Source organism: Streptomyces sp. 5-10 (genome assembly GCF_014712245.1).
Taxonomy (GTDB): domain Bacteria; phylum Actinomycetota; class Actinomycetes; order Streptomycetales; family Streptomycetaceae; genus Streptomyces; species Streptomyces violaceusniger.
Window position 1 is genome coordinate 1 of sequence record NZ_JACVYG010000036.1, and the last position, 57,671, is coordinate 57,671.

Sequence of the window (57,671 nt, forward strand, 5' to 3'; positions counted from 1 at the left end):
GCGGTGAGGCCGTTGGAGGCGCCGTCCTGGTTGATCGCCGTGCCCCGGATGACGGCCAGCACCTGGTGGCCGCCGCGGCGGGCCTCCGACAGCCGCTCGACCAGCAGCACGCCCACGCCCTCCGCCCACGCGGTGCCGTCCGCGGCCGCCGCGAAGGGCTTGCAGCGGCCGTCGGGGGCGAGCCCGCGCTGGTGGCTGAACTCGGTGAACACACCCGGTGTGGAGATCACCGAGACGCCACCCACGAGCGCCATCCCGCAGTCGCCGTTGCGCAGCGCCTGTACGGCCAGATGCAGGGCCACCAACGAGGACGAACACGCCGTGTCCACCGTGACGGCCGGGCCGGTCAGGCCGAGGCTGTAGGCGATCCGGCCGGATGCCACGCTTCCCGCCGCTCCGGTGAAGAGGTAGCCCTCGGAGCCCTCGGTGTCGGCGCCCTCACCGCCGTAGCCGTGCGGTACGAGGCCGATGAACACCCCGGTGCGGCTGCCGCGCAGCGACAGCGGGTCGATGCCCGCGTGTTCCAGCGCCTCCCAGGAGGTCTCCAGCAGCAGCCGCTGCTGGGGGTCCATCGCCATCGCCTCGCGTGGCGAGATGCCGAAGAAGTCGGCATCGAAGTCGGCGGCGTCCGGGAGGAATCCGCCCTGGTGGACATAGCTGCTGCCGGGGCGTTCGGGGTCGGGGTGGTGGAGCGCGTCGAGATCCCAGCCGCGGTCGGCGGGGAACGCGGAGAGCGTGTCCTGGTCGGACAGCAGCAGCCGCCACAGGTCCTCGGGCGACCGTACGCCCGCGGGGAACCGGCAGCTCGTGGCCACGATCGCGATCGGCTCGTCCAGGGCGGCCGCCCCCGGCACACCCGGCGCACCCGGCACCCCCGGCGCAACGGCGCCCGGCGTGTACGGGCCCGCTCCGGCGGTGTCCCCGCCCGCTCCGGCGGTGTCCCCGCCCGTGATCCGGTCCAGCAGATGCCGGGCCAGTGTCAGGGGCGTCGGATAGTCGAAGACGACGGACGGCGCGAGCGCCACACCCGTCGCCCCGGCCAGCCGGTTCCGCAGCTCCACGGCGGTCAGCGAGTCGAAGCCGAGGTCCCGGAAGACCTTCCGCGTCTCCACCTCGTCCACCGAGGACATCCCCAGCACGGCGGCCGCGTGGCGGCACACCTCGTCCAGCACCACCCGCAGCCGGGGCGCGCCCTCGGCCGCGTCGGCCACCCGGCGTGCGAAGCCCTCAAGCGCCTCAGGCGCCTCGGGCCCTTCGGCCGCCACGGTGGCGGACGGCAGCTCGACCCGCACGGCGGAGCCGGGACCGACGGGCGCGAGCCAGTAGCGCTCGCGCTGGAAGGCGTAGGTGGGCAGATCGACGGCTGTGGCGGCGCCACCGGGCGCGAACACCGCCGTCCAGTCGGGGGTCACACCGTGGGCCCACAGGGTGGCGAGGGCGGTGAGGAGCCGCCGGGTGCCGCCGTGGTCACGGCGCAGGGTGCCGGTGGCGAGCACGGGCTGGTCGGCGGCGTGGCCGGTTTCCTCGACGGCGGTGGTGAGGACGGGGTGGGGGCTGGACTCCAGGAAGAGGGTGTGGCCGTCGGCCAGCAGCGTCCGCAGCGTGTCGTGGAAGCGGACCTGTTCGCGGAGGTTGCGGTACCAGTACTCGGCGTCGAGGGTCCCGCCGTCGATGAGGGCGGCGGTGACGGTGGAGTACAGGGGGATGTCGCCGGTGCGGGGGGTGATGGGTGCGGCGAGTTGGAGGAGCTGTTCCCGGATGCGTTCGACGTGCGGGGTGTGGGACGCGTAGTCGACGGCGATCGCACGGGTCCGGACCCCGATGGCCTCGGCCTTCGCCGTGGCCTCGGCGAGCCCGGTGGGACTCCCGGCGATGACCGTGGAGGTGGGCCCGTTGACGGCCGCGACCCAGACGTCCTCGCGGCCGGTCAGCAGGTCGTGTGCCCGGTCGGCGGAGGTGGCGAGGGAGACCATGCCGCCGAGTCCGGCGAGTTCCCGCGCGATGAGGCGGCTGCGCAGCGCCACGAGCCGTGCGCCGTCCTCCAACGAGAGCACACCGGCCACACACGCGGCCGCGATCTCGCCCTGGGAGTGGCCGATGACGGCGGCGGGCTCGACGCCGAGCGAACGCCACACCTGGGCCAAGGACACCATGACGGCCCAGAGGGCGGGCTGGACCACATCCACCCGCTCCAGCGCCGCCTCATCCCCGGTCGCCCGCAGCACATCGAGCAGATCCCAGTCGATGTGGGGCGCCAGCGCTTGCGCGCACCGGTCGATGGATTCGGTGAATGCGGTTGAGGCGTCGAGCAGTTCGGCGGCCATGCCCACCCACTGCGACCCCTGCCCCGGAAAGACGAACACCGGACCGGCGGCCGACCCGGCGGACACCCCACTGACCACATGAGCGGAGGGCTCCCCGGCGGCGATCGCCTCGAGCCCGGCCAGGACGTCGTCCCGGTCCCCGGCCACCACCACCGCACGGTGTTCCATGGCGGCCCGCCGCGTCGCCAGCGCCCACGCGATGTCCGACGGCGTGGCGTCGGAGGTGGCGGCGAACGCGCCCAGCCGGGCCGCCTGCGCCCGCAGCGCGGCGGGCGTCCGGCCCGACACCACCCACGGCAGCACACCCTCCGTCCCGACGAGTCGATGGGCGGGATCAGCGACGGGGGTGGGGACGGAGGCGGGGACGGGGGCCGATGGGGCCTCCTCCAGGACCACATGGGCGTTGGTCCCGCTGATGCCGAACGACGAGACTCCGGCCCGCCGCGCCCGTCCGGCCTCCGGCCACGGGCGCTCCGCCGTCACCAGCTCCACACCACCGGAGGCCCAGTCCACGTGCGGCGTCGGCTCGTCCACATGCAGCGTGGCGGGGACGACACCGTGGCGCATCGCCATGATCGCCTTGATGACGCCCGCGACTCCGGCCGCCGCCTGGGTGTGGCCGATGTTGGACTTCACCGAGCCCAGCAGCGCGGGCCGGTCGGCGGGCCGGTTCCGGCCGTACGTGGCGAGCAGCGCCTGTGCCTCGATCGGATCGCCGAGCGCCGTACCCGTGCCGTGTGCCTCGATCACATCCACATCGGACGGCGACAGGCCCGCGTCCGCCAGCGCCTGCCGGACCACCTGCTCCTGGGAGAGGCCGTTGGGCGCGGTGAGGCCGTTCGAGGCGCCGTCCTGGTTGACCGCCGTGCCACGGATCACGCCGAGCACGCGATGGCCGTTGCGGCGGGCGTCGGACAGCCGCTCCATCAGCAGAAGCCCCACGCCCTCCGCCATTCCGGTGCCATCGGCCCCGGCCGCGAATGCCTTGCACCGGCCGTCGCGGGCCAGCCCGCCCTGACGGCTGAACTCGGTGAAGATTCCCGGGGTGTTGAGGACGGTCACCCCACCGGCCAGGGCCAGCGAGGACTCTCCGCGCCGCAGCGACTGCACCGCCAGATGCAGGGCCACCAGCGATGACGAGCAGGCCGTGTCCAGGGTGATGGCGGGGCCGGTGAGCCCGAGCAGATAGGCGATACGGCCGGAGGCCACACTGGCGGTCTTGCCGGTGAGGAGATAGCCGTCCACCGCCTCCGGCGCCTCGTGCAGCCGTGGCCCGTACTCCTGGTCCATGGTGCCGACGAACACACCGGTACGGGTGGCGCGCAGCGCGTCGGGCGCGATGCCCGCCCGTTCCAGCAACTCCCAGGAGGTCTCCAGCAGCAGCCGCTGCTGGGGGTCCATCGCCAGGGCCTCGCGCGGGGAGATGCCGAAGAAGCGGGCGTCGAAGTCCGTGGCCCCGTCGACGAATCCACCGCTCCGGGCGAAGCTGCTGCCGGCGCCCTCGGTGCCGTGCAGCCGTTCCAGATCCCACCCCCGGTCGTCCGGGAACGGTGAGATGGCGTCCCGTCCGTCCGCAACCAGCCGCCACAGGTCCTCCGGGGAGCGCACGCCACCGGGGAGGCGGCAGCTCATCGCGATGATGGCGATCGGCTCGTCGGTGGCGGTGGCGGTGGCGGTGGCGGTGGCGGCCTCCGCGGTGGGCGCGGAGGACGGACCGGCGGTGGTGGCGGTGAGGTGTTCCGCCAGCTTGGCCGGGGTCGGGTGGCTGAAGAGCGCGGCGGGGGAGAGGCGGGTGCCCAGCGTGGCGTTGATGCGGTTGCACAGATCGCTGAGCGAGATCGAGTCGAAGCCGAGGTCCTTGAAGGTCCGTCCGGTGTCGAGCTCGGCCACCGTCGTATGTCCGAGGACGGCGGCGGCCTGGGCCCGCACCTGATGAGCCACATCAAGGCCCGCGGCCCCCGGAACACCCACAGCGCCCGCGGCCCCCGGAACACCCGCACCCCCCGCAACGTCCTCAGCCCCTGGAGCGCCCGTAACCCTCGCAGCGCCCACAGCCCCCGGCGCGGCGTCCGTGGCCGCCGGAGACGCCACGGCGTCCACGGCGTCCACGGCGTCGAACCAGTGGCGCCGCCGGTGGAAGGCGCGGCCGGGTAGTTCGGTCCGGCGGGCGCCGGTCCCGGCGAACACCCGCGCCCAGTCCGGGGCGGCTCCCCGCACCCACAGTTCGGCCAGCGAGAGCAGCAGCCGCCGCGTGCCGCCCTCGCCCCGGCGCAGGGTCCCGACGGCGAGACCACCCGTGTCCTGGACGGCGGTGGTGAGCACCGGGTGCGAACTGCTCTCCAGGAAGAGGGAGTTGCCATCCGCGATCAGGTTCTGGACGGTGTCGTGGAAGCGGACCTGTTCGCGGAGGTTGCGGTACCAGTACTCGGCGTCCAGCGCCTCGCCCGCGATGGGGGCGGTGGTGACCGTCGAGTACATCGGCACGTCCCCGGCACGCGGCGCGACCGGCGCCGCGAGCCGCAGGAACTCCTCGCGGATCGCCTCGACATGCGGGGTGTGCGAGGCGTACGCCGTGGCCACCCCGCGGTGGCGCAGCCCGGCGGCCTCCGCCCTGGCCGTGACCTCGGCCAGCCCCTCCAGACTGCCCCCGACCACCGTCGCGCCGGGTCCGTTGACCGCGGCGATCCATACGTCGTCGCGGCCCGCGAGCAGTTCGGCCGCCCGCTCCTCCGACGCGCCGATGGACGCGAGACCGCCCCGGCCGATCAGTGCCCCGGCGATCCGGCTGCGTACGGCGATCAACCGGGCACCGTCCTCCAGCGACAGCGCTCCGGCCACGCACGCGGCCGCGATCTCGCCCTGTGAGTGGCCCACGACGGCCGACGGGACGACGCCCAGCGAACGCCACACCCGCGTCAGCGAGACCATCACGGCCCAGAGCACGGGCTGTAGCACCTCCACGCGCTCCAGCGCGGCGCCGTCCTCGGCCTCCCGCAGGACGTCGAGGAGGTCCCAGCCGGTGTGCGGGGCCAGGGCCCGGGCGCAGCGGTCGATGGATGCGGCGAACACGGGTGAGGCGTCGAGCAGTTCGGCGGCCATGCCCACCCACTGCGAGCCCTGCCCCGGGAAGACGAACACCGGACCCGTGTCCGCCTCGCCGGCCACCCCATGGATCACATGGGCGGACGGCTCACCGGAGGCCAGCGCGTCCAGCCCGGCCAGGAACCCGTCGCGGTCCCCGGCCACCACCACGGCACGGTGCTCCAGGGCCGTCCGGTGCTCGGCGAGCGACCATCCGATGTCGGCGGGGGAGGCGTCGCCGTCCGCCGCACCGTCCCCCGCGAACGACCTCAACCGGGTGGCCTGTGCCCGCAGTCCGATCGCCGTGCGCCCTGAGATCACCCACGGCAGTACGTCACCACCCCACGCGCCCGCAGCGCCTTCGGCCGCACTCGTGGCGAGGGGGAGTGGGACCGCCGGGGCCTGCTCCACGACGACATGGGCGTTGGTCCCGCCGACGCCGAAGGACGACACGCCGGCGATCAGCGGTGCGTCCGGGCGCGGCCACGCCGACAGCTCGGTCTGCACCCGCAGATTCCACTCCTCCAGCGGAATCGCGAGGTTGGGGGAGCGGAAGTTGAGGCTGGGCGGGAGGTGCGCCGCCTTCAGGGAGAGCAGGACCTTGATCAGGCCGGTGATCCCCGCGGCCCCTTCCAGATGACCCACGTTCGTCTTGGCGGACCCCACCAGCAGCGGGCGGTCCTTCGTCCGCGCCGCGCCGATCGCCTCGGCCAGCGCCGCCGCCTCGACGGGGTCGCCGACGGGCGTGCCGGTGCCGTGCAGTTCGACGTACTGGACCTCGTCGGGGGCGACCCCGGCCGCGGCGTACGCCCGGCGCAACACCTCCGCCTGGGCGGTCCGGCTGGGCGTGGTGAGACTGTCCCCGCCGCCGTCGTTGTTGACCGCGCCGCCGCGCAGCACCCCATGGATGCGGTCGCCGTCGGCGAGCGCGCGGGCGAGGGGTTTGAGCAGCACCAGACCGCCGCCCTCGCCGCGCACGAAGCCGTTGGCCCGGGCGTCGAAGGTGAAGCACCTGCCGTCGGGGGAGAGCCCGCCGAAGCGTGCGGCGCTCAGCGCGCCGTCGTACGCCAGATTGAGGTGGACACCGCCCGCGAGCGCGGTGTCGCATTCGCCGTTGCGCAGGCTCTGGCACGCCGTGTGCACCGCGACCAGCGAGGACGACTGGCCCGAGTCCACCACCATGCTGGGGCCGCGGGTGCCCAGCAGATAGGAGAGCCGGTTGGCGATCATGCCGCGCTGGAGGCCGGTCAGGGTGTGATGGGTGACCGCGGAGTCGCCGCCGTGGCGCCGCAGCAGCGTGGCGTAGTCGTCGTTGATGGCGCCGACGAACACCCCGGTCCGCCCTCGGGCGAGCCGGGCCGGTGTGAGGCCCGCGTCCTCCAGGGCTTCCCAGCCCAGTTCGAGCATCAGCCGCTGCTGGGGGTCCATGGCGGCGGCCTCGCGCGGCGATATGCCGAAGAAGTCGGCGTCGAAGTGATCCACCTCGTCGAGGAAGGCGCCGAATTCCGTCCCCGCTTCGGCTCCGGCCGTCCTCACTTCGACTCCGGCTTCGGTTCCGGCACCGGACCCGCCGTCGGATTGACGCCGAGTCCACCGCTCTTCCGGTACGGAAGTGACCGCGTCCGCGCCCTCGCTGAGCAGCCGCCAGAATTCCCCGGGTGTCCCGGCCCCCGGTAAACGACAAGAGAAACCGATGACCGCTACCGAATCATGGACAGCGTGCTGCCATGGCGAATCGGCGACTGTGGACAACTAGGTACACTCCCCCGTGACCTGGTGACCTGACCCATTTATCGCGCGTGAAAAACAAAGATCAACTGCCGCGAAGGTACCTCAGCGTCCGACGGGTGCGCAAGCATGTTCGGGGGTCGCCGTCCGAAGGCACGTTCCCCTGGTCACACGGTGGTTGAAGGCGGCCCTTCGTTTTCGGCCGAAAGAAAAACGGATGGCGCCCCGCGTGGGGATGGGCTACGGTTTCCCCGTTCCGTGCGGGCCGTGTTGGCCCGCGTTGCCGCGCGTTGAGGAAAGCAGGAGGTGAGGACATTGATGACGGTCTCGGTGGCGAGCGCCGCTCGCGTTCAGGAGTTCCTCATTTCCACCCCTGCGGTCTCCGGCTGACACCTCTTCGGAGGCCGCCCTTCGAAGGGTTTCCTCCGTGTTCCACACTTCCTCCGACTCCGCGTCTCCGTACTCCCTCGCCGTCTATGGCTGGGACGACGGCTGGGCGGAGGCGTTCACCCCGTACGCCGAACGGGGCCTGGTGCCCGGCCGGGTGATCCGGGTGGACCGTGGCCAGTGCGATCTGGTCACCCCGAGCGGCCCGGCGCGCGCCGACACCGAGCTGGTGACGCCGCGCGATCCGATGCGGATCGTGTGCACCGGCGACTGGGTCGCCGTGGACGCCGAGGGCGATCCGGCCTACGTCCGTACGCTGCTGCCGCGCCGTACCGCCCTCGTACGGTCCACCTCCTCCAAGCGCTCGGACGGCCAGGTGCTGGCGGCCAACGCCGACCACGCCGTCATCGCCGTGTCCCTCGCCGCCGAGCTCGACCTGGGCCGGGTGGAGCGGTTCACCGCGCTGGCCTGGGAGAGCGGCGCCCAGCCGCTGCTCGTCCTCACCAAGGCCGATCTGGTGCCCGACCCGGACACCCTCGCCCATCTGGTGTCCGACACCGAGACGGCGGCGCCCGGCGTGCGGGTGCTGCCCGTCAGCTCCGCGACGGGGGAGGGGCTGGAGGAACTGGGCGCCCTGCTCGCCTCCGGCACCTCGGTACTGCTCGGCCAGTCCGGCGCGGGCAAGTCCACGCTGGCGAACGCGCTGGTGGGCGAGGCCGTCCAGGACGTACGGGCGATCCGCGACAGCGACGGCAAGGGGCGGCACACCACGACCACCCGCGATCTGCTGCCCCTGCCCTCGGGCGGGGTGCTGATCGACACCCCCGGGCTGCGCGGGGTGGGGCTGTGGGACGCCGGGGGCGGTGTCGCACAGGCGTTCGCCGAGATCGAGGCGCTCGCCGAGGGGTGCCGCTTCCCCGACTGCGCCCACCGGGCCGAGCCCGGGTGCGCGGTGCTCGCCGCGATCGACGACGGCTCACTGCCCGAGCGGCGGCTGGAGAGCTACCGCAAGCTGCTCCGCGAGAACGAGCGGCTCGCGGCCCGTACGGACGCACGGCTGCGTGCCGAGCTGCGGCGGGACTGGAAGCAGCGGCAGGCGCTCGGCCGCCACATGGGGGAGCGCAAGCGGGGGCCGATGCGCGGGCGGTAGCGGTAACGGTACGCGCGTCCCGGGGCTCGGGTCGTGGGCCGCCGTCCCTGGGCTTCGGGTCGTGGGGTGGCCGTCCCTGGGCTCCGGGTCGTGGGATGCACGCGTCCCTGGGCTTCGGGCCGTGGGGCCGCCCTCCCCGGGCTCCGGGGGGTGGGATGCGCGCGTCCCGGGGCGGGGTTTCGTTAGTCGGGGCGGGCCGGTGGGTGGGTTGTGCCCACCCCGGCTCGTCGGCGCGGGTCGGCCATCAGCCCACGCGCGGCCGCGCCCCGTCCGCAGGGGACGCGGGACGGGGCCAGGACCTCCCGCGTGTCGAGAGCGCGCGGCCGAAACGCCGATTGGGGTGGCCGTGCGCGGTAACTCGACGCCACGATGACCCTGCGAGGCCCCCGGAAGGCCCTGCGACCGTGATACGAGCGAGAGAGCGGGTTGCGATGAATCAGGCCACGGACGAGTACGACGTCATCGTGCTGGGCGCGGGCCCGGTCGGTGAGAATCTGGCCGACCGGACCCGCGCCGCCGGGCTCTCCACGGTGATCGTGGAGCGGGAGCTGGTCGGTGGTGAGTGTTCGTACTGGGCCTGCGTCCCCAGTAAGTCGCTGTTGCGCCCGGTGCTCGCGCGGGCCGAGGCACGCCAGGTGCCGGGGGTGCGGGAGGCGGTCGGGGGGTCGCTGGCGGCGGCCGACGTCTTCGCCCACCGCGACAAGCAGGTCGGCAACTGGAAGGACGACGGTGCGCTCACCTGGCTGGAGTCGGCCGGGATCGACCTGGTGCGCGGCCACGGGCGGCTGGTCGGGCCGCGGCGGGTCGCGGTGACGCCGCAGGACGGATCCGGTGGCGAGGAGCGGACCCTCACCGCGCGCCACGCCGTGGCCCTCTGCACCGGCACCGGGGCCGCGCTGCCCGACATGCCCGGGATCGCCGAGGCTCGGCCCTGGACCAGCCGGGAGGCCACCAGCGCCGGCACGGTGCCGGGCCGGCTGATCATCGTGGGCGGCGGTGTCGTGGCCGCCGAGATGGCCACGGCCTGGTGCGGCCTCGGCTCGCGCGTCACCGTGCTGGTGCGCGGCTCCGGGCTGCTGGCCCGGATCGAGCCGTTCGCGGGCGAGCTGGTCGCCGAGACGCTGCGGGAGGCCGGGGCCGAGATCCGCACCGGTACGTCGGTGAAGGGGCTCGCCCGGCCGGGCGGGGCGGAGGGACCGGTCACGGTGACCCTGGAGAGCGGGGAACAGCTCGAGGCGGACGAGGTGCTCTTCGCCACCGGGCGCGCCCCGCACACCGCGGATCTGGGCCTGGAGACGGTGGGGCTCGAACCGGGCGGCTGGCTGACGGTCGACGAGACCTGCCGCGTGAAGGACGTCCCCGACGGCTGGCTGTACGCGGCGGGCGACATCAACCACCGCGCGCTCCTCACCCACCAGGGCAAGTACCAGGCGCGCATCGCGGGCGCGGCGATCGGGGCCCGCGCGCGGGGCGTCGAGCGGCTGGACACGGGCCGCTGGGGCGAGTACGCGACGACCGCGGACGAGGCGGCCGTACCCCAGGTCGTCTTCACCGACCCGGAGGTCGCCGCGGTCGGGCTCACCGCGGAGCAGGCCGAGTCCGAGGGCCGCAACATCCGCGTCGTCGACTACGACATGGGCCAGGTCGAGGGCGCGGTGCTCTTCGCCGACGGCTACCGCGGCCGCGCCCGCATGGTCGTCGACCTGGACCGGGGCCACCTGATCGGCGTCACCTTCGTGGGTCCCGGGGTCAGCGAACTGCTCCACTCGGCGACGGTCGCGGTAGCGGGCGAGGTCCCCATCGACCGCCTCTGGCACGCGGTGCCGTCATTCCCCACGATCAGCGAGATCTGGCTCCGGCTGCTGGAGGCGTACCGGGGGTGAGGCCGGGCTGCGGGTGCTCGGGCCAGGGCCGCCCGGCCGCTTCGGCCCCGGCCTACCGATGAACGGCCCCAGCGTTCTGGCCCCGACCTCCTGGCCCCGGCCTCCCGGTCCTGGCCCCCCGGTCCTGGCCTCCCGGCCCGGCCTCCTCTGGTCTCGGTCTCCTGGTCTCGGTCTCCCGGTCCTGGTCTCCTGGTGCCGGTCTCCTGGTCGCGGTCTCCCCTCCCCGCCCCTTCCCGCGGCGTCGATATGCGGTTCCGCCGCGTGGCAGGGGCCCCGCCCCTGGAACCCGGGGTCTGGGGCGGAGCACCAGTTTCGGGAAGGGGCGGGGAGGGGAGTAGCCCGCCTCGGGCCGGTCATCGCGTGGTGTTCCCGTGGAGCCTCCCTGTGGACAATGTGGGGATGAGCCAGCAGGGCGACCGACGCCGTCACGAGGACGACTGGTGGGGCGAGTTGTACGACCCGCGTCGTGCCGACGCGGGGCCCGCCGCGGCCTCCGACTCCGTGGACGAGCGGTTCGATTCGGCCTCCCGCACGCTCGCCGGCGATAAGGACGCCAGTAACCAGAGACCGGCCGCGGGCGCCCCCTGGGGCCCGCGGACGGGGGAGCCGGGCGGTGCCGCCCCGGGCCCCGCCGCCGACGCCGGAGGTGGCCCGCAGGGGTGGCGATCTCCCGCCGAGGAGGAGCCCGGTGCCACACTGCCCACCCAGGACCGCGCGGGGCCCGACGCCGCATCGCCCTCGCGGGGCAGCTGCGCGGGGTCCGGTGCGGCCCCGCCCTCCGAGGGCCGCGGGGGTTCCGGTGCCGGGCCGGGACGCGCGCCGGGACCCATGAGGCCGGGAAGTTCGCCCGGACCCACGGGCCTGGCGGGCGCACCTGGGTCCGCAAGCCCGGCGGGCGCGCCCGGACCCACGGGCCCGGCGGGCGCGCCCGGACCCACGGGCCCGGCGGGCGCGCCCGGGCCCACCAGATGGGAGAGCTCACCCGGACCCGCGAGCCGGTCGGGTGCGCCCGGATCCATGAGTCCGGCGGGCGCGCCCGGGCCCACCAGCCGGGGGAGCTCACCCGGATCCGTGGGCCGGTCGGGCGCGTCCGAGCCCACAAACCCGGCGGGCGCCCCCGGGCCCACGAGCCCGGGAAGCGGGCCCGGGCGCACCGGCCCCGCGGGTGCGCCCGGGGGCGGTCGCTCGGGCGGCCCACCCAGGCGCGGCGGGGTGCCGAGGCCGCCCGTGCCGTCCTCGGGACCGCGTGGGGCCGGGGTGCCGCCTCCGCCGGAGGGGGCGTTGCGGGCGGATCCGTCGCGGCCCTGGCGGGCCGCGACGGCCTCGTACGTCGGGGACGAGCCGCCCACGTACGAGACCGAGCCGACCACGCTTCCCGTCACCGATCCGGAGGATCTCCGGGACGTGGTCCCCGACACCGTGCTCGAGGGCGCCCGGTACGGCACGCTGACGCTGCGGGCCGCCTCCCTGCGCGGGGACGCGGCCCGCTACCGGGGCGAGCCGCGGCGCGATGCGCTGCTCGCGGTGCGGTTCGGGACCGGGGACAGCGCCCTCATCCTGGTGGCCGTGGCGAGCGGGCAGCGCGCGGCGCCGGGGGCGCATCGGGTGGCGCGCGAGCTGTGCGAGTGGATCGCCGGGGCGGTCGGCGGCAACCAGGCCCGGCTGACGGAGGACATCCACACCGCCAACCGCGGCGCCCTCAGCTCCGGGCTGCACCGGCTCACCGACCGCGCCTACGGGCGGCTGCGCGCCGGCGCGACCGTACGCGGCCTCGCCCCCGCCGACCACACCGCCTCGGTGCGCTGCCTCCTGCTCCCGGCGCATCCGGCCTGCCGTACCCGGGTGTTCTTCGGCGTCGGCGACGGCGGGCTCTTCCGGCTGCGGGACGGCGTGTGGCAGGACCTGGAGCCCGACGGGGGCGAGCGGGACACCGTCGGCGGACCCGTCATCGGCTATGGGAGCGGTCGCCCACCCGTTCAGCGAGCGGCCCACGAGCCCCAGCATCCTCAGCAGGCCCCCGACCTCGACGCCGACCCCGACCCCACGCCGCCACCCGAGTCCGAGCCCGTCCACGGGCCCTTCCGGTTCCGCGCCTCCGTCGCCCGGCCGGGCGACACCCTGCTGCTGTGCAGCGCGGGCCTCGCCGAGCCCCTGCGCGGCGAGGCCGCCCTCGCCGATCGCCTGGCCGAACGCTGGGACACCGCGGAGGCACCGGGTCTCGCCGCGTTCCTCGCCGACGTCCAGACCGGGGTGAAGGGCTACGCCGACGACCGTACGGCGGCCGCCGTCTGGGAGGCGTAAGCGCGCCGTCCATGGGTTGATGGACAAGAGGTACAAGGTGGCGGACACGCGTCACCGATCCCATCGACCCTGGACGACGAGAGGGATGAGGGCGCGCGATGGCCAAGCAGACCGTGGCGGAGCAATACGTGGACATCCTGGTGCGCGCCGGTGTGCGGCGGCTGTACGGCGTCGTCGGCGACAGCCTCAACCCCGTGGTGGACGCGGTCCGCCGCAACGCCGCGATCGACTGGATCCAGGTGCGGCACGAGGAGACCGCCGCCTTCGCCGCCGGTGCCGAGGCGCAGCTCACCGGCTCCCTCGCCGCCTGCGCGGGCTCCTGCGGCCCCGGGCACGTCCATCTGATCAACGGGCTCTACGACGCCCACCGCTCCATGGCCCCGGTCATCGCGCTCGCCTCGCACATCCCCAGCAGCGAAATCGGCACCAGCTACTTCCAGGAGACCCACCCCGAGCGGCTGTTCCAGGAGTGCAGCCACTACTGCGAGCTGATCTCCCACCCCCAGCAGATGCCGCGCGTCCTGCAGACCGCCGTCCAGCACGCGATCGGCCGCAGCGGGGTGAGTGTGGTGGCACTCCCCGGCGACATCGCCGCCCGCCCGGCGCCCGAGCGTGCCGAGGAGCACGCCCTGGTGACGTCCCGGCCCACCGTGCGCCCGGGGGACGAGGAGATCGACCGGTTCGCCCGCATGGTCAACGAGGCGGGGCGGGTGACGCTCTTCTGCGGCCGGGGCTGCGCCGGGGCGCACGAGGAGGTGATGGCCTTCGCCGAGCTGCTGAAGGCGCCGGTGGGGCACGCCCTGCGTGGCAAGGAGTGGATCCAGTACGACAACCCCTACGACGTCGGCATGAGCGGTCTGCTCGGCTACGGCGCGGCGTACGAGGCCACCCACGAATGCGATCTGCTGATCCTGCTGGGCACCGACTTCCCGTACGGCGCCTTCCTGCCCGCCGATGTGCGGACCGTACAGGTGGACGTCCGCGCCGAACACCTCGGCCGCCGCTCCAAGCTGGACCTCGCCGTCTGGGGCGACGTCCGGGAGACGCTGAGCTGTCTGACGCCGAAGGTGCACCCCAAGACCGACCGCCGCTTCCTCGACCGCATGCTGAAGAAGCACGCCGACGCGCTGGAGGGCGTGGTCAAGGCGTACACCCGCCGGGTCGACAAGCACATCCCGATCCACCCGGAGTTCGTGGCGTCGGTGCTGGACGAGGAGGCCGCCGACGACGCGATCTTCACCGTGGACACCGGGATGTGCAATGTGTGGGCCGCCCGCTATCTGTCCCCCAACGGCCGCCGCCGGATGATCGGCTCCTTCACCCACGGCTCGATGGCCAACGCACTGCCGCAGGCGATCGGCGCCCAGTTCATGGACCGCCGCCGCCAGGTGATCTCAATGTCCGGCGACGGCGGATTCACCATGCTGATGGGCGACTTCCTCACCCTCGTCCAGTACGACCTGCCGGTGAAGGTGATCCTCTTCAACAACTCCGCGCTGAGCATGGTCGAGCTGGAGATGCTGGTCTCGGGCCTGCCCGCGCACGGCACGGGCTACCGCAACCCCGACTTCGCCCAGATCGCCCGCGCCGCCGGGGTGTACGGCGAGCGGGTGGAGAAGCCCAAGCGCCTGCGGTCCGCGCTGCGCGCCGCACTGCACCACAAGGGGCCCGCGCTCCTGGACATCGTCACGGACCCCAACGCGCTGTCCATCCCACCCAAGATCAAGGCCGAGATGGTGACCGGCTTCGCGCTCTCGGCCAGCAAGATGGTGCTGGAAGGCGGCGTCGGCCGAATGCTCCAAATGGCCCGCTCCAACCTCCGCAACGTACCGCGCCCCTGACCGGCCTCCCGCCAGACGAAATGACCAGTAACGCAGCAGCCCCGTCGGGATCATCCGGCGGGGGCTGTTTGCGTTCCGGGTGGCTACTCCCAGACGGGCCGTCCGTTCTCCCAGAGTGCGGACACGTGGCCGGCGAATCGGTCGTACAGCCCATCGTCGCCCATCCGATGCAGGTGGAACATCGGTGACTCATGGCCGAGCAGACTCGACAGGTGCGGAGTCACCAGCATTTCGGAGTCGAAGCTGAACACCGACAAGGCAATGTGATCATCACTGAACCGAGCGTCGACGCCGTCAATATGCTTCAGCTTCGACAGCGCATCAAGGGTGATCTGGATGCGTGTGCTGACGGTGAGTGGGACGCCCTCGATCTCCTCTCGACGCCGAGTCACCTCTGATTCCGGGTCGCCGATGAGGAAGTGCACAGCACAACCAGCCGCCGCTTTGGCTGCCAACCGGTCGACGAGACGTGATTGCTCCTGCCAGACGAAGTAGTTGGTGTATCCGGCAAAGGTGATGCAGTGTGTCGCGGCGTCGATCAACTGCCCCCACACGGTCGTGGGGCAGGCATTGCGGTATGGATAGGCTTGGATGATTTCGCGGCTTGCCCCCGTCTTGACAACCGATCTGGCTGCCCTTGGCCACAGCATGCCCTCATCTGCTCCTAACGCCTTAGCGACGGCGATCCTCGTGTCGGGATGTGGAGCCCGACCGGGATCCTTCAACCAGCGCTCCGCTGTCTTGGTGGACACTCCCACCATACGAGCGAGGCGGCTAGTACTTACCTCCGCTTGCGCCATAGCATTTCGAAGGGCTTCGTTCAAGATTCCTCCCCCGGATGTTTGGGACACTTGGGACCATAGCGTGAAGCTGTCCTGGCTGTCCCGTCCCGAGAGGTTCAAACGTCCTGTCAAGGCGGCGACAGTATGTACATGGACAGCGACGCAACGAAGCCGATCCTCGCATTCATCTACGACCGTGAGGTCACAGCAGAGGATTCAGCGGATGATCGGATCCTCACCTGTCGTCAGTTCGCCCGCGAACTGGGGTGGACAGTCGCGGGGCAGTGGGTGGACCGCGGGGCCAACGCTGTAGCCCTGCGACGGACGTTCTGGACGGGCATGGTCGCCGCGATGGAGCACGAGGGCCGGGAGCGGCGAATCATCTGTCTCGTCGCCGACTGGCATCGGATCGCGTTCGACGAGGCAGCGCGTAACACACTGCGGCAGACGGTCAGCGACGTCGGAGGTGTGTGCGTAGCCCTCAGTGACGAGCAAGCCCCTGGCAACTCGCGAGACGTGGTTGTGCGTCGGCTTCGCGCTAGCGGGAAGCAGATCGGCCCGGGTGCGACGCTGGTCCGGCATGACGGGGCGACGGCATGAGCTGGTTCCCTGGCCGGGGCGTCGACTACCTGTCCCGACGAGAAGCGGTCAAGCGCGTCGCGACCTTGGCACCCCGTGAGGCTGCGGTGTCGTTCGAGGACCGGGGACGCGCGGCCATCAGGGCGTCGTCGTGGTATCTGGCGGACTCGTCGAGGAGCCTCGAAGACGCGCATGCCGTGATCATCTCGGAGGCTCCCGCGTAAACCCCTACCTGTTGGGTGCTGGAACGCCTGGCAGGCAGGAAGCGGTCCGGAAGTACCTTGGTCGGCTCCTTTCGGACCGTGGTCCCTGCTCCGAGTCTCGGTGACGTGCGACGGGATGAGGGGCGGGGGTCGCACACAACCTCGTCCCGGTCGGATGGTTGGTGGCCAGTGACCGGGACGAGGGCAGCGCACCACTCACAGAGAAGAGGCACGCGTATGAGCAACGTTACTGCGTTACTGGAACGACCCAAGCGGGCCGGAGTGATCCGGACTGTCTTGGACAACAACCCCGGCATGGAGCCGGGTATGGCCGAGCGGATCGTCGACGAGGCCGTCAAGTTCACCGCGACCTGCGCCGCCTTCCCGGACGCCCGGCTTCGCCCGTCCCGGGTGGTCGACGAGGGCTGGCACGCCCTCATCCTTCACACCCGCGTCTACAGCGAGCTGTGCGAGGGGTTGGGCCATTTCGTGCATCACATGCCGGAGCCGCCGAACCCGTCCCGCCACGACGCGGGCGAGCTGACGCGCACCCAGGAGATGATCGCCCAGGCGGGGTTCACCGTGGATGACGCGCTGTGGCTGGCGCCGACCGACCAGAGCATCCTGGTCGCGGCCGGATGTGAGCACAGTGAGCCCGGAGGCGAGGGCACATGCACCGGCGACTGTAGCAACACGGGCCCGAACTGAGTTGACGCGCTGACAGCCCGACGCGCGGCACGTACTCTCGGCTACAGGAGGTGGCGGCCGCTATGTCGCAATGGGTGAACCCTCGTGCGGTCGACGTAGTCCGGTTCGCGAGTCGGTTCCAGGCGCCGTCAGCACTCCCGGACGATGCCTGTGGCTGCTGGGCCGGACGCAGACGCCGGTGGGGACCGCCTCATCGAGCTCGGCGCCGATTCTCGGCGACTGTGCTTGTCGGTGAGGACGGCGCGATGTATGCCGTCCCGTGTAGCAGGTGCAGTGGAACGGGCGTCGTCTCGTAGGTCAGCCAGCACCCGTCAACGGCCCCGTCCGTGCGCTTCCCTGTGGCGCCGGGCGGGGCTTCCTCATGGCGTCGAGATACGCACCTTCGTCCAGTACGACAACCCGCTCCAAGCTGGACCTCGCCGTCTGGGGCGATCCCGATCCACCCCGGAGTTCGTGGCGTCGGTGCTGGACGAGGAGGCCGCCGATGACGCGATCTTCACCGTGGACACCGGGATGTGCAATGTGTGGGCCGCGCGCTATCTGTCCCCCAACGGCCGCCGCCGGATGATCGGCTCCTTCACCCACGGCTCGATGGCCAACGCGCCGCCGCAGGCGATCGGCGCCCAGTAGGCTGCCTGAGCTGACAGTGACGCTCTGGTGACTGTCACGCGAACACGAGGTGACCCGTACGTAGTGAGGACCCTTCCGTGACCGCTGGCGCCCCGCGTCCCAAGGTCGGCGCGGTGGTGCTGACCATGAACGACCGGCCCGAGGAGTTCCCTCGGGCCATGGCCTCCCTGCTGGCTCAGCAGGGCGTCGATCTCGACGTGGTGGTCGTCGGCAACGGCTGCCGCCCTGCCCAGGTCCCCGCGGGGGTGCGCACCATCGAACTGCCGGAGAACGTCGGAATCCCCGAGGGCCGCAACGTCGGCGCCGCCGCTGTCACCGACGACCGCGACTACCTGTTCTTCTTCGACAACGACGCCGTCCTCCCAGCCACCGACGCCCTGGCCCGGCTCGCCACCGAACTCGACTGCGACGCCCGGCTCGCTTATGTACAGCCCCGCATCATCGACCCCAACAGCGGCGTCACCCAGCGCCGCTGGGTGCCCCGGCTGAAGGCCTCCGACCCCGCTCGGCCCGGCACCGTGACCGTCATGGCCGAAGGCGTCGTTCTGATCCGCCGCTCCGCCTTCCAGGCCGTCGGGGGATGGCCGGGCCACTTCTTCCTCTTCCACGAGGGCATCGACCTGGCCTGGCGACTGTGGGACCGAGGCTACACCGGCCGGTACCTGCCCGCCGTCACCGTCCACCACCCGGCGACCAACCCGGCCCGCCACGTCACCTTCTACCGGCTCAACGCCCGCAACCGTGTCTGGCTCGCCCGTCGCAACCTGCCCCGGGTTCTCATCCCCTTCAACCTCCCCACCTGGCTGGCCCTGACCCTGTGGCGGTTCCGCGACCGCGCGGCCCTCCGCGCTTCTCTGAGCGGGCTACGCGAAGGGCTGCGCGGGGGGCACGGCACCCGGGCGCCGATGAGTTGGCGGACGGTCGTCCAGCTGACTCGCTGCGGACGACCGCCCGTCGTATAGCCGTCAGACCGTATGCGCCGGTCAGCCGCCCACCGGCCGCAGCCGCAGCGTCAGGATCTGGTGCGGGCGCAGTGCCAGGGTCAGCCCGCCCGGGCCCGTGGCCGCCTCGTGGAGCGGGCGCTCCAGCAGGTCAGTCACCTCCGCCCCGAGCACCGGGAAGCCGGTGACCAGCGTGCCCGCCGCGCGGCCGCCCTGGGACTCGTACAGCCGCACCACCACATCGCCGCTGCGGTCCTCGGCGAGCTTGACCGACTCGATCGTGATCGCGGGGTTGTCCACGGACACCAGCGGCGCCCGTTCGGCCGGTCCGGCGGGGAGGGCGCGCAGCGGCAGGTTGAGGGCGAGCCCTTCCGCGACCGCCTCGGCGACGCCCGCGCCCGGCAGCAGGGCGTAGCGGAAGCGGTGGACGCCCAGGTCGGTCTCCGGGTCGGGGCTGTGCGGGGCGCGCAGCAGGGTGAGCCGCACGGTGGTGCCCAGCACCTCGCCCTCGCCGGTGCCCTCGCCCGCGCCCCCGTCCGTGCCCGCGCCACCGTCGTGCGCCGTACGGGTCACATCGTGGCCGTACGTGGAGTCGTTGAGCAGCGCCGCCCCGTACCCGGGCTCGGCGACCCGCAGCCAGCGGTGGGCGCAGATCTCGAACCGGGCCGCGTCCCAGCTGGTGTTGGTGTGGGTGGCGCGGTCCACATGGCCGAACTGGATCTCCGCGGTGGACACCTTGGCGTGGATGTCCAGCGGGAACGCCGCCTTGAGGACCTTCTCCGACTCCTGCCAGTCCACCTCCGTGGCGATGTCGAGGCGACGGTTGCCCGCGGCCAGCGTCAGCTCCTGGGTGATGCGGGAGGCGCCGAAGGACCGTATGACCCGGACCGTGGCGCGCAGCGGACCGGACTCGATCAGCTCGACGGACTCGGCGTCGGTCAGGTCGGTGTGGCTGCGGCGGTAGTGCCGGTCGATGTCCCAGGCGTCCCAGTGGTTGGGGTGGTCGGGGTGGAGCTGGAGGAGGTTGCCGCGGGCGCCGGGGGCCAGCACCTCACGGCTCGCGTCCAGGTCCAGCACCGAGGTGAGCAGCCCCTCGGCGTCGATGGTCACCCGCAGCCGGTCGTTGTCCAGGACGATGGACTGGCCGTCGCTCAGGGCGGTCACCGGCGGCGCCCCATGGGGTGCGCCGCCGGCGGCCGCGGGTGTCTGCGGGGCGGTCCCCAGGGGTGCCGCGCCCAGCCCGGCGACCCGCACCGCGACCGCCGTACGGCCCTCGCCCAGCGGCTGGACCGGGGCCCCGGACGGCAGGGCGGCGGTCGTCCGCGCGTCCAGGACGGCGATCTCCTCGCGCTCGTACGGCGAGGCGTTGAGCACGGCGGGCCCGCCGCCGCCCAGCGCGGCCACCGCCCCCGCGATGATCTCCTCCAGCTCGGCGAACACCATCTCGTAGGTGTCCCGCGCCTCGCGGTGCACCCAGGCGATGGACGAGCCGGGCAGGATGTCGTGGAACTGGTGCAGCAGCACCGTCTTCCAGATCCGGTCCAGCTCGTCGTACGGATAGGCGTAGCCGGGCGTGTGCAGCGCGGCGGCCGTGGCCCACAGCTCGGCCTCGCGCAGCAGATGCTCGCCGCGCCGGTTGCCCTGCTTGGTCTTGGCCTGGGTGGTGTACGTGGCCCGGTGCAGCTCCAGATACAGCTCGCCCGACCACACCGGCGCCTTGGCCCCGTACTCCCGCTCGGCCTCGGTGAAGAACACCGAAGGTGGCTGGATCTCGACGGTCGGCGAGCCCTCGAGGGAGGCGAGCCGCCGCGCCTTCTCCAGCATCTCGCGGGTGGGGCCGCCACCGCCGTCGCCGTAGCCGAAGGGCACCAGCGAGCGCGTGGCCAGCCCCTTGTCGGCGAAGTTCTTCTCGGCGTGGGCGAGTTCGGAGGCGCTGAACTGGGCGTTGTAGGTGTCCACCGGCGGGAAGTGGGTGAAGACCCGGGTGCCGTCGATGCCCTCCCACCAGAAGGTGTGGTGCGGCATCTTGTTGGACTGGTTCCACGACAGCTTCTGGGTGAGGAACCACTTCACCCCCGCCAACTTGGCGAGCTGCGGGAAGGCGGCCGTGTAGCCGAAGGAGTCCGGCAGCCAGATCTCCTCGGTGTCCACCCCCAGCTCCTCCAGGAAGAACCGCTTGCCGTGCACGATCTGCCGGGCCAGCGCCTCACCGCCGGGCATGTTGGCGTCCGACTCGACCCACATCGAGCCCACCGGCGCCCAGTTGCCGTCCGCCACCGCCTTCTTGATCCGCTCCCAGATGTGCGGCTGGTGCTCCTTGACCCAGGCGTACTGCTGCGCCTGCGAGCAGGCGAAGACCAGCTCCGGGTACTCGCCCGCGAGCGCGGTGACGTTGGCGAAGGTGCGGGACGCCTTGCGCACCGTCTCGCGCAGCGGCCACAGCCACGCCGAGTCGATGTGGGCGTGCCCGGCCGCCGAGACCCGGTGCGCGCTGGAGTGCGCGGGACGGCCGAGCGCGTCGGTCAGCTCGGCGCGGGCGGCGGCCGCGGTGCCGGGGACGTCGTGCAGGTCGAGCGCGTCCAGCGCGTTCTCCAGGGCGCGCAGGATCTCATGGCGGCGCGGCCGGTCCTCCGGCAGCTCGTGCATCAGCTCCGATAGCACCTCGATGTCCAGGACCAGATGCCAGACGGTCTCGTCGAGGACGGCCAGCTCGGCCGAAGCGAAACGGTACAGCGGCTCGTCCCCGGCGGTCAGTACGTCGCCGAGCCGGGTCGGAATGAAGCCGTCGCGCAGCACGGACGGGTTGGCGGCGGCCTCCAGCAGCAGCCGTACGGGCTCGCCACCGGCCGCGGGGGCGGCTACGGGGATGTGGCGGTTGCGCGGATGGATGCCCTTGATCGGCACTCCCTCCGCGTCGTACACCAGCCCCTCGGCCTGGAACCCCGGGGCGTCGTCGGTGAAGCCCGGGTCGATGACGGCCTCCACCCGCCGCCCCGCCCAGCCCTCGGGCACCGCGCCCTCCAGCCGGAACCACCAGGTGGACCACGGACTGCCCCAGTCCGTGCCGGTGGTGAACGGCTCGTAGGTGCCCGCCAGCGCCTCCGCGACCGGCACCGGCTCACCGGGGGTGCGCCACGCGGAGAGGGTGAGCGGCACCCGGGCCGTGTACTGGGCGGGCCTGATGAACTGGCGCAGCGCGCGGTCCAGGCGCCCCTCCACCAGTGGTCGGTCGTCGTGCATCACGGCTCCTCGGTTCGAGCTCGGGGGATCACTCAGCGGATCACTCAGGGGATCATTCCCAACAGTTCCCTCGGTGTGTGGGGGGCCACACGCGGGCATGCATTTCCGTGAGCGTGTTCGACGACATTCGACGCTGGCCGCCGCGATGGCGGCGGCCGGGGCGGGGGAGGATGAAGCGTCAGCCTGTACGGCCGAGCCGGGGGTATGGACACGGTCGGCCGGATGCGAGGCCGAAGGCCGCGGAGGCCGTTCCGGAGGGTGTTCCGGTGGAGCGTGGCCCGGTTCTGACCCAGCGATTGGCGCACGACGATCTCGCGGCGGTGGCGCGGGTCCGCGCGGAGCTGCGCGAGATGCTGCGGCACTGGGGAGAACCCGGCCGGGCCGATCTCGCCGAGCTGCTCACCAGCGAGCTGGTGACCAACGCGCTGGTGCACACCGGCCGCGGTGCGCAGGTCACGGCCTCGCTGGGGGACGGGCCGGGCGCGCGCGTCACCGGGCGATTACGGGTGGAGGTGCGGGACTTCGTGTCCCGGCACCCGACGCTGCGCGACCGGCCCGCCGAGGACAGCACATCCGGGCGGGGACTGCTGCTGGTGCATACGCTCGCGGACGCCTGGGGCGTGCGGGCGCACGGGGTGGGCAAGGTCCTGTGGTTCGAACTCGAAGCCGAGGGCGTTCCGTAGCCGCTGCTCCGTGGACGCGTGGCACGTGTGGCAAGCGTGGCACGTGTGGCGCGGAGGTGTGACGCGTCGGTGCCCGACGTGTGGCGTGTGCTGACGCCTGACGCGTCGGCGCGTTGCGCGGTACGGACCCGCCGGGCGGCGGGCGGGGACCCGCGCCCCCGCCCCGGCCGCCGCCTCAGCCCCGCTCAGCCGAAGGCGCGCTCGATCTGCGCCAGCTTCTCCTCGAGGGAGTCCAGCCGCGGGATGGTGAGGGTGTCGTCCTCGGCCGTGAGGTCGATGGTGTGGGGACGGTCGGCCTCGGCGTCCTTGTCCTTCTCACCGAAGCCGAAGCTGAAATCCCGGTCGCGGTCCTTGTCCCGGTCATGGCCCAGGTCGCCGCTCGCGGACTCGGCGCCGCCCGCGGACCGCAGGGCGGGCCGGGTGGAGGCGGCGGCCAGCTGGGCCTGCTCCGGGGCCCCGGAGGTCTCCAGCACCTTCTCGCCTATGGCAGGCTCCGAACTGAGCTGCGCGGGCGGCGGGGTGGCGGCGGTGACCTCCACCTGACGGCCGCCGCGGCGGCCCCACATCCGGTGCTGCCGGTTGATCGCCCGGATCCGGGCCCGGTCCAGCTTCTCCTGGTCGCGTCGGCGGGCGCGGTTCTGCTCCTTCTCGCGCCGGTCCTCACGGACCTCCTCGACCGCCTCGTCCAGCGTCCGCACGCCCTCGAGCAGCATCAGCGACCAGGCGGCGAAGGTCTCGCGCGGAGCGCGCAGCCAGCGCACGACGCGGATCTGCGGCAGCGGCCGCGGCACCAGGCCCTGCTCGCGCAGCGCGGCCCGGCGGGTCTGCTTCAGGGCCCGGTCGAAGAGGACCGCGGCCGAGAGCGACATGCCCGCGAAGAACTGCGGGGCGCCCGCGTGGCCCATGCCGCGCGGCGCGTGCACCCAGTTGAACCAGGCCGCGGCGCCCGCGAACAGCCAGACCAGCATGCGCGAGCCGAGCGCGGCGTCACCGTGGCTGGCCTCCCGCACCGCCAGCACCGAGCAGAACATCGCCGCGCCGTCGAGCCCGAACGGCACCAGGTACTCCCAGCCGCCTGACAGCGCCAGGTTCTCCCGCCCGAAGCCCACCAGGCCCTGGAAGGAGAGCGCCGCGGCCACCCCGGCGCAGCAGAACAGCAGAACATAGGCGGCCATCCCGTAGATGGCCTCCTTACGGCGCCGACGCTCCTCGCTGCGCTCCCAGGAGTCGGTGATGACGTTCTCGTCCTTCTTCCGTCGGCCGCGCGCGAGGACAACCGCCGCCCCCACGACGCCGGCGAGCGCCACGACGACTGGCAGAACCAGCGATATGTCGGTCAGTCTCATCCGGTGCCCCTTGATTGGCTTCCATGAAGTTCTGGCCGCAGTGCGGCCTACCGCGCGCGACATCCTGGCGGAATCCTGCCGGGCCTCGAGCGGTTTTGGGACAAGAGGCCGCCAAGTAGGCGGGGGGACACGCGGATAGGTGCGATGCGATCCGAACACTCGCGCTGTGCAAGCGGCTTGATTCTATTCACGGAACCTGATCGCGGGTAATCCGACCGACCGGCTAGCCGGTTGAGCTACGGTCCGTGCACGAGGCGCAACGTTACCGCGACCTTAAATGATGTTTACGGGCTTTGCCCCGGGGCGGCCTCCGCATATCGTTTCGATGGGATGTCAGGAGGACCGGAGTGGATCAGTCCGAAGCACGGTCGGCGATGGAGCCGCTGCCCTCCTGCGGCGCGCCCGCGGCACGCAGGTCCCCGCGCCGGCACTCGGTGCGCGGCCAGATCCTGGACGCACTGCGGGACGCGCTGGCCGGCGGTGAGCTGACCCCGGGCGAGGTGTACTCCGCGCCGGTGCTCGCCGACCGCTTCGGCGTCTCTCCCACCCCCGTACGGGAGGCCATGCAGCAGCTCGCGGGCGAGGGCGCGGTCGAGGTGGTGCCCAACCGGGGCTTCCGGGTCGCCCGCCGCAGCGAGCGCGAGCTGGCCGAGCTCGCGGAGGTGCGGGCGCTGCTGGAGGTCCCGGTGATGCTCGGCCTGGCGGAGGCGATCGCGCCCGAGCGCTGGGCCGGGCTGCGGCCCTTCGCCGAGGCGACGGCGGCGGCCGCCGTACGGGGCGACCGGGCCGCCTACCTGGAGTCGGACCGCACCTTCCACCAGACGGTGCTCGGCCTGGCCGGAAACCAGCAGCTCGTGATCGTCGCCGACGATCTGCACCGCCGCGCCCAGTGGCCCCTGGCCTGCGGCCGTGTCACGCGCACCGCCGACCTCGTCGCCGACGCGGAGGAGCACATGGCCCTCCTCGACGCCCTGGCCGCCCGCGACCTCGACACGGTCGAATCCCTCACCAGGGCCCACTTCGCCCCGACGATCTGAGGGCTGGGGGTCGCAGGCGCCCTGGCGTACCGCGGGCGGAGCTGATGCGCCCCCCGGGCCCGACGCGTCCGGGGCCTGGATGGTGGAGCGGTCGCGGCCGCTGCTGGGCAGGTTGTGCGCCTGATCAGCGCAGGTCGAGTACGGCCTTCCCGATGATGCCGTTCTCGACGGCCTCGTGTGCGGCGGCCACCTCGTCGAGGCTGAAGGAGTGCACTGGCAGCGGCGTGAGAGCGTCCTCGCGCAGGGCTGCGGTGATCTCAGCGGCGGCGCGCAGCAGCGCGTCCCGCGGCTCGGTCAGGAACAGCGCGAACCGCAGCACCAGGTTGGACCACATGAGCCGGAAAACCGGCACTGTCGGGTCGTCGGGTTGCGCTGCGTAGGTCACGATGGTTGCTCCCGGGCCGGCGACGGCCAGGTCCAGTTCGAGGTTGTCGGTCAGCGAGACCTCGATGATCCGGTCGACGGGCCCGACTCCGTCGAGGATCTGCTGTGCGGCGTCGGCGTCGCGGTAGTTGACGACGAGTTCCGCACCCGCGGCCCTGGCCAACTTGGCCTTTTCCGGCCCGCTGACCGTCGTCGCGATCGTTGCGCCCGCGATCCGGCCGAGTTCGATCGCGTAGTGCCCGACGGCGCCCGCACCGGCTGCGACGAGTACGGTGCGGTCGCGGGGCGAGCCGTCGGCGTGCAGGCACCAGTGCGCGGTCATCGCCGGTATGCCGAGGCAGGCGCCGAGCTCGTCGGAGATCCCGTCCGGCAGCGCAACGGCCTGCTCGGAGGGGACTACGGTCCACTCCGCCGCGGTCCCCCACGGATGGCCCGCGCCGGCCATCCAGATCCACACGCGTTCGCCGATCCGGCTCGGGTCGACGCCCGTGCCGACCGCGTCGATCGTGCCTGTGCCGTCCTGGTGCGGGATGCGTCCGGTGTGCTCGCCGACGCGTTGGAAGTCCTGCGCGGTGGAGTTCAGCCGCATGAACATGTCGCCCGGATTGATCGCCGAGAGTGCGACGCGGACGCGGACCTGGCCGGGGCCGGGTTCGGGGCGATCGACGTCGAGCACCCGCAGCACGCTTCTCGCGGGACCGGGCGTGTCGTAGAAGGCTGCCCTCATTGGTTCATCTCTCCTCTTGGTCGTGGTGCGATCCCTGGCACCGGCCAGGGATCGCGCACGTCACCACGGCCGGGCCCGGGTAGCGCGGCGTGGTCTGATGTTCTCGGCCGTGAGACCGCCGCCTCGCGAACGGTCAGCTGAGACGTATCGAGCCTGCCGCGGGGCATCGGCACCCCGGGCCGTGACTTCCGGCTCTACAGGGTGGCGGCGAGGCTTCGCATGACCGACTCCAGGTCGCGTTCCCCCGCCGGGGTCTGCACACCGCGCTCCAGAGCGCCCGTCATGAGCCGAGGCGGCAGATCCCCGCTCACCAGCTCGGCCCATGCGTCGTTTTCCGCCCGCAGGCCGTCGGTCAGGTCCGCCGGAGGGACCAACCGCTTGGCGGCGGCGATGAGTTCAGGGGAGAGTGCGGCGATCTTCTCCGCCACCCCGTCGACGAACGCGTCCAGCTCGGCCGCGGGCACCGCGCGGTTGATCCACCCGTAGGCGGCCGCGGTGTCCGCATCCACCAGGTCACCGGTGAGCAGCAGCTCCAGCGCCCGGTTGCGGCCGACCCGGTCACGCAGGTACTGCGTGCCTCCGCCGCCCGGCACGATACCCATCAGTACCTCGGGCTGGCCGATGCCCGCGGTCTCCCGCGCGGCGAAGGTCATGTCGGCCGCCGTGACGAACTCGGCGCCTCCGGCCCGGACCTTGCTCGCCAGTTTGACGATCGTCACCTGCGGCTGGTGACGCAGCAGTTCGCCGACCCCCTGGAACAGATTGGCATCCGGGTTGCGGTCCGCGATCTCCTGCAGCTCCTCCATCTCGTCGAGGATGTGGATGTCGACGTGGGCGATGAAGAACTCGGGATTGGCGCTGGAGAACACGATGACGCGGACTGAGCGGTCGTCCCGCAGCGTCCCGAGAGCGTCGTGCAGTTCGCGGATCAGGGTCCCGCTGAGCACGTTGACAGGGGGGTTGTCCAAGGTGATCCGCGCGACTCCGGCATCGATGGCGACGCGGAGTGTCGTGTACTGGTCCAGGTTCATGAGTATCCCAAGGTTTGCGATGAGCCAGTAGGTTTGCGATGGATACCAACCCTGGGCTGTGCGCCGTGAACGGTCAATAACGCACTTTTCGACAACCAAGGATCATGATGGATACCAACCCCTCGCCCCTGCCGCCCCGTGACACCCCGCGGTTCAGTGCCGAGTGCCCGAGCCGGCCCATCCTCGATCAGATCTCCGACAAGTGGTCGATGATGGTCATGGCGGTGCTGGAGCAACCGACGCGGTTCAACGAGATCAAGCGACAGCTGGAGGGCGTCACACAGCGGGTACTGACCCAGACACTGCGCAGGCTCGAACGCAACGGCATGATCCGGCGCCGGGTGCTCGAGACCTCCCCGCTCGGCGTGGAGTACTCCCTCACACCACTCGGCGAGTCGTTCCGCGGCCCTTTCACATGCCTGCACGAATGGACGATCGAGCACAGCGACGCGGTCCTGTCGGCGCAGCGCGCATACGACGCGCGGTCATCGAGGCAGTAGTCGTCCGACCAGCCCCTCGCAGCGCCCGGGACGTATCACTGGCACGGATCCGAGCGGGTGCCGTGCGATCCGCGTGTGCGGTGCCGGGTCAGTTGCGGACGACCGGAGGACGATCCGGGACGGTCGGCGATGGCCGCGAGCTCGGCCGCCCGCGGTTTCGCGGTGCCTCACCTGCACGTTTCACTGTACGGGCCTCACTGTCCGTTCACTGTACGGGCCTCACTGTCCGTCGGTGGTGGCCTCGGGGGTCGCCAGTTGTTCCGCGAGCCAGACGGGGACGCCGCCCAGGAGGCGGACCAGGCGGCCGGCCTCGGTGCGGAGGCGGGTGGCCTCGTCGGGGTCGGGTTCCACGTCGGCCAGGGCGGCGAGGGCCGGGGCGATGCCGACCAGGTAGCCCAGCTCCTCACGGATCCGCAGCGACTCCGCGAAGCCGTGCCGCGCGTCGGGCAGATCGCCGTCCGCCTCCGCCATGGCGGCCAGATGGCGCCAGGTGAACGAGCGCAGCAGGGTGTCGCCGTGGGCCGCCGCGCCCGCGTGGGCGCGCTGGAAGGCGGCCAGGGCGCCGGTCGGGTTGTGGGCCAGGTGCTGGGAGATCAGCCCGCGCCGGAAGTCCAGCAGCGGCCGGATCGGGGAGCCCGGTGAGAGCAGCGCGGCGGCGCGGCCGAGCGCGGTCCGCGCCTCGTCGGCCCGGTCCCGCACCCCGAGCAGCGTGGACGCGTACGCCAGATAGCCCCGCTCGCACGCGGTCGCACCGCGCTCGGTGTCGGTGAGCGCGAGCGCCTCCGCCGCCCGCAGGGCGTCCTCGGCCGCGTCCCAGCCGGTCGAGGTGTACATGCACCGTTCCGTCAGGACGACGCTGCGCTTGAGCGCGGCCGAGGCGTCGTCCGCCGCCCGCGGGGTGAGCAGCTCGGCGGCGTCCTTCCAGCAGCCGCGCGAGCGCAGCCGCCATACCGCCGTGTCGAGTGGGTCGTCCACAAGCGGGTCGAGCCCGCGCCCCGTTCGTACCTCGGAATGGGAACCTGACGATCCAGGTGGTGACATGGCGGTGTCCGCCACATTGCCCTCCCCAAGCGCGCCATCGAGCCGGAAGCCGTGGGCGAATCTCAGCATGAATGCGCGCGCCCGGCCAAGAGGTTGGTGTGAATGAATTCACAAACCCCTGGCAAGGGTGATGTCGCGGTGGGGCACGGAGATGCGCTCCGGGCGCTTCCGCGGATGCTTCCGCAGACGTTTCCGCTGGTGTCTCCTCAGACGCTTCCGCGGGCGCTTCAGCGGTCGCTTCGCGGCGCTTCAGGGGGCGCTTCCGCGGCGCGTCAGCTCATGCGCAGCGCGAGGAAGAAGTCCAGCTTGTCCTCCAGGCGCGACAGCTCGCGCCCGGTCAGCTGCTCGATCCGGCCGACCCGGTAGCGCAGCGTGTTGACGTGCAGATGGAGCCGGGCGGCGCAGCGCGTCCAGGAGCCGTCGCAGTCCAGGAACGCCTCCAGCGTCGGGATCAGCTCGGCCCGGTGGCGCCGGTCGTACTCGCGCAGCGGGTCCAGCAGCCGGGCGGTGAAGGCGCGCCGCACATCGTCCGGGACGAACGGGAGCAGCAGGACGTGCGAGGCCAGCTCCTGATGCCCGGCCGCGCACACCCGCCCGGGGCGCGCGGCTGCCACGCGCCGGGCGTGCCGGGCCTCCTCCAGGGCGCCGCGCAGCCCGTCGGCGGAGTGCACGGCGGCGCTGACGCCGAGGGTCAGCCGGCCGTCGCCGTCCAGACCCCGGGAGAGCGGCTCCCGGACGGCGGCGAGCAGCGCGTCGGCCTGGATCCCCTCCGCCTCCGGGTGGTCCGTGGCGCGGTCCGACGGGCCGTCGGAGAGCGCCGGGAGCGGTACGAGTGCCACCGCCTCGTCACCGGCGTACGCCACGGCGATCCGGTCCGAGGGCTCCGGCCCGGTCTCGTACGGGTCGACCAGGATCTCCTCCAGCAACGACTGGGCCACCCGGCCGCCGGGGACGCCCCCGCTGTCCGGCGAGAAGCCCTCCCGCGCGCCCCGCTCCCGCCCCCCGCCGTCCTGCGCCAAGCCCTCCCGAGCGCTCCGGTCCCACGCGGCGCCGTCCTGCGCCAGGCCCTTCCGAGCGCCAAGGTCCCGCGCGCTCCCGTCCCACGCGGCGCCCTCCCGCGCCCCGCCGGCCGAACTCTTCCGCGCCCCGCCATCCGGGCCGCCTCGCGCCCCGCCGTCCCGGCCTCCCCGGGCCCCGCCGTACGCGCCCTTCCCCGCGCTACCCAGCTGCGCCCCGGCGTCCCCGCCGCCCCGCGTTCCGCCGTTCCCGCCGCGCTCCTGCTCCGCCGCCGTGACGCCCCACTCCACCCGGGCCACCACCACCTGCCAGTGCGGCGCCGTGCCGAGGCCCGGCAGCAGGACCGGTGCGGCCACTCGCAGTCGGGCCGCGACCTCGGCGGGTGGCGCGCCCGACTGGACCAGCTCCAGTACCTCCTGGGCGAGCCTGCGCCGCACCGTGCGGGAGGCGTCCCGCCGGTCGCGCTCGACCGCGATCAGTTGGGTGACCCCGTAGAGCAGATCCAGCCGCTCCTCCGGCCATTCGTCGGCGTCCGCGCCGACCGCCAGCACCCAGTCGGACAGCACGGTCTCGCGCACGTCGTCGCCGGGGTCACCGCTGCGGATGGGGAAGAGGGAGTACGTCATGCCGTCCGCGGCGGTCAGCCGGTGCGGGCCGCGCCGCCCGTCGCGCCGGGCGGCCAGTAGCTCGCCCGCCAGCTGGGCGCGGACCGCCGCGGGCGGCTCCGCGGTCGCCCCGGCGGCGGTCGGGCCCGCGATCCGGCGGCCGGTGGGGGAGAGCACCCACGCGGTCAGGTCCAGGTCGGAGTGGAGCAGGTCCAGGGCCACCTCGGGGCCGCCGCCCGCGGGCCCGGACGTCATCAGCCGGCGGTGCCGGTCCACGACCGCCGCCAGATCCCCGGCCCGCTCACCGGAGACCCGGCGCACCACATGCTCGGTGATCGTGGCGAACGCGACGTCCTCGACCACGGAGAACAGCGGCAGCCGGTGCCGTCCGCAGGCCAGCACCAGATCCTCCGGCACGGCGCCCAGCTCCGCCTCGCCCGCCGCGAGACCCGCCACCCCGGCCGCCGCGAGGATGCGGACGAACCGCTCGGAGTCCTCCGGCTCACGCCGCCAGGCGAGCCCGGTCAGCACCAGCTCGCCACCCGAGAGATAGCGGCTGGGGTCGCGGAGGTCGGTGGTCATCACGCCGCGCACGGTGCGGTCCAGCTCGTCCTCGCCGCCGAGCAGACGCAGCCCCAGGGTGTCGTTCTCCAGCAGTGCGCGCAGCCGCATGTGATGCCAGCCGATCTTGTTCCGTGTTGCCGGTCGAATACCGCGAGGTTTCCGGTCCCCGCCGTTCGTTCGAATCTACAAGACCCGCCGCCTGGCCAGCCAATTGCTTCATGTCTTTGGTGACTGCACCATGTGGCCCACACCTCGGTCTACTGGCGTTGAGCCGTGTGCAGAGTTCTTGGAGGACCCCCTCCCCACGACGCCGACGCCGACGATTCGAGAAGAGAGACCTATGGACTTCCTGCGCCCCGCCGGCTGGGAGGAGGCGCTCGCCGCGAAGGCCGAGCACCCCACCGCCGTGCCCATCGCGGGCGGCACCGATGTGATGGTCGAGATCAACTTCGATCACCGGCGGCCCGAGCATCTGCTCGATCTGACCCGCGTCGCCGAACTGGCCGAGTGGGAGGTCACCGACCGTACGGTCCGGCTGGGCGCGGGCGTCCCGTACACCCGGATCATCGAGGAGCTCCGGACCGAGCTGCCCGGGCTGGCGCTCGCCGCGCACACCATCGGCTCACCGCAGATCCGCAATCGCGGCACCGTCGGCGGCAACCTCGGCGCCGCCTCGCCCGCCGGGGACGCCCACCCCGCGCTGCTGGCGGCCGGGGCCGAGGTGGAGGTGGCGTCGGTGCGCGGCACCCGGCGGATTCCGGTCGAGGAGTTCTTCACCGGGGTCAAGCGCCATGCCCTGGAGCCCGACGAGCTGATCCGGGCGGTGCACATCCGACGAGCGGACGGTCCGCAGCAGTTCTCCAAGGTCGGCACGCGGAACGCCATGGTGATCGCGGTCTGCGCCTTCGCCGTTGCGCTCCATCCGCGCACCCGCACCGTGCGCACCGGCATCGGATCGGCCGCGCCCACGCCCGTACGGGCCCGCGAGGCCGAGGAGTTCCTGGGCGCGGCGCTGGAGGAGGGCGGCTTCTGGGACAGCGGCGCGCCCCTCGACCCGTCGGTCGCCCGGCGCTTCGCCGAGCTGTGCGCCGGGGCCTGCCGCCCGATCGACGACGTACGCGGCACCGCCGCCTACCGCCGTCACGCGGTGGGGGTCATGGCGCGCCGCACGCTCGGCTGGACCTGGGATGCGTATCGCGAGGGAGAGGGGAGGGCCGCACAGTGCGCGTGAACATGACGGTCAACGGGCGGCCGTACGAGGCCGATGACGTCTGGGAGGGCGAGTCCCTGCTGTACGTGCTGCGCGAGCGGCTGGGGCTTCCCGGTTCGAAGAACGCCTGTGAGCAGGGCGAATGCGGCTCCTGCACGGTCCGCCTCGACGGGGTGCCGGTGTGCGCCTGCCTGGTGGCGGCGGGGCAGGCCGAGGGGTGCGAGGTGGTCACCGTCGAAGGGCTCGCGGACCACGCCCGGCAGCGGTCCGGGGAGGCCGCCCCGCTGGCCCCCGTCCAGCAGGCGTTCATCGACGCCGGTGCCGTCCAGTGCGGCTTCTGCACCCCCGGACTGCTGGTGGCCGCCGATGAGCTGCTGGAGCGCAATCCCGACCCCTCCGACGCCGACATCCGCGAGGCGCTCTCGGGCAACCTCTGCCGCTGCACCGGCTACGAGAAGATCCTCGACGCGGTCCGGCTCGCGGCCGCCCGCAGCGGGGAGGCGGTCTGACCATGGCAGCCGACCGCACCGCCAGCGCCCCCACCACCCTCACCCAGGCCACCGGCGCCACCCGGGGGACCGTCGGCGAGTCCACCCTGCGCCCGGACGGCACCCTCAAGGTGACCGGCGAGTTCGCCTACTCCTCGGATCTGTGGCACGAGGACATGCTGTGGGGCTTCACCCTCCGCAGTCCCTACGCCCACGCCGCGATCCGGTCCATCGACACCGCCGGGGCGCTCGCCCTGCCCGGCGTGTACGCCGTCATGACGCATGACGACCTGCCCGCCGGGACCCACTACGGCCTGGAGATCCGCGACCAGCCCGTGCTCGCCCAGGACCGGGTCCGCTACCACGGCGAGCCCGTCGCGATCGTCGCCGCCGACCACCCCGAGACCGCCCGCCGCGCCGCCGCCCGGATCGCGGTGGAGTACGAGGAGCTGCCGCTGGTCGTGGACGAGGCCACCGCCACCGCGCCGGACGCCCCGCTGCTCCACCCCGGCCGCCGGGACCACCACGCGTCCCACGTCCCGCACCCGAACATCGTGCACCGCCAGCCCATCCGGCACGGCGATGTCGCCGCCGCCCGGGCCCGCGCCGATGTGGTGGTCCGCCGTACGTACGAGGTGGGCATGCAGGACCAGGCGTTCCTCGGTCCGGAGTCGGGGCTCGCGGTGCCCGCCGAGGACGGCGGGGTGGACCTGTACATCGCCACCCAGTGGCTGCACGTGGACCGTGACCAGCTCGCCCCGGTCCTCGGGCTGCCCGCCGAGAAGGTGCGGCTGACGCTCTCCGGCGTCGGCGGGGCGTTCGGGGCGCGCGAGGACCTGTCCATGCAGGCCCACGCCTGTCTGCTGGCGCTGCGCACCGGACGGCCCGTCAAGATCGTCTACAACCGGTACGAGTCCTTCTTCGGCCATGTCCACCGCCACCCCGCCAAGCTCACCTACGAGCACGGCGCGACCCGCGACGGCAGGCTGCTCTACGTCCAGTGCCGCATCGTCCTGGACGGCGGCGCGTACGCCTCCTCCTCGCCGGCGGTGGTCGGCAACGCCGCCTCCCTGTCCATCGGCCCCTACGTCGTCGAGAACGTGGACGTCGAGGCCGTCGCGCTCTACTCCAACAACCCGCCCTGCGGTGCGATGCGCGGCTTCGGCGCCGTCCAGGCGTGCTTCGCCTACGAGGCGCAGATGGACGCGGTGGCGGCCGAACTCGGCCTGGACCCGGTGGAGTTCCGGCAGCGCAACGCCATGTCCCAGGGCGCCACCATGCCCACCGGGCAGGTGGTCGACTCCCCGGCCCCGGTCGCCGAGCTGCTGCGCCGCGTCAAGGCGCTGCCGATGCCGCCCGAGCGCGCCTGGGAGGCGGCGGGCGGCCCGGTGGACGTACGGGCCCTGCCGGGCGGGCTGTCCAACACCACCCACGGCGAGGCCGTGGTGCGCGGGGTGGGCTATGCGGTCGGCATCAAGAACGTCGGCTTCTCCGAGGGCTTCGACGACTACTCCACCGCCAGGATCCGGCTGGAGGTGATCGGCGGCGAGCCGGTCGCCCTGGTGCACACCGCGATGGCCGAGGTCGGCCAGGGCGGTGTCACCGTGCACGCCCAGATCGCCCGCACCGAGCTGGGCGTCGACCGGGTCACCCTCCACCCGGCCGACACCCGGGTCGGCTCGGCGGGCTCCACCTCCGCCTCCCGCCAGACGTATATGACGGGCGGCGCCGTCAAGCACACCTGCGAGGCGGTCCGGGCGGAGGTGCTGCGGCGCGGCCGCGAGCGGTTCGGCGCCGCCCACCCCGCGTGGGCGGAGACCGAACGGCTGCGGCTGGAGGACGGCAAGGTGGTCACCGACGACGGAGAGGTGATCGGCGACCTCGCCGGGATCCTCGGCGACGAGGCGATCGACCTGGAGCGGGAGTTCCGGCACCGGCCGACCGAGCCGTTCGATCCGCACACCGGACAGGGCTTCGGCCATGTGCAGTACTCCTTCTGCGCCCATCGCGCGGTCGTCGAGGTGGACACCGAGCTGGGCCTGGTCAAGGTGGTCGAGCTGGCGGCCGCGCAGGACGTGGGCAAGGCGGTGAATCCGCTGTCGGTCGTCGGGCAGATCCACGGCGGTTCGACACAGGGCCTTGGGCTCGCCGTGATGGAGGAGATCGTCGTCTCGCGGGACGGGGCGCGGGTGCGCAACCCGTCGTTCACGGACTATCTGATCCCCACCATCCTGGACACCCCGGCCATGCCGGTGGACGTGCTGGAGCTGGCCGACGACCACGCCCCGTACGGGCTGCGCGGCGTCGGCGAGGCGCCCACGCTCTCCTCCACTCCGGCCGTCGTCGCCGCCATCCGCGCCGCCACGGGCCTCGCCCTGAAGCGCGTGCCCGTCCGCCCGGAACATCTGACCGGCACCTGAGGGCAGATTTCGCGGGCCCGGGGCGTTGACGCGGTTGTACATGGCTGCCCGAGGAGCTGATCGACATGCTGGACATCGCCGCCGAGCTGCGCCGCTGGTGCGAGGAGGGCCGGGACTTCGCCGTCGCCACCGTGGTCTCCGTGGGCGGCAGCGCGCCCCGCCAGCCCGGCGCGGCGCTCGCCGTGGACGCCGAGGGCACGGCGGTCGGCAGCGTGTCCGGCGGCTGTGTCGAGGGCGCGGTGTACGAGCTGTGCCAGGAGGCGCTGCGCACCGGCGAGAGCGTGCGGGAGACCTTCGGCTACTCCGACGAGGACGCCTTCGCGGTGGGCCTGACCTGCGGCGGGGTCATCGACGTCCTGGTCAGCCCGGTTCGCGCGGCCGACCGCGAGCTGCGTCCGGTGCTCGCCGCCGCCGCGTCCGCCGCCGAGGGCGGCCGGACGACCGCGCTGGCCCGGATCGTGGACGGCCCGCCCGAGCTGCTGGGCCGCGCCCTGCTGGTCCATCCGGACGGCGGCTGGGACGGCACCCTGGGCGGCCACCCCGAGCTGGACCGTACGTCCGCCGCCGAGGCCCGTGCCCTGCTGGACGCCGGGCGCACCGCGACCGTGGAGATCGGCGCCGAGGGGAGCCGCTGCGGGCGGCCCGTCACGCTGCTCGCCGAGTCCAGCGTGGAGCCGCCGCGCATGATCGTCTTCGGGGCGGTGGACTTCGCGAGCGCGCTGGTGCGGATCGGGAAGTTCCTGAACTACCACGTCACGGTCTGCGACGCCCGTCCGGTCTTCGCGACCGGGCCGCGCTTCCCGGACGCCGACGAGGTGGTCGTCGACTGGCCGCACCGCTATCTGGACCGGACCGAGGTGGACGGCCGCACCGTGCTGTGCGTGCTCACCCACGACCCGAAGTTCGACGTCCCGCTGCTGGAGCGGGCGCTGCGGCTGCCCGTGGCGTACGTCGGCGCGATGGGCTCCGCCCGCACCCATCGGGACCGGCTGCGGCGGCTGCGCGAGGCCGGTGTGGGCGAGCCGGAGCTGGCCCGGCTGCGCTCCCCGATCGGGCTGGACCTCGGCGCCCGTACGCCCGAGGAGACCGCGCTGTCCATCGCGGGTGAGATCGTCGCGAACCGGCGGGGCGGCAGCGGTACGCCGCTGACGGGTGCCCGGACCCCGATCCACCACGACACCCGGGCGCCCTCGGACCGGATCGGCTCGGTCGCCTGAAACGCCGTTCGGTTGCCTGAAACGCCGTCGAACGCGGTCGCCTGACACTCGCGTACCTGAAATCGCATCAGATCACAGAAGGATCGTCTGACATAAGGCCACCCCTGAGCGGGAAAAACCCTCTGCCATCTGGCGGAGGGTTCATTTGCCGGGCACCGGTTCCTGAGTGAGAGTCAGAAACCGACCTTGGTCCTGCCGCCCCCTGGAGTGCGCACGTGCGTAAGAGACGCAAGATCCTCACCGTGTCGACGGCCGTCGTGGCCGCGGCCACCCTGCCCCTGTTGATCAGCCCCGTGGTGAGCGCGGCCGTGCCGGAGGACGACGACGAGTCCTCGCGCGTGACCCGCCTGTACGTCCCACCCGCCGACCGGGACTCCTACCGCCAGGTGGCCCGGCTCGCCTGGCGGGGCGACTTCCGTGACTCCGCCGGGCTCCTCGCCATGGTGCGGACGCCGCACGCGGTCTGGTACGGGGACGAGACCCCGGAGCAGGTCGCGCGGCTGGTCCGCCGGACGACGCGGAGCGCCGACCGGCAGGGGAGGCTGCCGGTCCTCGCCCTGTACAACATCCCGGGCCGTGACTGCGGCAGCTACTCGAGCGGGGGAGCGGACGGCCTCGCCGCGTACCAGGCGTGGATCGACGCCATCGCCGAGGCCATCGGCGACCGCAAGGTGCTGATCGTCCTCGAACCCGATTCGCTGGCGCTGCTGCCCTCCGACTGCGCGGACGCCTCGAACGCCGAGGAGACGGCTGTCGAGCCGCAGCAGCCCGAGCAGACGGCCGTCGAGGAGCGGCCCGCCGTCGAGGCGTCGCCCACCGAACTGCCGCCGCTGCCCGACCCCGGCGCGTCCACGGCCCCGCCCGCCGCGTCGGCCGCCTCCGGCACCGGCCAGGAGGCCGCGCAGTCCACGGACCCGCAGCCCACCGATTCGCAGTCCACGGACCCGCAGTCCACGGGCTCGCAGTCCACGGATCCGCAGTCCGCGGATCCGCAGTCCACCGACCCGCGCCCCGACGCCTCCGAGCTCGTGGCGCCCACGCCCTCGGAGACCCAGGAGGCCACCGGCCCCGAGGCCTCCGCGTCCCAGAGCCCCGACCCCGAGCCCTCCGCCGAGCAGCCCAGCACCCTGCCCGAGCTGCCCCCGCTGCCCACCCCCGACCCCGTGACCCCCGACCCCGTGACCCCCGACCCCGTGACCCCCGACCCCGTGACCCCCGACCCCGAGGACGCGAGCGCCTCGGGCGACCTGGACACCCCGGTGGTCGAGGACCCGGAGACCGCCGCCCGCTACTCCGAGATCAACTACGCGGTCGACGCCCTCAGCGCACTCGGCAACGCGTCGGTGTACCTGGACGCGGGCCACTCCGGCTGGCACTCCGTCAGCACCATCGTGCCCCGGCTGATCAAAGCCGGGATCGACCGCGCCACCGGCTTCGCGCTCAATGTCTCCCACTACCAGACCGACCAGGACAGCGCCTGGTACGGCCGGCTGATCTCCTCCTGCCTCGCCTACGCCGACGAGGGCGGGGACCCCGAGGACTGCGCCGAGCAGAGCTGGTCGCGGCGGCACGCCCGCCGCTGGCTGCGCGCCCACGTACCGGACGACCCGGCCCGTATGAAGCACTACGTCACCGACACCAGCCGCAACGGCCAGGGCCCCTGGACCCCGAGGGCCGTGACGCACCAGCGCAACGACGTGCAGTCATGGTGCAACCCGCCGGGCCGGGGCCTGGGCCGGCGCCCCACCACCCGCACCGGCGAGGCACTGCTGGACGCCGCGCTGTGGGTGAAGACGCCGGGTGAGTCGGACGGGCGCTGCCTGCGCGGCACCGACGGGCCCCTGGACCCGGTGCGCGGGACCCTCAACCCCGAGGCGGGGGAGTGGTTCCCCGAGCAGGCGCTGGAGCTGGTGCGCTACGCGGACCCGGCGGTCAGCGCCTTCCGTCGGCACCACGGCCCCTGACGCCCCGCGGTCAGCCCGCCGGATTGTGCCGGACGAGGGCGTCGACCAGGCCGGACGCGGTGTTCGGGAAGTCCATCGGAACGATCCCGAGCCCGGTCCAGCCGTGTGCCTCGGCGCCCTCCAGGAACGATCTCACCCGCGGGTTCAGCCGGTCCGCGTTGGAGCGGGGCGGCAGCAGGGCGGCGGTGGAGACGTAGTTGATGAACAGCTTGCCGGGCTGGGCCGCCGCCTTGCGGAACTGCGCCTCGACCTTCGGGTACTTGCCGATCGGCTCCGCCATGTAGTCGTCCTGGATGTCGAAGAGCGCGCCGTCGCCGTACCGCACCCCCGGCATGTTGTCCGAGTCGGCGAGCAGCACCACCCTGCCCCGGGCCTGGCCCAGGGTGGGGAGGGTGCCGTCCAGGCGGAAGAGGGAGCGCCAGCCCTTGTCGTCCAGATAGATGTCGAAGATCCGGCGGAACTCCGCGGCGCTCTCCTCCGAGTACTCCTGCTTGACCCGCATCAGCACGGTCTCCGACGGATGCGCGGAGAGGAAGGAGCGGCAGGCGCCGAGCACGTCGTCGAAGTTGAGGTTCTGGTAGAAGGCGCCGTGGTGGATGGGGAAGGCGTTCTCGAAGGCCCGGCAGCGGATGTCCAGGAAGCGGATGCCACTGGCCAGCTGGTCGGCGATGGTGGTGTTCTGACACTCCGTCCACGGACCGCCGAAGCGGGCGCCGGAGTCGTGGGTTCCGGGCAGGGTCAGCCGCTGGACCGGAGTGGCGTCGGCGATGGCCGACAGCCAGTCCTGGGCGGCGGTCGGCCGGGGCGGCGCGGCGGTGGCCGTCGCGGTGCCGCCGACGGCGGTGACCAGCCCCGCGGTGGAGAGCGCGGCCGCGCCTCTGAGGAACCCCCGCCGGTCCATAGGCCACTCCCGTCGCTCGCCTGCCGGTGCCGTGCCGCACGGCATCGAAGCACAAACGGCATGGAGGGGCTACGGAAAACGGCTGAATCAGCGGTTCATCGAGGGATTCCCCTGAACCGCCGGTCCAGCCGGAGAGGTGTGAGAGGTGTGAGAGGTGCGAGAGGTGTGGCGCCGTCAGAGCCAGTCGCGGCGCTTGAAGATGAGGTACAGGCTGACGCAGACCACCGCCATCAGCAGGATCGCGAAGGGATAGCCCAGCACCCAGTGCAGCTCGGGCATATGGGTGAAGTTCATCCCGTAGATGGTGCCGACCAGGGTGGGGGCGAACAGGATGGCCGCCCATGCGGAGATCTTCTTGACCTCCTCGTTCTGCTCGAAGCCCGCCTCGGCCAGCGCCCGCATCTCGGCGTTCTGCTGCTGGGTCACCAGGGTGGCGTTGACCGCGAGGATGTCGGTGAGGGCGGAGCGGAAGCCGTCCACGCGCTCGCTGGTGTGGGTGACGTGGTCGGCGACGTCCCGCAGATAGCGCTGGAGCTCCTCGTCGGTGCCGTACTTGTCGAAGCCCGCCATCAGCCCGTGCAACATCCCGACCAGGGGGCGGGTGGCACGCTGGAACTCCACCATTTCGCGGGAGAGCTCATAGATGCGCCGCGACACCTCGGGGTCGCCGCGGAAGACCTCGGTCTCGATCTCGTCGATGTCGTTCTGCACCCCCGCCACGACGGGGGCGTAGCCGTCCACGACCGCGTCGAGGATCGCGTACAGCACGGCCTCGGGGCCCAGCGCCAGCAGCTCGGGGGTGGACTCCATCCGGGCGCGCACCGCGGACAGGTCCGGCGCCGCGCCGTGCCGGACGGTGATGACGAAGTCGGGCCCCACGAAGACGTGCAGCTCGCCGAAGTCCACCTCCTCGGGCGCGTCGAGATAGCGGGCGGCGCGCAGCACCACGAAGAGCGTCTCGCCGTAGCGCTCCAGCTTGGGCCGCTGATGGGCCTCCATCGCGTCCTCGATGGCCAGCTTGTGCAGATCGAACTCCTCGGCGAGCGAGAGCAGCTCCGCCTCGCTCGGCCGGTACAGCCCGATCCACGCCATGGCGCCCGTCTCCTCGCGCAGCCGCCGGTAGGTGGCGGCGAGGGAGCCGGGGGTGCCGACCCGGCGGCCGCCCCGGTACACGGCGGCGTCCACCACACTGCGCTCGTCGGCCTCGGACGGGGCCCCGTCGGCCGCCGCGGTCGGCGGCTCGCCGCGCTGCGGGCCCGGGGCGGGGCGGGGTGTGGCGTCGGCCCGGTTCGCCCCGGCGGGACGGAGCCAGGGGTGGCGCTTCGTGGGACGCGGGGTGCGGCGGCGCTCGGACATAGACGGTCCTTTACGGATAGCGGGCTCGGGCTCGGACCGGTGCCACTCCTGTCGTCTCGTGTCGCGAGCACTGACCTCAGTGCAGGATATCGCCCCATATGACCGGCGTGCGCCCTGGGGGGGCGGCGGACTGCCCGCTCGGCGCCCGGCCCTGTCCTGCGGACCACAACCATGGGGCTCCGCCCCCTGGACCCCGGACGCCCTTCGGGCGTGTCCTCAAACTCCCCCAGCTACCGCTGGGAGGTGCCCCCGGACGGGCTGATTTCAGCCCCTCCGGCGTTTGAGGAGCGGGGTCCGGGGCGGAGCCCCGGTTACGGGAAGGGGTGGGTAGGGGAAGCGTCGATATGCGGCTCCGCCGCGTGGCCCGCCGCAGACGTACGCGTACCGCCGGACACTCCCTACGGCAGCAGCCCCGCCCGGCGGGCCTCGACCACCGCGTGGAGACGGGTGTGGGCCCCCAACTTCCGCATCGAGGACCGCAGATAGCTCTTGACCGTCTCCGGCCGCAACCCCAGCCGCTCCGCCGCCGCCGAATTCGTCGCCCCCGACGCCACACACGCCAGCACGTCCACCTCGCGCGGCGACAGCTCCGCCCCGCCCGGGTGCTCCCGCTCCCGGCCGCGCCCCGAGGCGGCCCTGGCCAGCCGGCCGCAGGCGGTGAGTATCTCCGCCCGCAGCTGGGGGTCGGGCACCCGGTGCGCCAGGGCCCGCAGATCGCCATGGGCCTCGCGCACCTCCTCCCACACCGCCGAATCGGCCTCCTCCGCCGGTGGGGCGCACCGCGGCTGACCCCGCAGCCGCCGCCGGCGCGCCTCCGCCAGCAGCAGCTGCGCCTCGTCCCGCGCCGCCAGCTCCCGCGCCAGTTCGTGCTCCAGCGCCCGTTCCAGTTCGCGGGCCGCCTCCACGGCCGAGCCCAGCGCACGGTCGCCGAGCACCAGCGGCTGGCGCAGCGCGCCGTACAGCACCCCGCGCACCTGCCCGCGCACCACCACCGGCACCGCGAGCATCGAGCGCAGCCCCTCCGCGCCCACCGCGGCGTCGTATTCATGGCTGATCGCCCGCGAGGTGGGGTAGTCCGCCACTGAGATCGGCCGGGACATGGTGAGGACCTTGCCGCCCAGGCCGTTGCCGGGTGTGATGGCCAGTCCCCGCAGGGAGTTGGTCGTGGTGCCGGTGAGTTCCGAGATCCGGAACTGCCGCGACCCGGAGAAGAGCCCGCCGAACGCGACGGGCAGTCCACCGCGCCGGCGCATCCGCTGGAGCGTGCTCCGCACGTCGACGGCCCTGCCCGATCCCGCCCCGTCCGATCCCGCCACGGCCACCTCCCGCATCCAGCTCCACCCCCGTCCGGGGGTAGTGAGACTCAGATCACCCGTCGCACGATGCTAGCGAGCGGTACGCCCTTCAGGAGGACAAGTGACAGCAATGCATCCGGCCCAGGACTTCCGCGCGGCACGGGACTTCCTGCTCGGCCACCGGGAGGACTACGCGGCGGCGTACGAAGGGTTCCGCTGGCCCCGCCCGGAGCGGTTCAACTGGGCGCTGGACTGGTTCGACGGGATCGCCGGGCGCGCCGGCGACCGTACCGCCCTGCACATCGTCGAGGAGGACGGCGGCGAGATCCGCCTGACCTTCGAGGAGCTGCGCCGCCGCTCCAACCGGGCCGCGAACTGGCTGCGCGAGCGGGGCGTACGGGCCGGTGACCGCATCGTGGTCATGCTCGGCAACCAGGTCGAGCTGTGGGAGACCGCGCTGGCCGCGATGAAGCTGCGCGCCGTCGTCATCCCCGCCACCCCGCTGCTCGGGCCGCTCGACCTCGCCGACCGCATCGAGCGCGGCCGGGCGCGGCATGTGATCGTGCGGGCCGGGGACACCGGCAAGTTCGCGGACGTGGCCGGGGACTACACCCGGATCGCGGTCGGCGGCGCGCCCGAGGGCTGGCTCGCCTACGAGGACGCCGGGACCGCCGCCATCACGGCGGGCGGCACGGCGGACGGGGCGACGGGCACCGCGGCGGGCGCCATGGCCGACGGTGCCACGGCCGACGGTGCCGGGGCCGACGGTGCCGGGGCCGACGAGCCCTTCACCCCCGACGGGCCGACCCTCGCCACCGACCCCCTGATGCTGTACTTCACCTCCGGCACCACCGCCCGCCCCAAGCTGGTCGAGCACACCCACATCTCCTACCCCATCGGTCATTTGTCGACGATGTACTGGATCGGGGTCAAACCGGGTGATGTCCACCTCAACATCTCCTCACCCGGATGGGCCAAGCACGCCTGGTCCAATCTCTTCGCCCCCTGGAACGCCGAGGCCACCGTCTTCGTCCACAACTACACCCGGTTCGACGCCACTCGGCTGATGGCCGAGATGGACCGCTGCGGGATCACCACCTTCTGCGCCCCGCCCACCGTCTGGCGGATGCTCATCCAGGCCGATCTCACCCAGCTGCGCACCCCGCCCCGCGAGGCCGTCGCCGCGGGCGAGCCGCTGAACCCCGAGGTCATCGAGCATGTGCGGCGCGCCTGGGGGGTGACCATCCGGGACGGCTTCGGCCAGACCGAGACCGCCGTTCAGGTGGCCAACACCCCCGGACAGCCGCTCAAGCCGGGTTCGATGGGACGGCCCACCCCCGGGTTCCGGGTCGCCCTGCTCGATCCGGTCAGCGGCCGGCCCGGTGAGGAGGGCGAGATCTGCCTCGACCTCACCGGCCCCGAGGGCCGCCCGGTCGGCCTGATGACCGGTTACGAGGGCGATGAGGAGCGCACCGCCGAGGCCACCGCGGGCGGCTACTACCGCACCGGGGACATCGGCTCGCGCGACGCCGACGGCTACATCACCTACATCGGCCGCGCCGACGACGTCTTCAAGGCGTCCGACTACAAGATCTCCCCGTTCGAGCTGGAGAGCGCGCTGCTGGAGCACGAGGCGGTCGCCGAGGCCGCCGTCGTCCCGGCCCCCGACCCGGTGCGGCTCGCCGTGCCGAAGGCGTACATCGTCCTCGCCGAGGGCTGGGAGCCCGGCCCGGACACCGCGAAAGCGCTGTTCGCGCACTCGCGGGCGGTGCTCGCGCCGTACAAGCGGATCCGCCGATTGGAGTTCGCCGACCTCCCCAAGACGGTTTCCGGGAAGATTCGCCGGATCGAGCTGCGTGAACGCACGGCACAGGGCGGCGGTATCGAGTTTCATGAGGAGATCTGATGACTGACGCTCATATGATGACCCACCCTCACGAACGTGAAGGCGTTCGTGACCGTGACACCAAGGAGCTGCCATGACCGACCTGACGTCCGACCCACCAAGCCCAGCCGGGCTCTCCTACGCCAGTGGAGTCGGTGACCTCCCGCTGCTCGGCGACACCATCGGCGCCAACCTGGCCCGCGCCGTCGAGCTGTACGGCGAGCGCGAGGCGCTCGTCGACATCCCCTCCGGCCGCCGCTGGACCTACGCCGAGTTCGGCCGGTCGGTGGAGGAGGTCGCGCTCGGGCTGATGGCCAAGGGGGTCGCCAAGGGCGACCGGGTCGGCATCTGGGCCGTCAACTGCCCCGAATGGGTGCTGTTGCAGTACGCGACCGCCCGCATCGGCGCCATCATGGTCAATATCAACCCCGCATACCGCGTCCACGAGCTGCGGTATGTGCTCCAGCAGGCGGGCATCTCGGTCCTGGTCTCCTCCACCGAGCACAAGACCAGCGACTACCGCCGGATGGTCGAGCAGGTGCGCTCGGCCTCCCCCGCCCTGCGCGATGTCATCTACATCGGCGACCGGACCTGGGACATGCTGGTGCGCGCGGGCGCCGATGTCGCGCCCGGGCGGCTGGCCGAGCGCGAGGCCCGGATCGGCTGCGACGACGCGGTCAACATCCAGTACACCTCCGGCACCACCGGCTTCCCCAAGGGCGCCACCCTCTCCCACCACAGCATCCTCAACAACGGCTTCTTCGTGGGGGAGACGGTCCGCTACACCGCCGAGGACCGGATCTGTGTGCCGGTGCCCTTCTACCACTGCTTCGGCATGGTGATGGGCAATCTCGCGGCCACCACCCACGGCGCCTGCGTGGTCATCCCCGCCCCCACCTTCGACGCCGCCGCCACCCTCTCGGCCGTCGAACGGGAGCGCTGCACCTCGCTGTACGGCGTGCCCACCATGTTCATCGCCGAGCTGGCCCTGCCGGACTTCGCCACCTTCGACCTCAGCTCGCTGCGCACCGGGATCATGGCCGGATCGCCCTGCCCGGTGGAGGTGATGCGGCGGGTGGTCAGCGAGATGCACATGGAGGAGGTGTCCATCTGCTACGGCATGACCGAGACCTCGCCCGTCTCCACCCAGACCCGGCCCGATGACGACCTCATGCGCCGCACCTCCACGGTCGGCCGGGTGCTGCCGCATGTCGAGGTCAAGATCGTCGACCCGGCGACCGGGGCGACCGTGCCCCGCGGCACCCGCGGCGAGCTGTGCACCCGGGGCTACTCGGTGATGCTCGGCTACTGGCAGGAGCCCGAGCGGACCGCCGAGGCGATCGACTCGGCGCGCTGGATGCACACCGGCGACCTCGCGGTGATGGACGCCGAGGGCTACGTCCAGATCGTGGGCCGGATCAAGGACATGATCGTCCGCGGTGGGGAGAACGTCTATCCGCGGGAGATCGAGGAGTTCCTGCACACCCACCCCAAGATCGCGGATGTGCAGGTCGTCGGCGTACCGGACGAGAAGTACGGCGAGGAGATCCTGGCCTGCGTCATCCTGCGCGAGGGCGCCAAGACCCTCACCCGCGACGAGCTCGCCCGCTTCTGCCGGGGCCGCCTCGCCCACTACAAGGTCCCCCGCTATCTGCGGCTCATGGACGCCTTCCCGATGACGGTCAGCGGCAAGGTCCGCAAGGTCGAGCTGCGTGAGGCGGCCGCCCGGGAGCTGCTGCCCGAGACCCGGTCCGAGGCCGATCCGGCCAGATCGGAAACGCGTGCCGAGCGGGCCGAGCCCCAGGCCGCGCCCAGCTGATGAGATGCGGGCCCCTCTGTCACAGCAGGGGCCCACACCCCCGTACGGGCCCACGCCCCCGCGCCGGGGAACGCCCGGCCTGTCAGCCGGTCCCCGTCACTGGATGCCGTTCGGCAGACAGGACTTCACTCCGGATCGCGCGCCGCGGCTGAAGTAGGAGACCCGCTGGGAGGCGTCGCCGTGGTCGGAGACATCGGTCCACGGGGTCCTGTCGGCGAGCGCGGTCAGGGCGTCCGCCAGTTCCTCGGTGTCGCCGTCCTCGAAGGTGAGCGTCCCGTCCTGCGCGGCGCCGAAGAGCACGGCCCCGGCCAGGCAGTCGGCCTGGAGCTCACGGGCCAGGTCCACCAACCCCGCGTCCAGCCGGTTCTGGACGGCATGGCCCCACTCATGGGCGATCACCAGATAGACCCAGGCGTCGCCGCGCGCATGACCCCAGCGCATCAGATCCATGTCCCACGCTATGTAGTCGCCGTCCGGGCAGTACACGGCGTTGTCGTCCGGGAGGGGCGCGCCGCCGCACACCGGAGTGCCGGGGGTGTCGCCGTCGTAGGCACCCGCGACCCGGGGCGGGCTGTAGCCGCCGGTGAACAGCTGGGGCCAGTGGGTCTGCCAGTAGGCGTTGGTGACGGAGACCGCCGCCTGGATGTCCTCCTCCACGCTCCCTCCACCGTCGGGGCCGGCGCTGCCGGTCGGCGGCCCGGGTGTGCTGGACGGCGGCCCGGGCGCGGGCGAGGAGCTCTCCACCGGCGGGGGCACCTCAGCGCCCCCGCATCCGGTCACCAGGAGGAGGGCCAGGGCGGCGGCGAGAGCGGCCCATGACCTCGGGAACCACGGAACAGCCATCGTTCGGCCTCCGGCCGGTCGAGCGGATGGGACGGGTGAACGGTGGAGGGCGGCCCCCCAGTCGGAGGGCGGCCCCTCAGCTGGAGGGCGGCCCCTCAAAGGAAGCGTTCCCCGGCCATGAGCACAAGGGCCGACCGGGTCAGCCGTCCGGCGGGCCCATCCGGATCAGCACGTCCGCCGGGTCGTTGACGGGCTGTGGGGTGCCGGTGAGGTCCATGATGAACAGCGGCAGGCGCAGCGCGTCGGCGCGCGCCCGCGCCTCCCGCCCATAGCCCGCGAGCGAGAAGAAGACGCTCATCGCCGACTTGTGGAGCCCGTTCAGCCACAGGCACTCGATGTCCCGCAGCCCGGTGGGGCGGGTGGTCGGATCGACCTGGGCGACCACGCCCGTCCCGTAGAGATCCACCCCGGAGACCGCTCGGTCCTCCGAGGGCCGCAGACTGCGGAAGCCGAGCCACTTCAGATACTGCGCGGCGGCGGTGACCGCGTCCCGCGCGGTACGGATCGTGACCGGCCGGAAGGCCGGGCGCCGCACCGCCGGGCCGCCGGGCCCGGCAGTCGCGCCCGGGCCGGCCGGGGGCGGCGCGGCGGCGACGGGCACGCGGACCACGGCCCCGCAGTCGCAGCCGAGCTCCGGCCGCGGCCAGTGGCCCTGGCGGCCGCAGGCCGGGCAGTCCACCGCCACCCAGAGGTTCTCCCAGGTGCGGTGGCCGAGCTCCTCCGGGCTGCCGTCGCGGAGGACGGGGAGGGTGACCGGGGCGCCGCACGCACAGGGGAAGGCGGGCGGCGTGAACGACTGCTCGCGACGGCACGCGGGACAACGCACCGGCACGTTGTCTGTCATCGGGGCGCTCCGTGGACGGAAGGCGGATGCGGTATCGGTCCATGCTCCCCGAAGCGGGCCGCCGCGGGGAGGGACTTGGGCGTTCCGTCCCCAGCGGCGGGGGCGCCGTGTTAAGGCCTGTCGTCAAAGGGGGGCGCCCAGCTCCCGGCGCCTGGCACGGCGCCCCCGGCTGCCGCTGGGAGGTGCCCGGCTGCGTTGTCGCATCGCCCAAGTACGCCCCGTACGAGGGCGACGCTCCGCCTTGCGAGGCGCCCCGGCTGCCGCTGGGAGGTGCCCCTTGCTCGCGGCCGGACGCCCCCTTTGGACGACAGACCCCAGGCGGGACGCAGTAGGTTGGCGACGTGAGATTGAGGGTTGAGTTCACCACCGAACCGTTCGACCTCGACGAGGTGCCGCCGCACGCCGTGGCGGCTCGCGAGACCGTCCAGGCCGCCCCGCTGGACGCCGTGGACGTCGGCCCCTTCGGCAATACGGCCGAGGGCGGGGCCGAGGCGGTGCTGGAGGCCGTCGACCGGCTGCTGCGCAGCTCCCTCGAGGCCGGTGCCACCCGGATCTCGCTCCAGGTCAACGTCCTCGGGGAGGCCGAGGCGTGAGCGTACCGGCCGACCACCCCTTCGCCGCCGCGGTGAAACCGCTCGTCGACGCCATGGGCGGCGAGATGATCGCACCCGACCGGGCCCGGGGCGACGATGTGGTGCTCTCCTGGGAGGGCCGTCCGGTGGTCGCCGTAAGGCTGCCGCATCTGTCGGACTCGCTCGACCGCATCCTCGCCGACCTCCAGCGCCGCCACGGCGTACCGCTCTCGGCACTCGACCGCAAGACCAAGCAGTCCGTGGTCCGCCAGCTCGAGCAGCGCGGCGCCTTCTCGGTGCGCCACGGCGTCGAGACGGTCGCCGGGGCCCTCGGGGTGAGCCGCTTCACCGTCTACAACTACCTCAACCGGGAAAAGGGCAGCGAGGCCACGTAACCCCAGGTCAACGACTCATGAGGTGGCACACGGCCCCGCAAGGAGGCCGTGTCTCTCACAATTCTTCACAGACCCAGACGACTACCCAAGGAGTCGATCGAAGGCCGTCGCTGCAACCCGCAGGTGCTGGGGATCAACGGTCACGTAAACCCGCTTGGTAAAGGCGGCGTTGGTATGCCCTGCCCAGGCGGCAAGCACCGTGTCGGGAACACCCTGTGTCGCAAGGAAGGTCAAGTAAATAGGAGTACCCGTAGAGCTGCTTGCCATCATCGACCTCGGTATAGGGGCCTTCGATGAAGGGCGGTGAAGCCGTATAGATCCACTACACAGGCGCCTCAGCATCAGATAGCCCCCACGCGCCGACTTCCTGGGCTCCTGGGGCGCTACACGCCCTTACCTGAGTCTCCCTACAAGATCACCAAGAAGGAGCAAGATCTATTTGCCACACCAGGGTCCCCGGACGCATGCTTGAAGAAGATCCAAGAAGTAAGAGTGAGACATGCCTAGTTGCGACGTATGTATGTCGCTAGTCGTGCTGGGATGTTCCCCCAGCTGCCCGGAAGCTCGGTAAGTGTGGAGCGACCGTCACACATGCGCACCACCCACACCAGAGCGGCTTTCGCGGTCACCTTGAGAAGAGCCCTCTATTAATGAGGTGGGTCAATTATGCGTGCGCAGGTCATTATCAAATACTGGGGCGACGGTGGCGAAGAGCTGAGCGCCAACACCATTCAGGGTCCAGTCGCTGACGCGTCGTTCGAGTGGTCAAAGCTTCTCGGTGTCTTGTTGTCGGCTGCCAAGGACTTCCTCTCTGGCGGGTGGTCGGCCATCGAGCCAGACTTGAAGAAGTTGTACGACCAGGTCACAGGGGATGTCGGCGACAGCAAGACATTGCCGCTCCACGTTCGGCAAGGCGGCCTTATAGACGGCCTTCCGGTTCCTGTGAGCCGAGCCTTGATCTACTTCCATGCTTGGACAGGGGATGACATCAAGCCCTCCTTCGGCAGAGTGCTGCCCCGCGAGAGCACAATCCTTGACCTTGGCGAGAGCCGGTTCACGCGAGGAGACTTTAACTACGAATATCGGTTTGAGGTTCCATTCGCGACCGTCGACGCTGACAAGTATCTGGTCAGCTTCGGTACGGGTGACAGCGGAACGTTCCAGGACGCGGCTATCGGCTACACCGTAGAACTACAGGTGGATCCGCCGAACGTGCCAGTCATGTCTATCAATGACAAATGGACACAGTTGGGCGGCGCGGCCGGTCTGCTTGGCAACCCTAGTGGTCCTGAGCAAACGACACCGGGGCCATACAGTTTTGGGCGGTGGCGGCCCTTTGAACACGCGCTCGTCTATTGGACACAAGGACGCGGCGCACATGAGGTCCACGGAGCTATACGAGACAAATACGCACAGCTGCGCTGGGAACAAGGAATCATGGGGTTCCCGATTACTGACGAGCTGACAACACCTGACAACGTGGGCCGGTTCAACCACTTCGAGCGCGGCTCCATCTACTGGACGCCAACGCTCGGAGCGCATGAAGTCCACGGAATGAACCGCTCCGTGTGGGCGTCCCTGGGTTGGGAGCGAGGGTGGCTCGGCTACCCGACGACAGACGAAATCCAGCTGCCGGACGGAAGCCGAGCAAACAACTTTGAGAACGGGTCGATCCGGTGGACAGCACAGACGGGATCGATCCCCTCGCGCCTTCGGCTACCGCTGCCCACATTCGCAGTCGTGGCTCCCTAGAGGGCTATCGCTCGAAGCAGACAGGGCACACCAGTGCACAAACATGGCCGCCGCTTCTAGGGGAGTGGCGGTCTTCGCATGCCCATTGTGCTACTGCGCTTAGTGATCCATGAGAGCAGGGTCTGACGCGCCGTGCGTCTCACACACGTCTCACAGACTGCATGTGAGCACTAGGAGCCCACGCCTCTGAGCTGGACGTTTGCCGAACGTCCTGGACTGTGTGGAACGAGAGGACGCGAGGTCGGCTCAAACTACCTCAACCGTGAGAAGGGCGGGGACTGATCATTCCTCGTCGTTACGCGGAGTTTTCAACAAACTGTTGACGTTCGGCGCGGGAGCCTCCTAGTTTGCGAGAGTGACTTCCAGTGCACCGCCGGGGCTGGCCCGGCTCAACGCGGTGGACGACCGGGACGCCGCCGCGATGCTGCGCGCGGTGTGTGCCAGCCGGGCCTGGGGCGCGGCGGTGGTGGCCGGGCGGCCGTACGCCACGGTCGGGGAACTGCTCGGCGCCGCGGACGCGGCCATGGCCGGGCTGACCGCCGCCGACCTGGCCGAGGCGATGGCCGCGCATCCGCCCATCGGACGGCCGGCCCCCGGCGACGCCGCCTCGGCGCGGGAGCAGAGCGGGGTACGGGACGCGGAGCGCGCGGAGCTGCTGGAGCTGAACCTCGCGTACCAGGAGCGCCACGGCCATGTCTTCCTGATCTGCGCCACCGGCCGCACCGGCGAGGAGATGCTGGCCGCGCTGCGCGAGCGGATCCACCACGACGCCGACACCGAGCGCGACATCGTCCGCACCGAACTGGGAAAGATCAACCGCATCCGGCTGACCCGGCTGGCGGAAACGCTGACGGAAACGCCGGCGGAAACCCGGGCGGAAACCCTGGAGGCCCCGCGGGCCCCGGCGGAAGGAGAGCGGTGATGGCGAGCGGAGCCACCTCGGTGTCCACCCACATCCTGGACACCAGCATCGGCCGCCCCGCCGTGGGCGTGGTCGTCGAGCTGTCCGTCCGCTCGGGGCCGGGCGCGGAGTGGACGGCGCACGCCGACTCGCTCACCGACGCCGACGGACGCTGCAAGGACCTGCCCGCCCTCCCCGAGGGCACCACCCACGCACGGCTGCGCTTCGAGACCGGGCCGTATCTGACCCACGCCTTCTTCCCGGAGGTCGTGGTCGCCTTCGCCGTCGAGCCGGGTGAGCACTACCACGTACCGCTGCTGCTCACCCCGTTCGGCTACTCCGTCTACCGAGGGAGCTAGCACCGATGCCCACGCTCGGCCCGAACAGTTACGGCAAAGCCGAAACCCGCGTCGTGCGGGTGGTGCGCGACGGCCCCGTGCACCACCTCAAGGACCTCAATGTCTCGGTGGCGCTCTCCGGCGCGATGGACGAGGTCCACCTCTCCGGCAGCAACGCCAACGTCCTGCCGACCGACACCACCAAGAACACCGTGTACGCCTTCGCCAAGGAGCACGGCATCGACACGGCCGAGGAGTTCGGCATCCGGCTGGCCCGCCACTTCGTCACCAGCCAGGAGCCCATCCACCGCGCCCGCGTCCGCGTCGAGGAGTACGCCTGGGAGCGGATCGGGACGGCCGGGAGCGCCGAGCACTCCTTCGTCCGCCGCGGCCAGGAGGTCCGCACCGCCCAGATCACCTTCGACGGCGAGCGCTGGGAGGTGGTCTCCGGGCTCACCGGGCTCACCGTCCTCAACACCACGGACTCCGAGTTCTGGGGCTATGTGAAGGACCGGTACACCACGCTCCCGGAGACGCGTGACCGGATCCTCGCCACCGATGTGCACGCCCGCTGGCGCTACGGCTGGAGCGAGGACACCCGGCCGATGCCGGACTGGGACCACGGCCACGCCGAGGCGCGCGGCCATCTGCTGAGCGCGTTCGCCGAGACCTACTCGCTCTCGCTCCAGCAGACGCTCTATCGGATGGGCGCGCGGGTGATCGAACACCGCCCCGAGATCGACGAGATACGCCTCTCACTGCCCAACAAGCATCACTTCCTGGTCGACCTGGAACCCTTCGGCCTCACCAACGACAACGAGGTCTACGTCGCCGCCGACCGGCCGTACGGGCTCATCGAGGCCACCGTGCTGCGCGACGGCGCCGAGCCCCGGATCCCCACCGACTGACAGATCGCCATGGATCCCCACCGACCGATACGACGGAAGGGCCACGCCCCGTGAACCGCATCGTCATCGAGAACTGCGCCGTCGCCACCGTGGACGCCCACGACACCGAGTACGCCTCCGGCCATGTCGTCGTCGCGGGCCACCGCATCGAGTCGGTGGGCGAGGGGCGCGCCCCGGAGGGTCTTGAGGGCGTCGTCCGCCGGGTGGACGGCACGGGGCACCTGGTCACGCCCGGCCTGGTCAACACCCATCACCACTTCTACCAGTGGCTCACCCGCGGCCTGGCCCAGGACAGCAACCTCTTCGACTGGCTGGTCGCGCTCTACCCTGTCTGGGCGCGGATCGACGAGCCGATGGTCCACGCGGCGGCGCGTGGCTCGCTCGCGATGATGGTGCGCGGCGGGGTCACCACCGCCATGGACCACCACTACGTCTTTCCGCGTGGCAGCGGCGATCTGCTGGGCGCCGAGATCCGCGCGGCGCGCGAGCTGGGGGTGCGGTTCACCGCCGCCCGCGGCTCCATGGACCTCGGCACCTCCGACGGCGGACTGCCGCCGGACTTCGCCGTGGAGTCCAAGGAGGACGCGCTGGCCGCCACCGAGAAGGCCATCGACACCCACCACGACCCGGCGTTCGACGCCATGCTGCGGATCGTGGTGGCGCCCTGCTCGCCCTTCTCCGTCTCCACCGAACTGCTCCGCGAGTCCGCGACGCTGGCCCGCCGCAAGGGCGTACGGCTGCACACCCACGGTTCGGAGACCGTGGAGGAGGAGAAGTTCTGTCATGAGCGGTTCGGAATGGGCCCGACCGACTACTTCGAGTCCACCGGCTGGCTGGGCGAGGACGTGTGGATGGCCCACTGCGTCCACATGAGCGACACCGACATCCAGGCGTTCGCCCGGACCGGCACCGGGGTGGCCCACTGCCCCTCGTCCAACGCCCGGCTCGCCGCCGGGATCGCCCGCGTCCCCGATCTGCTCGCCGCGGGCGTGCCGGTCGGCCTCGGCGTGGACGGCACCGCCTCCAACGAATCCGGTGAGCTCCACACCGAACTGCGCAACGCGCTGCTGATCAACCGGCTCGGCGGCCACCGCGAGAAGGCGCTGAACGTCCGCCAGGCGCTGCGGCTCGGCACCCACGGCGGTGCGCGGGTGCTCGGCCGCCAGGAGGAGATCGGCTCGCTGGAGCCGGGCAAACTGGCCGACCTGGTGCTGTGGAAGCTGGACGGCCTCGGCCACTCGTCCATCGCCGACCCCGTGGCGGCCCTCGTCCTCGGCGCCCCGGCCCCGGTGACCCTGTCCCTGGTGAACGGCGCTCCGGTGGTGGAGTCGGGCCGGCTGCTCACCGTGGACGAGGACCAGATCGCCCGGGAGGCGCGCACCGAGGCACGGCGCCTGGCCCGTCTCGCGGAAGACGACTGAACGTAACGGGAAGTCGCCCGCCACTCACGGTGCGCGGCCCTTCCGGCCGGACGGGCGACGTCAGTCCAGCAGTTCGTACGCGGGCAGCGTCAGGAACTCGGTGTAGTTCTCGTCCAGCGCGACCTTCAGCAGCAGATCGTGCGCCTGGATCCACCTGCCCGCGGCGAAGGCGTCCTCGCCGACCTCCTCGCGGATCGCCGCCAGCTCCTCGGCCGCGACCTTGCGGACACGATCGGCGGTGGCCTTCTCGCCGTCCTCGAAGACGATCCCCGCGTTGACCCACTGCCAGATCTGGGAGCGGGAGATCTCGGCGGTGGCCGCGTCCTCCATCAGGTTGAAGATCGCGACGGCGCCGAGGCCGCGCAGCCACGCCTCGATATAGCGGATGCCTACCTGCACGGCGTTGCGCAGGCCCTGGTGGGTGGGTTTCGCATCGAGCGAGGCGATGTCGATCAGCTCGGCCGCGGTGACGTGGACGTCCTCGCGCAGCCGCTCCTTCTGGTGCGGCCGGTCGCCGAGGACCGCGTCGAAGGAGGCGCGGGCCACCGGGACCAGATCGGGGTGGGCGACCCAGGAGCCGTCGAAGCCGTCGCCGGCCTCACGGTCCTTGTCGGCCTTGACCTTGTCGAACGCGACGGCGTTGACCTCGGGGTCGCGGCGCGAGGGGATGAAGGCCGCCATGCCGCCGATCGCGTGCGCGCCGCGCTTGTGGCAGGTGCGGACGAGCAGTTCGGTGTAGGCGCGCATGAACGGGGCGGTCATCGTGACCGCGTTGCGGTCCGGCAGGACGAAGCCGGGGCCGCCGTCGCGGAAGTTCTTCACGATCGAGAAGAGGTAGTCCCAGCGGCCCGCGTTGAGCCCGGAGGCGTGGTCGCGGAGCTCGTAGAGGATCTCGTCCATCTCGTACGCCGCCGTGATCGTCTCGATCAGAACGGTGGCGCGGATCGTCCCTTGTGGAATCCCGAGGTGGTCCTGCGCGAAGACGAAGACGTCGTTCCAGAGGCGGGCCTCGAGGTGGGACTCGGTCTTGGGGAGGTAGAAGTACGGCCCCTGGCCCCGGGCGAGCAGACGGCGGGCGTTGTGGAAGAAGTACAGCCCGAAGTCCACCAGGGCGCCGGGGACCGGGCGGCCGTCGGCGGCGCGCAGATGGCGCTCGTCGAGGTGCCAGCCGCGCGGCCGGGTGACGACGGTGGCCAGCGCGTCGTCGGGCCGCAGGGCGTAGCTCTTGCCCTCGGGGGAGGTGAAGTCGATCCGGCGCTCATAGGCGTCGATCAGATTCAGCTGGCCGCCGATCACATTCGCCCAGGTCGGGGCGGAGGCGTCCTCGAAGTCGGCGAGCCAGACCTTGGCACCCGAGTTGAGGGCGTTGATGGTCATCTTGCGGTCGGTGGGGCCGGTGATCTCCACCCGGCGGTCCTCGAGCGCGGGCGGGGCCGGGGCGACGCGCCAGTCCGGGTCGTCCCGGATGTGGGCGGTCTCCGGGAGGAAGTCCAGGGTGCTGGTGCGGGCGATCTCGGCGCGGCGCTCCGCACGGCGCGCGAGCAGCTCGTCCCGGCGCGGGGTGAAGCGGTGGTGGAGCTCGGCCAGGAAGGCCAGGGCCGCGTCGGTCAGCACCTCTCCCTGACGCTCCAGCGGTTCGGCGTCGACGATGGCCAGCGGGGACGGCGCTGGTGCGGACATGGGCGGTCACTCCTTGGGCGAGTCTCGGCTCGACGCTCGCGATGGCTCTGTTTTGTGGATAGTAAGTTTCTCATGGTGGAAGTTCAATGTTCTGTTGAACGCGGCCCTGCGCCGCCGGCGCCCCTCACTCCAGCAGCGTCAGGTCCTCGGGGGTGTCGATGTCGTCCGTTCGGGCGATATCCGAGCAGTCGACGAGCGTGATCGCGGACTGATGCGCCCGCAGATAGGCGCGTGCCCCCCGGTCGCCCACCGCACTCGCGGTGATATCGGCCCACCGGTCCGCGCCGAACAGCACCGGATGCCCCCGCTCCCCGCCGTACGCGGCCGCCGCCAGGGTGGACGGCGAGCGGTACGCGGCCACCACCCGCGCCACGGCCTCGGCGCCGATCCCCGGCTGGTCCACCAGCGCGACCAGCGCCGCTCCCGCGCCCGTACCGGCCAGTGAGGCGAGCCCGGCCCGCAGCGAGGAGCCCATGCCCCGCTCCCAGTCGGGGTTGTCCACCAGGACGTACCCGTCCAGCCGGGCCCGCGCCCGTACGGTCCCGGCCGCGGCGCCCAGCACGATGTGCACCGGGGCGCAGCCGCCCTCCCGCAGCGCGTGCGCGGCGTGCTCCACCAGCGGTCGCCCCCGATGCGTCAAAAGGGCCTTGGGGCGCCCGCCCAGCCGCCGGCCGCCCCCGGCCGCCAGGACGATCCCGGCGACCTGCGCGGAGTCCTCCGTTGTGCGATCCATGGGCCCTGCTTACCGCACATCAGGGCCGCGTGGGGGCTTCATCCCAGCCGGTCTGATTTTCGCTCTCCGTATAGCGCGTCGTGCACTGAGTGGCGTTAACTGATCCGCGGCCCCTTGTGTCCGAATCCACGCGAGGTGGAGGGTTGGGGCGGTCATGCGGGAGAGGGGGCAGGCTCGTGCGAGAGGGCGCGAGGGGGAGAAGGGCAGTGTTGGCCAACGATGGCGCGAGGCTCTGGGGGGAACCCGGCGCCTTGTCAGTGGAGGGCGCCGCAGTCGTGGAAGTCAGGCGAGTGGCGGGCACCGAGGACGATCCGAGGGTGGCCGAGCTGCGCCGTGCCGTGGCCCGGCTCAGGCGCGATCTGGCCGCCCACCCGGCGGAATTACCCGACCGGGCGATCGCGGACGACGAGCTGGCCGCGCTCGACGCCATGGCCCGCACCGGCGCCCCGGAGCTGCACCGGCTGCGCCGCTCGCTGCTCCTCATCGCGGGCGCCCTGGGCTCGGTCAGCGCCCTGAGCCCCGCCCTGACGGGCGTCCGCGCGGCGATCGACCAGTTCGGCGACGTGCCACAGACGGGCATAGGGAGGGACTGAGGCGGGCAGCCCGGGGTCCCGTCCGGCTCCGGGCAGCCCGGGGTCCCTCCGGCTCCGCCCGGCCCAGTCGTCCGGGCCGGGCGGGGCGGGACGTTTCCACGGGCGTCAGCCGGACTGTCGGCGCAGGACTGTTCGCGTCGCTTGCCTGAGTGCGGCGACGGTCGGCTTGTCGCGATTCTTGGGCAGCCAGGCGAGGGCCGTCCGCCACGGTTCGAGGTCGACGACATCAACGTAGGCGACGCCGACGCGTGGGTAGAGCCAGCGGGCGCTCTCCGGCGGGAGCATGATGCCCTTCCCCATGGCGATCAGCATCAGCGCGCTCTCGTAGTCGGTCACCGCGTGGGGGCTGTAGCGCACGGCGGTGCCATCAGGGCGGGGAGCGACCGACCAGAAGTCCCGCCACACCGCGGGGATGTCCGGACTCAAGCCGATGTGCTCCTGATCGGACAGGTCGGAGAGGCGCAGCGGTCCTTCGGACACCAGGGGGTTGCTGCTGGACATCGCCGCGCACCGCGCACCGTGGGCCAGGGGGAAGGTCTGGATGCCCTCGGGCACGGGGAGGAAGACGAACGACGCGTCCACATCGCCGCGGAGGATCGCCCCCGCGACGTCGAAGCCGGTCCGCAGGACCTGAACGTCCACGTCCGGTATGAGCCTGTGGAGTTCGTCCATGATGGCGGGTATGGGGTCCATGGAGGTGACGGCCTCGAAGGAGCCGATCACCATCCGTCCCGCGGCGGCCTGATGTCGTGCGGAGGTACGCAGCCGCTCGGCCGCGTCCACGACCTCACGTATCCGGGGCAGCAGAGTCCATCCGGTGTCGGTGAGTTCCACCCTGCGCGTGGTGCGGTCCACCAGCTCCGTCCCCAACTGACGCTCCAGCGCCCGGATGTGACGTGAGAACGTCGGCTGGGCCAGGTAGGCGCGCCGCGCCGCGTGGCCGAAGTGCAACTCCTCGGCCAGCAACAGGAAAAGCCGCAGCTGGCGTATGCCCGGATAGCTCGTGCCCCCTGTATCCGCCATAGCCGTCACGCTATCAATCCGGCCCGGACCCGCATGGTGGTCGCCTTCCTCGAGCGCCTCGGGCAACGGAGGATATTCACACCGCCTACCCCCGGGCGTGCGGTGATGCGCCTGCGCGCAGCCGCCGCGCGGGTTGTCATGTAACCGACAGTACGGGGAATGCAGTGACTCCTCCCGCAAGGCTCAGACGACACAGCGCGGTAGCAGTAGCGATGGTGCTGCTACCTCTCTCCGCCGCCGAATCGGCTTCCGCGGCACAGCAGCAGCCGGAGCCCCAGCCCTCCGCGGCCGCGGAGCCGACGACGCACGTACCGGAACAGGGCACTCATCCACCGGGCGAACCCGATCCGAAGTTCATCGAGGAGTGCGAGGCCGACCCGGAGGCACAAAGCCTCAAGGG

At 72.1% G+C, this 57,671-nt stretch carries 42 protein-coding genes and 1 pseudogene (1 of these 43 running past the window's edge); 27 read left to right on the plus strand and 16 right to left on the minus strand.

All coding sequences use genetic code 11. The features are described 5' to 3' along the window. Window positions 1-7,157 (minus strand): type I polyketide synthase (locus tag IEJ02_RS31620; RefSeq protein WP_191067957.1); only part of this gene is annotated, 7,157 nt, incomplete at its 3' end. A 403-nt stretch (window positions 7,158-7,560) separates the two neighbouring features. On the opposite strand from IEJ02_RS31620, the gene rsgA reads away from it, so the two are divergent. The 4 genes from rsgA to IEJ02_RS31640 all read left to right on the plus strand — a co-directional run bounded on the left by rsgA (window position 7,561) and on the right by IEJ02_RS31640 (window position 14,695). Continuing rightward, entirely contained in the window at window positions 7,561-8,670 is a 1,110-nt protein-coding gene (gene rsgA / locus IEJ02_RS31625; protein WP_191067958.1) for a ribosome small subunit-dependent GTPase A, read from the plus strand. Window positions 8,671-9,101: 431 nt separating this feature from the next. Then, window positions 9,102-10,553, plus strand: a complete 1,452-nt coding sequence (locus IEJ02_RS31630) for a dihydrolipoyl dehydrogenase family protein (RefSeq protein WP_191067959.1) — start codon at window positions 9,102-9,104, stop codon at window positions 10,551-10,553. Between the two features lie 1,257 nt (window positions 10,554-11,810). Further along, window positions 11,811-12,854, plus strand: coding sequence for a protein phosphatase 2C domain-containing protein (locus tag IEJ02_RS50520; protein WP_317985975.1), 1,044 nt, complete (start codon window positions 11,811-11,813; stop codon window positions 12,852-12,854). Window positions 12,855-12,952: 98 nt separating this feature from the next. Then, the gene (locus IEJ02_RS31640) at window positions 12,953-14,695 is read left to right on the plus strand and encodes a pyruvate dehydrogenase (protein ID WP_191067961.1); all 1,743 of its coding nucleotides are present in this window, start codon (window positions 12,953-12,955) and stop codon (window positions 14,693-14,695) included. Window positions 14,696-14,778: 83 nt separating this feature from the next. On the opposite strand, the gene IEJ02_RS31645 is transcribed toward IEJ02_RS31640, so the two are convergent. Continuing rightward, on the minus strand, window positions 14,779-15,456 hold the full coding sequence (locus tag IEJ02_RS31645) for a hypothetical protein (protein ID WP_223864816.1): 678 nt from the start codon (window positions 15,454-15,456) through the stop codon (window positions 14,779-14,781). A gap of 171 nt (window positions 15,457-15,627) precedes the next feature. Here IEJ02_RS31645 and IEJ02_RS31650 point away from each other — a divergent pair, with 171 nt between their 5' ends. From IEJ02_RS31650 to IEJ02_RS31665, 4 genes and pseudogenes are all read left to right on the plus strand, one after another. Next, complete coding sequence (locus IEJ02_RS31650) at window positions 15,628-16,077, plus strand: hypothetical protein (RefSeq protein WP_191067962.1); 450 nt, start codon at window positions 15,628-15,630, stop codon at window positions 16,075-16,077. Window positions 16,078-16,496: 419 nt separating this feature from the next. Continuing rightward, complete coding sequence (locus IEJ02_RS31655) at window positions 16,497-16,967, plus strand: glycine-rich domain-containing protein (protein WP_191067963.1); 471 nt, start codon at window positions 16,497-16,499, stop codon at window positions 16,965-16,967. 444 nt (window positions 16,968-17,411) lie between these two features. Continuing rightward, a pseudogene (locus IEJ02_RS31660) lies at window positions 17,412-17,594 on the plus strand (thiamine pyrophosphate-dependent enzyme); the annotation flags it as partial. An 80-nt stretch (window positions 17,595-17,674) separates the two neighbouring features. Continuing rightward, the gene (locus IEJ02_RS31665) at window positions 17,675-18,559 is read left to right on the plus strand and encodes a glycosyltransferase family 2 protein (protein ID WP_191067964.1); all 885 of its coding nucleotides are present in this window, start codon (window positions 17,675-17,677) and stop codon (window positions 18,557-18,559) included. A gap of 21 nt (window positions 18,560-18,580) precedes the next feature. On the opposite strand, the gene IEJ02_RS31670 is transcribed toward IEJ02_RS31665, so the two are convergent. Next, a complete protein-coding gene (locus IEJ02_RS31670) occupies window positions 18,581-21,778 on the minus strand; it encodes an alpha-mannosidase (protein WP_191067965.1) in 3,198 nt (1,065 codons plus the stop codon). Between the two features lie 266 nt (window positions 21,779-22,044). Here IEJ02_RS31670 and IEJ02_RS31675 point away from each other — a divergent pair, with 266 nt between their 5' ends. Continuing rightward, window positions 22,045-22,461 (plus strand): ATP-binding protein, encoded by a 417-nt coding sequence (locus IEJ02_RS31675; RefSeq protein ID WP_137979975.1) that lies wholly within the window; start codon window positions 22,045-22,047, stop codon window positions 22,459-22,461. Between the two features lie 185 nt (window positions 22,462-22,646). Here IEJ02_RS31675 and IEJ02_RS31680 read toward each other — a convergent pair whose 3' ends face one another. Then, window positions 22,647-23,807 (minus strand): DUF2637 domain-containing protein, encoded by a 1,161-nt coding sequence (locus tag IEJ02_RS31680; RefSeq protein ID WP_191067966.1) that lies wholly within the window; start codon window positions 23,805-23,807, stop codon window positions 22,647-22,649. A 374-nt stretch (window positions 23,808-24,181) separates the two neighbouring features. Between IEJ02_RS31680 and IEJ02_RS31685 the strand changes: the two genes are divergently transcribed. Then, window positions 24,182-24,844, plus strand: coding sequence for a GntR family transcriptional regulator (locus tag IEJ02_RS31685; protein ID WP_223864819.1), 663 nt, complete (start codon window positions 24,182-24,184; stop codon window positions 24,842-24,844). Between the two features lie 124 nt (window positions 24,845-24,968). Here IEJ02_RS31685 and IEJ02_RS31690 read toward each other — a convergent pair whose 3' ends face one another. Next, a complete protein-coding gene (locus IEJ02_RS31690; protein ID WP_191067968.1) occupies window positions 24,969-25,955 on the minus strand; it encodes an NADPH:quinone reductase in 987 nt (328 codons plus the stop codon). 194 nt (window positions 25,956-26,149) lie between these two features. Beyond that, window positions 26,150-26,986, minus strand: coding sequence for an enoyl-CoA hydratase/isomerase family protein (locus IEJ02_RS31695; RefSeq protein WP_191067969.1), 837 nt, complete (start codon window positions 26,984-26,986; stop codon window positions 26,150-26,152). A gap of 107 nt (window positions 26,987-27,093) precedes the next feature. Between IEJ02_RS31695 and IEJ02_RS31700 the strand changes: the two genes are divergently transcribed. Then, window positions 27,094-27,486 (plus strand): winged helix-turn-helix transcriptional regulator, encoded by a 393-nt coding sequence (locus IEJ02_RS31700; RefSeq protein ID WP_191068034.1) that lies wholly within the window; start codon window positions 27,094-27,096, stop codon window positions 27,484-27,486. Window positions 27,487-27,705: 219 nt separating this feature from the next. Here IEJ02_RS31700 and IEJ02_RS31705 read toward each other — a convergent pair whose 3' ends face one another. Both IEJ02_RS31705 and IEJ02_RS49110 read right to left on the minus strand, forming a co-directional pair. Continuing rightward, window positions 27,706-28,596 carry a hypothetical protein gene (locus IEJ02_RS31705; protein ID WP_174890217.1) on the minus strand — a complete coding sequence of 297 codons (891 nt, stop codon included), beginning with the start codon at window positions 28,594-28,596 and terminating at the stop codon, window positions 27,706-27,708. 203 nt (window positions 28,597-28,799) lie between these two features. After that, window positions 28,800-30,821 carry a PucR family transcriptional regulator gene (locus IEJ02_RS49110; RefSeq protein ID WP_223864805.1) on the minus strand — a complete coding sequence of 674 codons (2,022 nt, stop codon included), beginning with the start codon at window positions 30,819-30,821 and terminating at the stop codon, window positions 28,800-28,802. 232 nt (window positions 30,822-31,053) lie between these two features. Here IEJ02_RS49110 and IEJ02_RS31720 point away from each other — a divergent pair, with 232 nt between their 5' ends. The 5 genes from IEJ02_RS31720 to IEJ02_RS50525 all read left to right on the plus strand — a co-directional run bounded on the left by IEJ02_RS31720 (window position 31,054) and on the right by IEJ02_RS50525 (window position 38,012). Further along, entirely contained in the window at window positions 31,054-31,944 is an 891-nt protein-coding gene (locus IEJ02_RS31720) for an FAD binding domain-containing protein (RefSeq protein ID WP_191067970.1), read from the plus strand. Continuing rightward, window positions 31,935-32,432 carry a (2Fe-2S)-binding protein gene (locus IEJ02_RS31725; protein WP_191067971.1) on the plus strand — a complete coding sequence of 166 codons (498 nt, stop codon included), beginning with the start codon at window positions 31,935-31,937 and terminating at the stop codon, window positions 32,430-32,432. Before IEJ02_RS31720 ends, IEJ02_RS31725 begins: the two co-directional genes overlap by 10 nt. Window positions 32,433-32,434: 2 nt before the next feature. Next, the gene (gene pucD / locus IEJ02_RS31730) at window positions 32,435-34,831 is read left to right on the plus strand and encodes a xanthine dehydrogenase subunit D (protein ID WP_191067972.1); all 2,397 of its coding nucleotides are present in this window, start codon (window positions 32,435-32,437) and stop codon (window positions 34,829-34,831) included. 65 nt (window positions 34,832-34,896) lie between these two features. Beyond that, window positions 34,897-36,048, plus strand: a complete 1,152-nt coding sequence (locus tag IEJ02_RS31735) for an XdhC family protein (protein WP_191067973.1) — start codon at window positions 34,897-34,899, stop codon at window positions 36,046-36,048. 215 nt (window positions 36,049-36,263) lie between these two features. Continuing rightward, the gene (locus tag IEJ02_RS50525; protein WP_191067974.1) at window positions 36,264-38,012 is read left to right on the plus strand and encodes a glycoside hydrolase family 6 protein; all 1,749 of its coding nucleotides are present in this window, start codon (window positions 36,264-36,266) and stop codon (window positions 38,010-38,012) included. 10 nt (window positions 38,013-38,022) lie between these two features. On the opposite strand, the gene IEJ02_RS31745 is transcribed toward IEJ02_RS50525, so the two are convergent. The 3 genes from IEJ02_RS31745 to IEJ02_RS31755 form a co-directional block, all read right to left on the minus strand. After that, complete coding sequence (locus IEJ02_RS31745; RefSeq protein ID WP_191067975.1) at window positions 38,023-38,913, minus strand: phosphatidylinositol-specific phospholipase C; 891 nt, start codon at window positions 38,911-38,913, stop codon at window positions 38,023-38,025. A 174-nt stretch (window positions 38,914-39,087) separates the two neighbouring features. After that, complete coding sequence (locus IEJ02_RS31750) at window positions 39,088-40,269, minus strand: magnesium and cobalt transport protein CorA (RefSeq protein ID WP_191067976.1); 1,182 nt, start codon at window positions 40,267-40,269, stop codon at window positions 39,088-39,090. Window positions 40,270-40,667: 398 nt separating this feature from the next. Then, window positions 40,668-41,600 carry a helix-turn-helix transcriptional regulator gene (locus IEJ02_RS31755; RefSeq protein ID WP_191067977.1) on the minus strand — a complete coding sequence of 311 codons (933 nt, stop codon included), beginning with the start codon at window positions 41,598-41,600 and terminating at the stop codon, window positions 40,668-40,670. Window positions 41,601-41,694: 94 nt separating this feature from the next. On the opposite strand from IEJ02_RS31755, the gene IEJ02_RS31760 reads away from it, so the two are divergent. Both IEJ02_RS31760 and IEJ02_RS31765 read left to right on the plus strand, forming a co-directional pair. Next, the gene (locus IEJ02_RS31760) at window positions 41,695-43,470 is read left to right on the plus strand and encodes an AMP-binding protein (RefSeq protein ID WP_191068035.1); all 1,776 of its coding nucleotides are present in this window, start codon (window positions 41,695-41,697) and stop codon (window positions 43,468-43,470) included. Between the two features lie 73 nt (window positions 43,471-43,543). After that, complete coding sequence (locus IEJ02_RS31765) at window positions 43,544-45,268, plus strand: AMP-binding protein (protein ID WP_191067978.1); 1,725 nt, start codon at window positions 43,544-43,546, stop codon at window positions 45,266-45,268. A gap of 96 nt (window positions 45,269-45,364) precedes the next feature. Here IEJ02_RS31765 and IEJ02_RS31770 read toward each other — a convergent pair whose 3' ends face one another. Further along, window positions 45,365-46,111 carry a neutral zinc metallopeptidase gene (locus IEJ02_RS31770; RefSeq protein WP_191067979.1) on the minus strand — a complete coding sequence of 249 codons (747 nt, stop codon included), beginning with the start codon at window positions 46,109-46,111 and terminating at the stop codon, window positions 45,365-45,367. Window positions 46,112-46,250: 139 nt separating this feature from the next. Then, entirely contained in the window at window positions 46,251-46,955 is a 705-nt protein-coding gene (locus IEJ02_RS31775) for a hypothetical protein (RefSeq protein ID WP_191067980.1), read from the minus strand. Between the two features lie 341 nt (window positions 46,956-47,296). Between IEJ02_RS31775 and IEJ02_RS31780 the strand changes: the two genes are divergently transcribed. The 7 genes from IEJ02_RS31780 (at window position 47,297) to IEJ02_RS31810 (ending at window position 53,242) form a co-directional block, all read left to right on the plus strand. Then, window positions 47,297-47,548: a hypothetical protein gene (locus IEJ02_RS31780; RefSeq protein WP_137979984.1), complete on the plus strand. Its 252-nt coding sequence runs from the start codon at window positions 47,297-47,299 to the stop codon at window positions 47,546-47,548. Further along, window positions 47,545-47,922, plus strand: a complete 378-nt coding sequence (locus IEJ02_RS31785) for a helix-turn-helix domain-containing protein (protein ID WP_191067981.1) — start codon at window positions 47,545-47,547, stop codon at window positions 47,920-47,922. The genes IEJ02_RS31780 and IEJ02_RS31785 overlap by 4 nt, the downstream gene beginning before the upstream one ends. A 666-nt stretch (window positions 47,923-48,588) precedes the next feature. Beyond that, window positions 48,589-49,674, plus strand: coding sequence for an LGFP repeat-containing protein (locus tag IEJ02_RS49125; RefSeq protein ID WP_223864807.1), 1,086 nt, complete (start codon window positions 48,589-48,591; stop codon window positions 49,672-49,674). A 355-nt stretch (window positions 49,675-50,029) separates the two neighbouring features. Continuing rightward, window positions 50,030-50,596 carry a 2-oxo-4-hydroxy-4-carboxy-5-ureidoimidazoline decarboxylase gene (gene uraD / locus IEJ02_RS31795; RefSeq protein ID WP_191067982.1) on the plus strand — a complete coding sequence of 189 codons (567 nt, stop codon included), beginning with the start codon at window positions 50,030-50,032 and terminating at the stop codon, window positions 50,594-50,596. Further along, the gene (uraH, locus tag IEJ02_RS31800) at window positions 50,596-50,934 is read left to right on the plus strand and encodes a hydroxyisourate hydrolase (protein ID WP_191067983.1); all 339 of its coding nucleotides are present in this window, start codon (window positions 50,596-50,598) and stop codon (window positions 50,932-50,934) included. Before uraD ends, uraH begins: the two co-directional genes overlap by 1 nt. Before the next feature lie 5 nt (window positions 50,935-50,939). Beyond that, window positions 50,940-51,821 (plus strand): factor-independent urate hydroxylase, encoded by an 882-nt coding sequence (gene pucL, locus IEJ02_RS31805; protein ID WP_191067984.1) that lies wholly within the window; start codon window positions 50,940-50,942, stop codon window positions 51,819-51,821. 50 nt (window positions 51,822-51,871) lie between these two features. Beyond that, window positions 51,872-53,242: an 8-oxoguanine deaminase gene (locus IEJ02_RS31810; RefSeq protein WP_191067985.1), complete on the plus strand. Its 1,371-nt coding sequence runs from the start codon at window positions 51,872-51,874 to the stop codon at window positions 53,240-53,242. A gap of 60 nt (window positions 53,243-53,302) precedes the next feature. Here IEJ02_RS31810 and aceB read toward each other — a convergent pair whose 3' ends face one another. Both aceB and IEJ02_RS31820 read right to left on the minus strand, forming a co-directional pair. Beyond that, window positions 53,303-54,922 (minus strand): malate synthase A, encoded by a 1,620-nt coding sequence (aceB, locus tag IEJ02_RS31815; protein WP_191067986.1) that lies wholly within the window; start codon window positions 54,920-54,922, stop codon window positions 53,303-53,305. A 124-nt stretch (window positions 54,923-55,046) separates the two neighbouring features. Next, entirely contained in the window at window positions 55,047-55,655 is a 609-nt protein-coding gene (locus IEJ02_RS31820; RefSeq protein ID WP_191067987.1) for a nucleotidyltransferase family protein, read from the minus strand. Window positions 55,656-55,930: 275 nt separating this feature from the next. On the opposite strand from IEJ02_RS31820, the gene IEJ02_RS31825 reads away from it, so the two are divergent. Beyond that, the gene (locus tag IEJ02_RS31825) at window positions 55,931-56,248 is read left to right on the plus strand and encodes a DUF5955 family protein (RefSeq protein WP_275561605.1); all 318 of its coding nucleotides are present in this window, start codon (window positions 55,931-55,933) and stop codon (window positions 56,246-56,248) included. A gap of 105 nt (window positions 56,249-56,353) precedes the next feature. On the opposite strand, the gene IEJ02_RS31830 is transcribed toward IEJ02_RS31825, so the two are convergent. Further along, window positions 56,354-57,271, minus strand: coding sequence for a LysR family transcriptional regulator (locus tag IEJ02_RS31830; RefSeq protein WP_191067988.1), 918 nt, complete (start codon window positions 57,269-57,271; stop codon window positions 56,354-56,356). A 212-nt stretch (window positions 57,272-57,483) separates the two neighbouring features. On the opposite strand from IEJ02_RS31830, the gene IEJ02_RS31835 reads away from it, so the two are divergent. Beyond that, on the plus strand, window positions 57,484-57,671 hold the 5' end (the start) of the coding sequence (locus IEJ02_RS31835) for a NucA/NucB deoxyribonuclease domain-containing protein (protein WP_191067989.1). It continues 1,015 nt past the right edge of the window; only the first 188 of its 1,203 coding nucleotides appear in the window; the start codon lies at window positions 57,484-57,486; its stop codon lies off the right edge, out of view.

Coding starts and splice junctions, on each gene's coding strand:
- IEJ02_RS31630 (WP_191067959.1), top strand. CDS start 9,102: ATGAATCAGGCCACGGACGAGTACGACGTCATCGTGCTGGGCGCGGGC.
- IEJ02_RS31640 (WP_191067961.1), top strand. CDS start 12,953: ATGGCCAAGCAGACCGTGGCGGAGCAATACGTGGACATCCTGGTGCGC.
- IEJ02_RS31645 (WP_223864816.1), bottom strand. CDS start 15,456: ATGGTGGGAGTGTCCACCAAGACAGCGGAGCGCTGGTTGAAGGATCCC.
- IEJ02_RS31650 (WP_191067962.1), top strand. CDS start 15,628: ATGGACAGCGACGCAACGAAGCCGATCCTCGCATTCATCTACGACCGT.
- IEJ02_RS31655 (WP_191067963.1), top strand. CDS start 16,497: ATGAGCAACGTTACTGCGTTACTGGAACGACCCAAGCGGGCCGGAGTG.
- IEJ02_RS31670 (WP_191067965.1), bottom strand. CDS start 21,778: ATGCACGACGACCGACCACTGGTGGAGGGGCGCCTGGACCGCGCGCTG.
- IEJ02_RS31680 (WP_191067966.1), bottom strand. CDS start 23,807: ATGAGACTGACCGACATATCGCTGGTTCTGCCAGTCGTCGTGGCGCTC.
- IEJ02_RS31685 (WP_223864819.1), top strand. CDS start 24,182: ATGGAGCCGCTGCCCTCCTGCGGCGCGCCCGCGGCACGCAGGTCCCCG.
- IEJ02_RS31690 (WP_191067968.1), bottom strand. CDS start 25,955: ATGAGGGCAGCCTTCTACGACACGCCCGGTCCCGCGAGAAGCGTGCTG.
- IEJ02_RS31695 (WP_191067969.1), bottom strand. CDS start 26,986: ATGAACCTGGACCAGTACACGACACTCCGCGTCGCCATCGATGCCGGA.
- IEJ02_RS31700 (WP_191068034.1), top strand. CDS start 27,094: ATGGATACCAACCCCTCGCCCCTGCCGCCCCGTGACACCCCGCGGTTC.
- IEJ02_RS31705 (WP_174890217.1), bottom strand. CDS start 28,596: ATGCTGAGATTCGCCCACGGCTTCCGGCTCGATGGCGCGCTTGGGGAG.
- IEJ02_RS49110 (WP_223864805.1), bottom strand. CDS start 30,821: ATGCGGCTGCGCGCACTGCTGGAGAACGACACCCTGGGGCTGCGTCTG.
- IEJ02_RS31720 (WP_191067970.1), top strand. CDS start 31,054: ATGGACTTCCTGCGCCCCGCCGGCTGGGAGGAGGCGCTCGCCGCGAAG.
- pucD (WP_191067972.1), top strand. CDS start 32,435: ATGGCAGCCGACCGCACCGCCAGCGCCCCCACCACCCTCACCCAGGCC.
- IEJ02_RS31735 (WP_191067973.1), top strand. CDS start 34,897: ATGCTGGACATCGCCGCCGAGCTGCGCCGCTGGTGCGAGGAGGGCCGG.
- IEJ02_RS31745 (WP_191067975.1), bottom strand. CDS start 38,913: ATGGACCGGCGGGGGTTCCTCAGAGGCGCGGCCGCGCTCTCCACCGCG.
- IEJ02_RS31750 (WP_191067976.1), bottom strand. CDS start 40,269: ATGTCCGAGCGCCGCCGCACCCCGCGTCCCACGAAGCGCCACCCCTGG.
- IEJ02_RS31755 (WP_191067977.1), bottom strand. CDS start 41,600: ATGCGGGAGGTGGCCGTGGCGGGATCGGACGGGGCGGGATCGGGCAGG.
- IEJ02_RS31760 (WP_191068035.1), top strand. CDS start 41,695: ATGCATCCGGCCCAGGACTTCCGCGCGGCACGGGACTTCCTGCTCGGC.
- IEJ02_RS31765 (WP_191067978.1), top strand. CDS start 43,544: ATGACCGACCTGACGTCCGACCCACCAAGCCCAGCCGGGCTCTCCTAC.
- IEJ02_RS31770 (WP_191067979.1), bottom strand. CDS start 46,111: ATGGCTGTTCCGTGGTTCCCGAGGTCATGGGCCGCTCTCGCCGCCGCC.
- IEJ02_RS31775 (WP_191067980.1), bottom strand. CDS start 46,955: ATGACAGACAACGTGCCGGTGCGTTGTCCCGCGTGCCGTCGCGAGCAG.
- IEJ02_RS49125 (WP_223864807.1), top strand. CDS start 48,589: ATGCGTGCGCAGGTCATTATCAAATACTGGGGCGACGGTGGCGAAGAG.
- uraH (WP_191067983.1), top strand. CDS start 50,596: ATGGCGAGCGGAGCCACCTCGGTGTCCACCCACATCCTGGACACCAGC.
- pucL (WP_191067984.1), top strand. CDS start 50,940: ATGCCCACGCTCGGCCCGAACAGTTACGGCAAAGCCGAAACCCGCGTC.
- aceB (WP_191067986.1), bottom strand. CDS start 54,922: ATGTCCGCACCAGCGCCGTCCCCGCTGGCCATCGTCGACGCCGAACCG.
- IEJ02_RS31820 (WP_191067987.1), bottom strand. CDS start 55,655: ATGGATCGCACAACGGAGGACTCCGCGCAGGTCGCCGGGATCGTCCTG.
- IEJ02_RS31830 (WP_191067988.1), bottom strand. CDS start 57,271: ATGGCGGATACAGGGGGCACGAGCTATCCGGGCATACGCCAGCTGCGG.